The organism is Hymenobacter daeguensis (assembly GCF_054780555.1).
In genome coordinates, this window is record NZ_BAAGWC010000020.1 from 1 (window position 1) to 57,671 (window position 57,671).

Here is a 57,671-nt window from a genome sequence, read left to right on the forward strand (position 1 = left end):
GCTCGATGCGCATTTTTTGGCCTTTATTCACCTCGCCGCAACTGTCTTGTGGCTGCGCGACTGTTAACACTTCCTAGACATTATCCGGTTGGAGAAGGTCTATGTGCAAGCAGGATTAGCAGTAGAAATATAGGCCGTAGTCCATTCTAGCACCCATCTCCCAACTTACTTTAACTCATTCGGCACTGAACTATACCAATCCCCCAGAACCTCTTGCCACGCCTCCAAAACCGCAGGGGCAAGTAAGCGGGCTTTATCCTTAGCATAACGGTCCGTTACGTCTTCTTCCGCATGGCCAAGTACCAGCTTCGCTAATGCTTTGTTATTTTTGGATACCTGCTTCAACAACGTCGCTGCCGTATGCCGCGCTGTGTGGCTGCTGATAACCTGCCAGAGGGGCCGCCAATTGTGCTTCACCTTACCCCCGCTGATGCGTCGGTCATCCCATTCCCGGGTGAGGCCAGCCTCCTTAGCAACCTGCTTTATCCATTCATTTCGGTCTTGTTCCCGACGGGCCGGGAATTTCCAGCCCCACCGCTCGCCGATTTTTACCGCGATGGGTGGCAAGGGTACTGCCGCATCAAGACCCGTCTTTCCTTGTACGTGCAACAGCGCCGGCACCTTCTGACCGTCCTCTAGGGTGAGCACAGTCCGTTGCCGGTCAGCCTCGAATTTCTCCAGGTCCTCGTATCGACGCCCGCTGAAGCATTGAAACAACCACCGGTCACGCTCTTCAGCCAAATGCGCAGCTGTAGGTTTCCATTGAATTAAGCGTCGTAGTTCCGTAATCTCTAGGTCCAGCTGAGGGGCATTCTTCGCCGAGTATTGAAGCCACTGGGCATCGGTGGGTCTGCCCAGCCTCTCTAGGCACTTGCGGATACCCGTGAAATGAACTTTAATCGCGGCATCGCTGAGCTCTTGGTCGAGCAAATGGTTCAAGTAATCCTGCCCGACATCTTCGTTGAATTGTGCGGGTCGTAAGTCAGGCCGCCACGCCTCCATCATCGTGGCCATCTGGTCATACTTGCGCAGCGAGTCGATGGCAAGGTGCCGATTCTTCTCCTTCCATTGCTCCAGCACCTGCCGCCACGTCTGCACCGACAAGCTGGGGCCTGCTTCAGTTGTCGGAAAAAGATGGTGATACAACGTTGCTTTCGTAATCTTCTGAAAGGGAGCAGCGGCCCACAGCGTATCGAAGGCCGCCAGCACATCTCGCTCCCAGTCGTTCAACCGGTCATTCAGATTTAGGTAGTCGGGATGTTGATTCGTTACTCGGTCCATCTTGCCGTCCCACAGCGATACAGGCTCCCCCTTCTTACCCGGCTTTTGGAGCAGAATCCGTTCACCGGTTCGCAAATGCATCGTTTCACCATGCCAACGTGCCGTGATGCGCAAAACACACCACCCTTGCGCGTCAGCTTCGGCACGGAGAGGATAAAAGTGAACTTTGATTTTGTTTCTAAATCCGAGTGGACTTGTCATACTTTGGCTTCGCTCCGTACCCGTACCGGTTTTCGTACCGCTTTCCGTACCGATACAGCGTCCAATAGTGTTTTGGGCTGAATTGGAAAACCGCTCTGATGGGCTAGAAATGCGAATACCCGCCGGGTTTCGGCGGGTATTGCGGTGTTGTAGCGCTCCCTCCTGGGCTCGAACCAGGGACCCTCTGATTAACAGTCAGATGCTCTAACCGGCTGAGCTAAGGAAGCTTTTTCTAGTCCGAAACCCGGTTGTTGTTGTTTCGGAGTGCAAATCTACAACGGCTTTTCAGAGATGCACAAGGTCGCGGCAAGTTTTTTTTAAAAAATTTACCGCACAATCAGTTTGTGACGCTGAGAATATTACCCTGCAGGTTCGTAGCATATTGTTTTAGAGGACGTGACGTAGGCCCGCCGGTAATTTGGCCCTGTAAATCAAATTGCGAATTGCAGCATGAATCCCGCATAAAAAGCCGGGAACTGCGGTCCAGACTCACGGTTGAGCAGGCGTCATAAGGCCGGTACGGACAGTTGCGCTCAAAAGCCAGGTAAGAGTTGCCGGCCTGACGCACGACAATCACGCCCTTCACGCCACCAGCGCCAGCGGGGCCTTGCACGGGCAAGGTTACGGCTCCGTTGGGGGAGCGCAGATTCACGTACTCCTGGTTGGTCAGGTTAATGCTCAGATTTACCGGAGCATAAGGAATAAGCGGCTGGTCATCATTTTTCGACCCGCAGGCTGCAGCAGCCAGCAACGCACAGAAGCCGATAGGCAAAAGGAAACGACGCATACAAACCAGAATTGGGTAAATAGTAGCGCAGCAGCCTGGCTACGCTGCCTGTGAACCGCCGCAAGCCGGCGCTTGGTTTCGCGATAACGAAAACCCGAGCCCTGTTATTTCTTAAACAATGAATTGACGAACGTGTGCCGGTCAAACAGCTGCAGGTCGGTCATCTTCTCTCCCACCCCGATGTAGCGCACCGGGATGCTGAACTGGTCCGAGATGCCAATCACTACGCCGCCGCGCGCCGTGCCATCTAGCTTGGTAATGGCCAGGGCCGTGACTTCGGTGGCTTTGGTAAATTCCTTGGCTTGCAGGAAAGCGTTCTGGCCGGTGCTGCCGTCGAGCACCAGCAGCACTTCGTGCGGAGCGTCGGGAATCATCTTCTGCATCACCCGCTTGATTTTGCTCAGCTCGTTCATCAGGTTCACCTTGTTGTGCAGGCGGCCGGCCGTGTCGATGATAACCACGTCAGCATTCATTTCGACGCCCTTTTTCACGGCGTCGAAGGCCACCGAGGCGGGGTCGGTGTTCATGCCGTGGCTCACCACGGGCACGCCCACCCGCTCGCCCCAGATGATGAGCTGGTCGACGGCAGCAGCGCGGAAGGTATCGGCGGCGCCGAGCACCACCTTCTTGCCGGCCGAGTGAAAGCGGTGGGCCAGTTTGCCAATGGTGGTGGTTTTGCCCACCCCGTTTACGCCCACTACCATGATGACGTAGGGCTGGCCCGTGCTGCCCGCGCTGTCCAGCACGGCCGTCGAGCCGGATTTATTATCTTCCAGCAGGGCCGCAATTTCCTCGCGCAGGATGCGGTCAAGCTCGCCGGTGCTCACGTATTTGTCGCGGGCCACGCGGGCCTCGATGCGGTCGATGACCTTGACGGTGGTTTCGATGCCCACGTCGGCGTGCACCAGCAGGCTTTCCAGGTCATCGAGCACGGCTTCGTCCACGGTGCTCTTGCCCACCACGGCCTTGCTCAGCTGCTCGAAAAAGCTGGTTTTGGTTTTTTCCAGCCCGGCATCAAGCGAGGCTTGCTGGGCGGGGGTTTCCTTGTCCTTTTTAAAAAAATCGAAGAGGCCCATTGGGGAGGGTGTGAGGGTAAGAGGGCAAGAGTTCGGAAGTTACACAAGGTCAGCACACACCGCGCGGCAACGGTTTGCGTCTTCATAACCCCCTACCCTCTTACCCGCATAAACTAAAAAAGTCCCACGAAGGTGGGACTTTTTAAACTTTCTAAAGCCGAAACTGGCCGACAACTTATTTGTTGCCGGTAGCCAGGTACTCCTGCACTTTGTCGAGGAGAATCATTTCCTCCTTAAAGGTGTAGGCACCGGTCTTCTCCGATTTCACGGCACGAATCACCTTCGCCCAGTTCTTGGCGTTCTCGGTGGTTTTCAGCGTAGCAACTACTTTCTTAGCCATTGTTCAGGTTATTTAATTTCCTTGTGAACGGTCATTTTCTTGAGGATGGGGTTGAATTTCTTCAACTCGATGCGCTCAGGGGTATTCTTGCGGTTCTTGGTGGTGATGTAGCGCGAGGTGCCCGGCATCCCCGAGTTTTTATGCTCGGTGCATTCCATGATAACCTGCACCCGGTTTCCTTTCTTGGCCATCTCGACGGGGGTGTATGTTTTAAAATTTAGGACTGCAAAGGTACGGGGATTTTTTGGAACTGCAAAGTGCCTAACAGCATAAGCTTTAGCCTGCGCTATCGGCACCGCCTACCGCAGCTCCGGCAGCTTGAAGCCTTCCAGGGCGCTGGGCTCGGCCATGAGCTTTTCGATATCGGCCACGGTGCGGGGTGCTTCGGCCGAAAGGTTTTCGTAGCCGGTGGCCGTGATGAGGGCATCGTCTTCAATGCGCACGCCAATATTCCACCACTTGGGGTCGCAGGGCGAGCCGGCCGGGATGTAGATGCCGGGCTCCACGGTGATGACGTTGCCGGCCTGTAGTGGGCCGTAGCTGCCGCGGTCGTGCACGTCGAGGCCGAGGTAGTGGCTGGCCCCGTGGGGGTAGTATTTGCGGAAATCTTCTTTCTTCTTGATGATGCCGAGCTTGACCATGCCGGCGGCTACCACTTCCTGGGTGGCTTTGTTGGGAGCGTTGAACTCCGCGCCCGGCTTGCAGGCGGCGAAGCCGGCCTCCTGAGCGGCCAGCACCAGCTCGTAAATCTGGCGCTGGGCGGGGCTGAACGTGCCCGAGGGCGGCGCGGTGCGCGTCACATCGGCCGAGTAGCCGTGGTATTCGGCCCCGCAGTCCATGAGCACGAGGTCGTTGTCGAGGTGCTGGCGGTCGTCGGTTTCGTAGTGCAGGATGCAGGCGTTGGCGCCGCCGCCCACGATGCTGGGGTAGCCCTGGAACTCCGCGCCGTAGCGGCGGTACACGTACTCGTGCAGGCCCTGTACTTCCATTTCGCCCATGTCGGGGCGCAGCAGCTTCAGCACCTCGCGCTGGCCCTGGGCGCTGATGCGGATGGCGCGGCGCAGCAGGGCCAGCTCCTCGGGGGTTTTGATGGCGCGGAGGCCGTCGAGCTTTTCGCCGAGCGTGGCGTCGTCGAGGCGACCGGGCGGATGGGCTTCGATAGCGGCTTTGCGGCCGGCGTCGGTGGTGGCAGCCAGGAAATCCTTTAGCAGCGGGGAGGCACCCAGCGCCGGATTCTTCTTGATGGCTTCGCTGATGAAGGCATTGGCCCCTTTGCCATCGCGCAGGCCGTAGCGGCGGGTCATGTTCTCGGCTTCCGAGATGGTGGGGTTGTAGTTGCCTGCCAGGCCGGCCTGCTGGCGGAAGGTGTTTACCAGATTGTAGAGGTCGGCCGGGTCGCGGGCGTCGTCGCGCACGTCGGTGGGCAGGTTGTCGAACAGCACCTTATCGAAGTCGCTCCACCTGATGCCAGCGGCTTCGAAATCTTTGTTATCGGCGGCGAACTGCAGCTGCAGCTGGCCTTTGGCGCCGGCCGCGCCGAGGCGGCGGCCGGTCCACTGCTCGCGGCGCGGGTCGCGCGGCTGGGTAAACAGCGCCTCCGTCACGCCCGGCTGGCCGCCCACGGTGCGCGGCTCCTTGAAGAGCAGCAGCACGGCATCGGGCTCCTCGTAGCCGGTGAGGTAATGAAAATCAGGATTCTGGTGGTAAACGTAGTCCACGTCGTTGGCGCGATTGCGCACGGGGGCCGCAAACACCACGGCCACGCTGTTGGCGGGCAGCTGGGCGCGCAGCAATTCGCGCCGCTGCTTGTGGAAAGCGGGCGTGAGAAAATCGGTGGGCCGGGCGGGGGCCGGGTTTTCCACCAGCGGCTCGGGGATGGAGGCGGGTGTCTGGGCCAAGGCCGGGCACCCGGCCAGCAGCAGCCAGCCGCCGATAAATACCTGAGAAACGGGCCGCACCAACCGCGGCAACTGTGATAACGGGCGTAGTGGAGGCCGCATGGGATTCAGGCGTTACAAGAAAAATGGGCGATAGTGCAAGTTAGCCGCCAATAGACAAAGCCAGCGCCGATACAGTTGCCTGAGAGGCAAGCGTACCGGCGCTGGCTTTGACACTTTGGGGCGCGCAACCGGCTGTTTCAGCCGACGGCTTGCCGCAAAATCAGTTTCTAGTAAACGATGAAGCCCTGCTCCTTGGCCTTCTTCAGGACCGACATGATGCCGTTCTTGTTGATGGTGCGGATGGTGGAGGTTGCTACTTTCAGCGTCACCCAAGCATCCTGCTCGGGCACATAGAAGCGCTTTTTCTGCAGGTTCGGATAGAACTTGCGCTTGGTCTTGTTGTTAGCGTGCGAAACGTTGTTGCCAACGCGGGTACGCTTGCCGGTCAAATCACAAACACGGGCCATGATATCGGAGGGTTAAATAGTTACAAAGCAGGGAAACGGGCCGCAAATATCGGCAAAAGTCTGGCATTCACCAAACACCCCGGCTTATTTCTGGCCGGAAGCGCCCGGAGCGGCTGGTTTGGGCCGAAATTTCCAGGGACAGTGCCGGCAGCCGCTGCCGCAACAGCTGCCCCGGCGCAGGTGGTACTGCTCGGTAAAGACGAGGTAGCCTTCGGGCGTGTAGTAAAAATCGCCGGGTTGGAGCGGTTGCGGAACAGGAGCGGGCATTGGTGAATCAAAGTTATGACCGGGCGCGTTGAATGCGGAGCGGGTCGTACCTTGCTACTGCAATCTGCAATTTGTTCTATGAAAACGCCTACTCTCTTCGCGCGGCCGCTGTTGGCCGGAATGGCCTTATTGCTAGCGCTGCCCACCATTGGCCAGGCGCCGGCGCCGGTGGTGCTCACGGCGGCTACGGCCCCGGCGGGCGTGCGGCCGGCTCTCACGCGCGACGAAACCGCGCTGGCCGACCCCGTGCGCGAGGCCCTGCGCACGCTGCCCCAGGCGAAGAAGAAGTTTCTGGCGGGCCTGCCCATCGGTGACCAGTTTCTGCTGTCGGTGCGGGTGATTTCGACGGATACCAGCTTCCGGCAGGCGTCGGCGCGGGTGCTGGGCTGGCACGGCAACACGGTGCAGGCCCTGCTGCTGCCGCCCGCCAACGCCGATGCCAAAACCGAGCCCACGCCGGTGAGCTTCCCCGAAAATGCGGTGGTGGACTGGACGCTGCTGCGGGCCAGCGGCCGGGAGGAAGGCAACTACGTGGGCCGCTACATCGACACGTCGAAGCAGGTGGAAAATATGCCGTTTCGGTAGGCGGGCGGCATCCTGCGGGCAGGAAAATCGTAGTTTCGTGGGCTCACCAACTTTCCCACCTGACTTATGAACACGTCCTCCTCCCCCACTGCCACCGGCAGCCGCGCCGCGCAGCTGATGCAGCTCGAAGAACAATACGGTGCCCACAACTACCATCCACTGCCCGTGGTGCTGGCCAAAGGCGAAGGCGTGCATCTGTGGGACGTTGACAACAAGCACTACTACGATTTCCTGTCCGCCTACTCGGCCGTGAACCAGGGGCATTGCCACCCGCGCATTATCGGGGCGCTCACCAGGCAGGCGCAGCAGCTCACGCTCACGTCGCGGGCGTTTTTCAACGACCAGCTGGGCGCGGCCGAAAAGCAGCTCTGCGAGCTGTTTGGCTACGACAAAGCCCTGCTGATGAACTCCGGGGCCGAAGCCGTGGAAACCGCCCTGAAGCTGGCCCGCAAGTGGGGCTACCAGGAAAAAGGCATTGCGCCAAACATGGCCCGCATCATCGTGGCCGAGCACAACTTCCACGGGCGCACCACGGGCATCATTTCCTTCAGCACCGACGGCGACAGCACGGGCGGCTTCGGGCCCTACATGCCGGGCTACCAGGTGGTGCCGTACGATGACCTGGAAGCACTGGAAGCAGCCGTGAAGGAGCCGCACGTCTGCGCCTTTCTGGTCGAGCCCATTCAGGGCGAAGCGGGCGTAATGGTGCCATCGGAGGGGTATCTGAAGAAGGCGAAGGCGGTGTGTGAAGCGCACAACGTGCTGTTTATCGCCGATGAAATCCAGACCGGGCTGGGCCGCACGGGCCGCATGCTGGCCTGCGACTACGAAGGCGTGGACCCGGATATTCTCATTCTGGGCAAGGCCCTGAGCGGCGGCGTGCTGCCGGTGTCGGCGGTGCTGGCCAATGATATTATCATGCTCACCATTCAGCCGGGGCAGCACGGCTCCACCTTCGGCGGCAACCCGCTGGCCTGCGCCGTGATGCGCGCCGCCCTGGACGTGATTCAGGACGAAAAGCTGGCCGAAAACGCGTTCCGCCTGGGCGAAATCTTCCGCGAGCGGATGCGGCAGGTGCAGGCCAGGCGCCCCGAAACCGTGGACCTGGTGCGCGGCAAAGGGCTTCTGAACGCCGTGGTTATCATTCCCGCCGAAGACGGCCGCACGGCCTGGGACGTGTGCGTGAGCCTGATGGAGCACGGCGTGCTGGCCAAGCCCACGCACGGCGACATCATCCGCTTTGCCCCGCCGCTGGTGATTACCGAGGAGCAGCTGCACGCGGCCTGCGATATCATCGAGGAGGTAATTCTGGCGTTTTGATTGGAGACATGGGACGGTGGGATACGAGAACTGAGGCGAGCACTGTCGGCAAAGAGCTGATTCCTAGAATCTCATTTCTCGCGTCTCACTTCTCATAGTCTCATGTCTCATCCCAATCTTTCTTACTGGGAACACCAGTCCTTCTTCGGCCCGGCCGACGTGGCCATCATCGGCGCAGGCCTGGTGGGCCTCACGGCGGCGCTGTACCTGAAGCAGCGCCGGCCCGGCTGGCGCGTGGTGGTGCTGGAACGCGGCGCGCTGCCCAGTGGGGCATCGACCAAGAATGCGGGCTTTGCCTGCTTCGGGTCGGTTTCGGAGTTGCTTGAGCAGGAAAAGCGCGGCGACTTGCAGGCCGTGGTGGCCGCCCGCTGCGAAGGGCTGGCCCGGCTGCGCGAGCTGCTGGGCGATGCCGCGCTGGACTACCAGCCGGTGGGCGGCTACGAGCTTTTCCGGCACGAGGAATCCGCGCTGGCGGCCGAATGCCGGGCAAAAATCGACTACTTCAACGCCCTGCTGGCGCCGGTGGTGGGCCACGGCCGCACCTTTCGGGACGCAAGCGGGGAGGCGAAGCGCTTCGGCTTTGGCGGCGTAGGCACTTTGCTTAAAAACGAGCACGAAGGTAGCCTCGATGCCGGGCGCATGATGCGCACCCTGCTGGCCCGCGTGTGGGCGGCCGACGTGCCGGTGCTCGCCAATTGCGCGGCGAACACCCTTGAAGCATCGGCCGGGGGCCACGCGCTGCGGCTGGCCAACGGGGCCACCGTGGAAGCCGGCCGGGTGCTGCTGGCCACCAATGCGTTTGCCCAAGAGCTGCTGCCGGCGCTGGCCGTGACGCCCGGCCGCGGCCAGGTGCTGGTGACCGCGCCGCTGCCGGCTGTGCAGCTGCCCGGCACGTTTCATTACGACCACGGCTACGCCTACTTCCGGCAGCTGCCCGACCACCGCATTTTGCTGGGCGGCGGCCGCAACCTGGATTTCGCGGCGGAAGAAACGACCGAGCCCGGCCTCACGCCCACGGTGCAGGCTTACCTCGAAAACCTGCTGCACGACGTCATCGTGCCCGGCCGGACGCCGCGCATCGACTACCGCTGGAGCGGGGTGATGGGCTTCGGGCCGGCGTTGGCTCCGATTATCGACTGGGTGCGGCCGGGCCTGCTGGCCGCCGTGCGCTGCAACGGCATGGGCGTGGCTCTGGGCGCGGGCACCGGCTGGCGCGCCGCCGAAATGCTGGCCGGCGCATAGCGAAAACCGGCGCAGCTTCGTAGAGCACAGTTCAGATTACCTTTTTGGCTTCCCTTATGCGTTTTGCTACTCGTTCCCGGTCACTTTTTGCGGCGGCGCTGTCGTTACTAGTCGTTTTTCTGGGCCTGCTGAGTGGCTGCCAAAGCAGCCGGCCCGGCTTCTCGTTTCAGCCAGCCCCGCAGCGGCCCGCGCGCGTGGAAACCACGGCTGCCCCAGCGGCCACCCCAGCCGCAGTGGGTACCGCCGTGGCAGGGGCTCCGGCCGCTCAGCCGCTGCCCCCGCAGCTGCGGGGGCAGCGCAAGGCCCGGCGGCAGGCGTCGGCGGCCCGGGTTGCAGCAATAGCGAAGGCCGTTCTGGCGCCTAAAATCGGGCGCGCGGCGCTGCTGCCGCGGCGGGCGCTGCTCCAGCGGCCCCACGCCACGGCCGAGGCCGGGCTGGGCACCACGGTGCTGGGCGTGCTGGGCCTTATAGCGCTGCCCATTGCCGCCGTCGGGCTGATTCTGAGCGGGGGCGGCCTGGGCTGGATAATTGTGGGCGGGCTGGCGGCGCTGGCCGTGCTGGTGGCGTACATCGACCCGTTTGGGCGGTAGTTGGGGCTTTGGGGCGAACTTTGCGGCGCGTTTTCGCTTGTTAGGAATTGGTTTTATCATTTCGCTCGCCCCAGGCGCTGGCCTGACGTTTCCCAATTTATGCTCCCAACCCACCGCCCCCGCCGCAACCGCAAGTCTGCCGTCATTCGTGACATGGTGCAGGAAACCCGCCTCACCGCTCACGATTTCATCTACCCCATCTTCATCACCGAAGGCCAGAACCAGACCGAGGAAATCAAGTCGATGCCCGGCATCATGCGCTTCACGGCCGACCGGGTGATGGACGAAATCGGGCAGTGCGTGGAGCTGGGCGTGAAAGCCTTCGCGCCCTTTCCCAACATCAACGAAGTGCTGAAGGACCCGATGGCCCGCGAGAGCACCAACCTGGAGGGCCTCTACCTGAAAACCGTGGCCGACATCAAGCGCCAGTTTCCGGAGGTCGTCCTCATGACCGACGTGGCCATGGACCCCTACAGCTCCGACGGCCACGACGGCGTGGTGGACCCCGATTCGGGCGAAATTCTCAACGACCCCAGCCTGGAAGTGCTGGGCCAGATGGCCCTGGCCCAGGCCCGCGCCGGGGCCGACATCATCGGGCCGAGCGACATGATGGACGGCCGCGTGGCCTGGATTCGGCGGGTGCTGGACGAGAACGGCTTCCAGCACGTCAGCATCATGAGCTACACGGCCAAGTACGCGTCGGCCTTCTACGGGCCGTTTCGGGATGCGCTGTCGTCGGCTCCCAAGAAAGGCGACAAGAAAAGCTACCAGATGAACCCCGCCAACCGCCTGGAGGCCCTGCGCGAGCTGGCGCTGGACGAGGCCGAAGGCGCCGACATGGTGATGATAAAGCCGGCCCTGAGCTACCTCGACATCATTCGGGAAGTGAAAAACCACACCCACCTGCCCGTGACGGCCTACAACGTGAGCGGCGAGTACGCCATGATAAAAGCCGCCGCCCAAAACGGCTGGGTTAATGGCGAGCGCACCATGATGGAGGTGCTCATGAGCATCAAGCGCGCCGGGGCTGATGCGATTCTGACCTACTTCGCCAAGGAGGCGGCGGCCGTTTTGCGCCGGGGCTACTAATGGACTTGAGCAAGCCCACCACCCGCCGCGCCACGCGGGCCGATGTGCCGGCCATTCTGGCCCTGGTGCGACGGGTGGTGCCGCTGATGCAGGCCAGCGGCAATTTTCAGTGGTCAGCCGACTACCCGAACGAGGCCGTTTTTCTGGCCGATATCGGGCACGAACAGCTGTGGGTGGCGGAACTGGACGGGACAGTAGCCGGCGTGGCCGCCCTCACCCAGGACCAGGACGAAGAGTACGCCCAGGCCGACTGGGACGTGACCGCGCCGGCCCTCGTGACGCACCGCCTGGCCGTGGACCCGGCCGCCCAGGGCCGGGGCGTAGCGCTGGCGTTGATGGCCGAGGCTGAACGGCAAGCGGTGGCGCTGGGCCTGAAAGTGCTGCGCGTAGATACCAACTCCGAGAATGCCGCCACGCAGCGGCTGTTTCCGAAGCTGGGCTACCGGTTTGCGGGCGAAATCACGCTGGCGTTTCGGCCGGGGCTGCGGTTCTTCTGCTACGAGAAGCGGCTGGGCTAGTCGGGGAGTGCAAAGGCGGCCAGGGCGGCGAGCTCTTCGGTGAGCTGTTTTTCCCAGGCGGCTTGCTTGTCTACGAACAAGCCGTACTTTGTTTCGTCGGCGTATTGAATTTGCCGCTCGTGAGCCGTTTCGTAAGCACTCCTGATGAGGTCGTTGAGGTCGGGTCGGCCAATTAAAACCATGCGTCTGGCATTGGCTTTCAACTCCCGGCGCAGGCGGCGGGCCGCAACCTCGTTGATGTCCCACAGGGTTTGCAGGTAGCGCAGCTGTAGCGCCACGGCCGTTTGGTCGGCCGAATCGAGGTAGGAGCCCGAACGATTGAACACGTTCTTCACCACCTGATTGGCCTTTTTGCCCAGCAGGTCATACACGTTGCCATTGACTTCGAGGCCCAGATTGGCAACGCTTTGGCTCAGGTTGTTTTGCGGCCGGATGCGCAGCTTGAAGTCGCTGGCCTGCAGATGCCGGGTGGCGCTCCATTGCAGGTAGCCGGCCGGCAGCGGCTTGCCAACCTGCGCAAAGCCAACCAGGCTTTGCAACAAAAGCAGGCACGATAACAGGCAGCGGATGCTCATGCGGCTGGGGATGCTAAGATTGGATTGCTTTGCTTTCAAACGGCCAGCGCTTCAGGCTCCGGCTCCAGAGCAGGAACGCCACCGTGCCCAGCGCCATCATGCCCAGGGCGGCGAGTTGGAAATAGAGTTTGAACTGCACGCCGCCCCACGTCACCTCAGCCGGCGCGATGCCCACGAACACGAACAGCCACACCGCAATGGCCAGGATGACGGGCAACGGATAAAGCGGCATCTTGAACGGCAGCGCGCTGGTGCCGCGCCGCCGCCGGAGCAGCATCAGCCCCACGGCCTGGCCCACAAACTGCACCAGAATCCGCATGGCCAGAATGGCCGAAATCACCTCGCCCAGCCGGAACAGCAGGCTGAACACGAAGCCCACGCCGCCCAGCAGCAGCAGCGACACGTAGGGGAACTGCTTGGTGGGGTGCAGCTTGCCGAACACGGGCAGAAACTCGCCGTCGGCCGCCGCCGCGTAGGGGATGCGCGAGTAGCCCAGCAGCACCGCAAACAGCGAGGCAAACGCCACCAGCAGCACCATGCCCGTGGCCACGGTAGCGGCCGTGGGCCCATACAGCCGCTCCATAAATACGCTGATGATGAACTGCGACTTGTCGCCGGCACCGGCCTGCCAGGCCTTCACTTCCTGCCACGGAATGACCGTGCCCACGCTCCAGTTCAGCAGCAGGTAGAGCGCCGCGATGCCCAGAATGCTCAGGAAAATGCTGCGCGGAATCACCTTTTCCGGCCCTTTGATTTCGGCCCCGAGGTGGCACACGTTGTAGTAGCCGAGGTAGGAATAGATGGTTTTGACAGCCGCCTGGCCCATAGCGGCCGAAATCAGCAGCCCCGGCAGGGCCGAGAAGCCGCCGCTGGGGAAAACATCGACGTGGTGGTTGGGATGCGTGACGCCGCCGAAAATCAGCCAGCCCATCAGGCTCAGCACGCCTACCCACAGGGCCACGCCCAGCTTGCCAATGTCCTCGATGCGGCGGTAGAGCAGCACGATGAGCAGCAGCACTACGGTGCCAGCCACGGCCTTGGGCTGCCACCACTCGGTCATCGGCACGAGGTAGCCGAAGTATTGGGCGAAGCCGATGGCGCCGGAGGCCAGCACCAGCGGCGACTGAATGAGCGTCTGCCACACGTAGAGAAACGACATGTAGCGGCCCCACTTCTGCTCGCCGTAGGCCAGCTTGAGGAAGCGGTAGCTGCCGCCGGCTTCGGGGTAGGCCGCGCCCAGCTCGCTCCAGATGAGGCCATCGACCGAAGCCAGGGCCGCGCCCACCAGCCAGGCCAGCAGGAAATTCGGCCCCATAAAGCCCATCACGAGCGGCAGGGTGACAAAGGGGCCGATTCCGACCATGTCAATCATATTAAGCGCGGTGGCTTGAACGAGGCCGAGGCGGCGCTGCAAAGTAGGTGCGGACATGAGACGAAAGTAGCGCGGACTTTTAGTCCGCGAGAGGAACTGTAACAACTCGCGGACTAAAAGTCCGCGCTACGTTTCACCAACCCCGGCCGCCGCCGCCGCGTAAGCCCCGGCATGAGTTCACCGGGTTCGTCTTCCAAATTCGCCATTTACGGGGCCATCGGGGCCAATGTCGCCATTGCCGTGAGCAAGTTCGTGGCGGCGTATTTCACCGGCTCGTCGGCCATGCTCTCGGAGGGCATTCACTCGCTGGTAGACAGCGGCAACGGCCTGCTCATCCTGCACGGCGTGCGCCAGGCCGAGAAGCCCGCCGACAAGCGCCACCCCTTCGGCCGCAGCAAGGAGCTGTACTTCTGGGCCCTGATTGTGGCCATTCTGGTGTTTTCGGTGGGAGGCGGCATGTCGCTCTACGAGGGCATCGAGCACCTCAAGCACCCCGCCCCCCTCTCCGACCCCACCTGGAACTACTGGGTGCTGGGCCTCTCGCTGCTGTTTGAGGGCATTTCCTGTTTCCTGGCCTTCAAAGCGTTCAATGCCGACCGGGGCGAGGCCGGCTTCTGGGACACGCTGCGCCGGAGCAAGGACCCGTCGGTGTTTGCCATTCTGCTCGAAGACCTGGCCGCGCTGCTGGGCCTGGTCATTGCGCTGCTGGGCGTGTATTTCGGCCATTTGCTGAACAACCCTTACCTCGACGGCGCGGCGTCCATTGCCATTGGCGTGCTGCTGGTGGGCGTGGCGCTGTTCCTCATCTACAAAACCAAGCGCCTGCTGGTGGGCACCGGCGTCGACGACGAAACCGTGGATGCCATCGAAGCCCTGGTGAAAGCCCAGCCCAATGTCGAGCAGGTGGGCCTGCCGCTCACCTCCTACCTCGGCCCGGCCGATGTGATTCTGGCGCTTGATGTGGAGTTTGCTCATCATCTTACTTCCGAGGAAATCGAGCAGGCCATCGACAAGCTGCAGGATGATATCCGGGCCAAGTACCCCGAGATGAAACGGATTTTTGTGGAGGCCAAGTCGCTGTCGAGCCGGCCGGTATCGGCTTAATGGCAAAAAGCCAGCACGTCATGCTAATCGCAGCCGAAGCATCTCTACCGCAAGCGTAAATCTAATTACTTACCCGGCAGAGATGCTTCGGCTGCGCTCGGCATGACGTTCTTTGAATCCCTATAATTTCCTATCCCCGCCTTATGGCCAACGCCAACGCATCCAAGCTTTCCCTTTATGGCGGCATTGCCGCCAACGTCGCCATTGCCGTGAGCAAGTTTGTGGCAGCGTATTTCACCGGCTCGTCGGCCATGCTGTCGGAGGGCATTCACTCGCTCGTGGACACCGGCAACAGCGGGCTGCTGCTCTACGGCACCGCCCAAAGCCAGCGCCCGCCCGATGCCGAGCACCCCTTCGGGCACAGCAAGGAGCTGTACTTCTGGGGCCTGATTGTGGCCGTGCTCATCTTCGCCATCGGCGGCGGCATGTCGTTCTACGAGGGCATCAAGCACATTCAGCACCCCGAGCCCATCGAGGACGCGGGCTGGAACTACGTGGTGCTGGGCCTGTCCTTTCTGTTTGAGGGCATTGCGTTTTACCTCTCGGTGAAGGCCCTGCTGGCCCAGGCCGATGCCAACGTGGGCTTCGTGAAGATGCTGCGCACCAGCCGCGACCCGGCCGTGTTTGCCTCGGTGATGGAAAACCTGGCCGCGCTGGTGGGCCTGGCCGTAGCCGGGCTGGGCGTGTTTCTGGGCCACTTGCTGAACAACCCGTATTTCGACGGGGGGGCGTCCATCGTTATCGGCCTGCTGCTGATGCTGGTGGCGGTGTTTCTGGTGGGCCGCACCAAGGGCCTGCTGGTGGGCACCGGCGTCGATGCGCTCACGCTGGCCAACCTCGAGCGCATTGCCCGCGACCAGCCGCAGGTGCGCGAAATCCGCTCGCCCCTCACCATGTACCTCGGGCCGAACGACGTGATTATGGCCCTCGACGTGGACTTTGCCGACAACCTGAATTCTACGCAGGTCGCGGCGGCCGTCGAGCATTTGCAGGACGCCATCCGGGCCGAGCACCCCGAGGTGCAGCGCATTTTCATCGAGGCCAAGAACCTGGTGCAGACGGCTAGAGCGTAGGGTGCGGGGCTTGCCCCCGCCCGTCGTTGAACAGCGCCCTGGAAGTCGCACAAACGGCGGGCGACGGCAAGCCCCGCCCCGGCCCTGGCCGCTACAATAAGCCCGACCTTAACCCTGACCGCGTTTTTTCGGTTTAAGCCATACGATGCCCGCGCCCGCCCAACCGGCAGGCGCGGGCATTTGCCCATTATGCAGCATCCTTCCTATGGCCATTCTTACCCCCGATTCCAGCCCGTTTCAGTCCTTTTGGTGGGGCGGCTATGAGTGCACCGACCAGCTCAACGCCTTCGGCAACCGCGTCGATTTCCTGCCCCTCACCGGCCACCTGCAGCTGATTGACCAGGATTATGCCGCCCAAAAGCCGTTCAACATCGGCACCGTGCGCGAGGGCATTCGCTGGGCCATGATTGAGAAAACGCCCTACCACTACGATTTCAGCACCGTGAAAATGATGCTGGACGCCGGCCGGCGCCACGGCGTGCAGCAAATCTGGGACCTGTGCCACTTCGGCTACCCCGACGACCTCACGCCGCTGCACCCCATGTTTGCCCGGCGCTTCGCGGCGCTGTGCCGCGCGTTTGTGGATTTCTATCGTTCCGAACGGCCCGACGACGTGCTCATCGTCACGCCCATCAACGAGGTGAGCTTCATCAGCTGGCTGGGCGGCGATGCCAACGGCACCACGCCCTACTGCCACGGCCAAGGCTGGCGCGTGAAATACGGCCTGATGCGCGCCTACATCGAGGGCAGCTACGCCCTACGCGAGGCCGACCCCGGCATTCGCCTGCTCACCACCGAGCCGCTCATCAGCATTGTGCCGCCGCCCAACCCCTGGGCCAGCCACCGCCGCGAAGCCCGCGACGCCCACAACAACCAGTTTCAGGCCACCGACATCCTCTGCGGCCGGCTCTGCCCCGAGCTGGGCGGCAGCCCCGAGCTGCTCGACATTGTGGGCTTCAACTACTACTACGACAACCAGTGGCAGCTCCACCCCTATCAGAAGCTGGGCTGGAACGACACCGTGATGGACCCGCGCTGGGTGCCGCTGCACCAGCTGCTGCGCAAGGCCCACCAGCGCTACGGCCGCCCCTTCGCCATCACCGAAACCAGCCACCCCGGGGTGGACCGCCCCATCTGGTGGCGCATGATTGCCGACGAGTGCGCCCAGGTGCTGCGCAAGGGCCTGCCGCTGCAGGGCGTGTGCATCTACCCGCTCATCGACCGGCCCGACTGGGACCACCTGCACCAGTGGCACCAGTCCGGCCTCTGGGATGCCGACCTCTCGCAGCCCGGCCCGGCCCGCGTGCTGCACCAGCCCAGCGCCGAGGCGCTGCTGCAGGCCCAGGCCGTGGTGGCCGCCGCCAAGCCGCCCCGGCGGCGCGTGCTGCTGCCCCAGCTGCCGGAGCTGCTGTGAGTGCACACGCTGGCTGACATGCTGCTGTTGAAATTCTTACGCGCCCACCAGCTTCAGCACGCCCTGATAAATAATATTGTGCTGCCAGTACAGCTGCAGCACCATGGGCACGTGGTGGCGGCCGGGAATGATGGTGTACGGCGGGGCCTGCCCGGTGGCCTTCAGCCGGTCGCGGAAGCGGCCGGAGCTGCCGCTGATGCTGGGGTAGGTTTCGCCGCCGATGTAGAAGACGAACGGCGGCAGGCCCGGCCGAATCTTGTAGATGGCCGACACCTCTTTCCATACCGCCGGGTCGTTGCCGAACGGCACCTTATACTTTTCGTCGCTTTCGTACTTCATTTCCCGGAGGTAGCTGTACATGTCCAGCCCGGCGGGGTCGTCGAGGATAGCGCCGCGCACGGGGTTTTGCGGGAGGCCGTTGCGGGCCAGCAGCTCATCATCCGTCGCCAATAAGGCCGCCAGCCCGCCGCCGGCCGAGTGGCCCATCACAAACACGCGGGCCGGGTCGCCGCCGTATTGGTGAATATTATTCACCGTCCAGGCCAGGGCGCGGGCACAGTCGGCGGCCTGCCCGGGCACGTGCACGGGCGGGGCAAGGCGGTAGTTGATGATGACGGCCACCACCCCCTGCCTGGCCAGCCGCCGGCCGATGAAGGTGTAGAGGTTCTTGCTGCCGCTCGTCCAGCTGCCGCCGTGAATGAACAGCACCACCGGGTAGCCGGCCGCATTGGGCGCAGCTTTTTTGGGCGAATACACGTCCAGAATGTGACGCTCCTTATCGAAATCGGAGGTTGAGGCGGCCACGTAGGCCAGGTCTTTGGTACGGTGGCTGGGGCGGGCCATCGCATATTCGGTGGCCAGCACCACCACCACGGCGGCCAGCAGCACGGCCACGGGAGTCAGCAAAAGGAAACGACGCATAAAAATCCGGAACCCGGCGGGGGCCGCCAACGGTTGGCCGCCTGCCCCACCTACGCCCGGCATGGCCCGGCAGTTTGCCGGCAGCAGCGCGAACTTTTGGCTCGCGCCCGGGCGGCACGGGGACGCGAACGAAAAGTCCGCACTACTGCGGCTGGCTTTATCTTTGCCAATTACCCGGCCGGCCGCGTTTTAGCAGGTGGTTGGCCTCACTTATTTCTTTGCTGTATCTGTGTTGATTTCCGCTTCGCTCAAAACCATTTCGCAGGCGCTGGCGGCCGGGCTGCTGTTGGGCCTGCTGGCCGCGCACCCCGCCCAGGCCCAGCGCAAGGGCCACGCCACCGCCGCCAACCCCGATGGCAGCCTGGCCCCCACAACCGCGGCCGCCCCGGTGCCGGCCCGCCTTCAGCCGCTGTTTGGGGGCCTCACGCCGGCGCAGGCCACGCAGCTGCTCGGCGAGGCCCGGCTCAAGGCCATTGCGGGCAGCTTCGCCTCGGCAGACGAGGCCAGCACGTTCTTCACCACCAAGGGCTTCGACTACCTGCGCGAAAACAAGCCCGATACGGCCGCCTACCGCTTCAACCTGGCCTGGCTGCTCAACCCCCGGAATGCCGAAGCCTACCGGGGCCTGGGCATCATTGCCAGTGCCCAGCCTACGCCCGATGCCGCCATTGGCCTGCTCGCCAAGGGGCTGGCCCTCTCGCCCAGCAGCACCCTGCTCATGAGCGACCTGGGCACCAGCTACCTCATCCGCTACGGCCTCACCAAGAAGAAAAAAGACCTCAGCACCGGCATGGAGCTGCTCCAGAAAACCACTGCCCTGGAGCCCACCAACGCCGTGGCCTGGCAGCAGCTGGCCCGGGGCTACTACTACCAGGAGAAATACGCCGAAGCCTGGGATGCCGTGCACAAAGGCCAGAACGCCAGCGTGACCAGCCTCGACTTCGACCTCATCAGCGACCTGTTGGCCAAGCTGCCCGACCCGCTGGGCACCTTTAAATAAGTATCCGCCGTAGACGATTCCTCGCAGCTGGCGCGTTAGCGGCCACGCAGGCGGCTTTTCTTTAGCTTATTCATTCTGTATGCGGTTTCGAACGTGGATTATGGGGGCCCTGGCGGCGGGCGTATTTGGCGGGCAGTCGGCCCAGGCGCAGTTTCAGCGGCACGTGCGCCACTACAACAGCCAGGGCCGCCCCTACTACGCGGGGCCGCTGCGCCTCACGCTGGGCGGCGGCACGGCGCTCTACAACGGCGACCTGGGCAGCAGCCCCGGCGACAACTTCTTCGGTCCGGCCCTGAGCCTGGGCGTGCTCTACCGCCTCACGCCGCACCTGCACCTGGGCAGCGAGTTTTCGTACGTGAAGGTGGGCGCGCGCGACAAGCTCAAGGAGCGCGGCCTAGCCTTCATCAGCACCAACGGGCTGGGCACGGTCTTTTTCCGGTTCGATTTGCTGCCCGATGAGTCCGTCTTTGCATCGTCGATGGCCGAGGCGCCCGTGTTTCAGGTGTTTGTGCAGGGGGGCGCGGGGCTGCTGCTCTACAATCCTCACTCCTACGTTGGCACTACCAGTGTCGACACCGACTACGCCGGCTTTCTGCCGCCCGAACGCAACGACTACCCCGCCCTGGCCGGCGTGGCCCCGGTGGGCGGCGGCATTGGCGTGCGCCTCACCGACCAGCTCCGCGCCAACCTCGAAGCCAACTACTACTTCACCACCACCGACCAGTTCGACGACGTGAGCAGCCTGCGCCTCGGCGAAGCCTCCAAAAGCAACGACGGCTTCGGCACCCTGATGCTGAAGGTGGAATACTCGCTGAAGTAGCTGAAGTAGTGGATACCGTATTTTTCAGCCCGTCATGCTGAGCGAAGTCGAAGCATGACGGGCCGCTTTATTGCAGTGAGACGACCAAACCTCCAGTAAAAAAGGCCCGCCAGCAATGCTGACGGGCCTTTTTATTCACTAGCTCAGAAAGACGGTTATTCCTTCACGAAGCGCTGGCGGAACGTCTGCTGCCCGTCGCTCACGCTCAGGGTGTACATACCCTTGGCCAGGCTGCCGATGCTGAGCACACCGTTGGCATAGGGCAGGCCGCTGACGCGGGCCCCGCGCAGGTCTGTCACCACCACGCTAGTGATTTCGGCATCACCCAGCGCCAGGTTGAGGCGGTCGGTGGCCGGGTTGGGGTAAATGGCCAGCGTACGGGTGGCTTCGCTCGGCGAGCTGTTGCCGGTGAGGGCCGTGGTGCCGCCGGTGAGGGCCGCGCCGCCGGTGATGTTCACGGTGTAGTCCTCGGTTTCGCCGTAGCTATAGGTGCCGCAGCTGGTGGTGGCCGAGTTGTCGCTCAGCACCACGCGCATCCGGGTGGTGCCGTTTTTGGCCGTGGTGGGCACCGTGAAGCTGAAGGAGCGGTTGATGGCACTGGTGCTGGCAGCGGCATTCACTACCAGCTCCCCGGCATCGGTGAACACACCGTTTTTGTTGTAGTCGATGTACATTTTCACATACTCCGAGTAGGCCGAGCTCACGAAACCGGCCGACACCGTGAAGGTCTGCGCAACGCCGGCGGCGAGGCTGGGCGCCGTCAGGGCCGTACCGTTGTAGTAGCCGCCATCGGCTCCCGAGGTGCGGGCCAGGCTGCCCACGGCCACGTAGTCGATGTACTCATAGGCTACGCTGCTGCCATTGCTGGTGCAATACGTAACAGTGCCACCGCCGCCGCCACCGGCCGCTGCGCCCACGCCCACGGCAAACCAGGCATTGGTTACGGCCGTGACCTGGGCCGAGCCGGCCCCGTAGAGGTCCGTGGCCGCCTGAATGGCGTAGGTCCGAGCCTGCGAGTAGGTGGAGCTGGCCGTCATGTACACGCTTTCCATGCGGTAGGTGATTTTGGCCGCCGCATCGAGGCCCACGCCGGTTACGCTGTACACGCCACCGCCTTCGTTGGTGCCCGACTTGCCCACCGCCAGGATGTAGAACCAGTGGTTGAGCACGCCCGAGTTGGTGTGCACGCCGCCCTGGTCGTTGGCATTGGAGGGCGACGACGACAGCGGCGCCCAGTACTGGCCTTTATAGTAAGCCGGCTGGCCCAACGACTTGGGGTCGCTCATCGAGCGCAAAGCGGCCTGCTGCTTGTCGATTTCCTCGCCAATGAGCCAGGTCGATTTGGCCTTCACGCCGCCCGAGGTGAAGCCCAGAGTAGCCACGGCATACGCCTCAATGCTGGCGCCCCAGATGTCGGACAGGCCTTCGTTCATCGCGCCCGATTCGTTGGCGTAGGTCAGGTTGGCCGTTTTCTCGCACACCGCGTGGCCGATTTCGTGGCCGCACACGTCCAGCGACGTGAGGGGGCGGAAACGGGTAGCGCCGTCGCCGTAGGTCATGCGCACGCCGTCCCAGTAGGCGTTTTCGTAGCCGGCTCCGCCGGGCACGTCGTCGAAGTGCACGTAGCTCTTGATTTTGGCACCGGCGTTGTCGTAGCTGTTGCGGCCGTGCACGTTTTTCCAGTAGTCGTAGGTGGCCTGGGCGCCCACGTGGGCGTCGCCGGCCACGTTGTCGAAGTTGGCGTTGTTGTATTCAGCCGCCGTCCAGTTGTTGTCGGCGTCGATGAAGTCTACGGCCGAGGTGTAGCTGTTGCTCTTGCGGCAGTTGTAGGTTTCGATGCCCTGGCCACGGGTGGTGCCTTCGCGCAGGAAGTAGCCGCCGGTGGTGGTGCCGTCGGCAAAGGAGCGGGTGCCGCTGTAGGCCGTGGCAAAGGTGCCGGTAGCCGCCGCGTGCTTGATGATGTTGTCCTGCAGCACTACCGCGCCGGTGCGGGCATCCACGTACACATACGCCCGGCTGATGGGCGCGGCGGCGTAGATGTTAAATTTCCAGGCCAGCACCAGCGGGCCGTTTTCCACGCGGGCATCGCGCACAATCACCAGCTCGCCGGTGGGCCGGAACGAAGCGGCGTCGGCGTCGGTGGTCTGCCACATATACTTGTGGGCTCCCACATGCTCCAGGGCGTGCGCCAGCGCAGCCGTTTCATTCAACGAAGGCGTGATGCTCAGGCCCTGCACCTTTTCGTAGTCGCCGCTGATGCTTTCCACCGCGCCGGCTTTGGAGTGCACCGTATAGTCGGCGTGCTCCACGCGGATGCCCTGGTAGTATTGGGCAAATTTCTGGTGGGTGAAGCCGAGCTGGTCGGTTTCGGCGCTGCGCTGCACCATCTGGTCGGCATTGCCGAGGCCAAGCTGCTGGCGCAGCACCTGGTCGCCGCTCAGGCCCTGCAAGGCCGTTTTGCCGGCGGTGCTGAACTGCACCAGCACGGGCTGGTTGTCATCGCCTAATACTTTGGTTTGGATGCGCGAGGCATCCTGTGCGCTGGCCGTGGTAGCAGCCAGGGTGCCGAGCATTAACAATGCAGCAGCAGAGTATTGTTTTCTCATGTAAAAAATTGTGGTGAATGAGGTGAGTTGCTGCTTCGCCAAAAATTTAAATTTTCGCATCAAAGCAGCCACAACAATAGATTATTTTTCATCATAATTCCATTAATATTGCCAATACCATTATAAATGCCAAAATTTTATACAAACACCTGGATTAAAATAGCATTAAACCAAAATAAAATAGCCCTTTGAATAGTCCAATAATGTGGACTAATATTTGCTTGCTCCCCACGCGCTACTGGCGGCCGGGTGGCTTCGCCAGCGCGCACATGGCACCGCCGGGCGGGCACGCCGGTAGTAGGACTGCACTGTTGGGACGGCCGGCGCTGGTGCCTCCGCGCTTGCGGGCCGCACGGCGCGGCGCGGCCAGTGGCGTATTTTTGCGCGTTGTTCCTATTGCTGATAATTATTCCACTGACGGCTTATTGTGGCTACCCTCGCTGACCAACTTGATTTATCGGCACCTGCCGCCGCTGCGGCCCCGGCCGAAACGCTGCGCTGGCCCGCCGCCTGGGCGGTGCCCGGGTTCCGCCTGCGGCTGGGCCTGATAGTACTCCTGCTATTGGGGCTCCTGCCGGTGGTGCCGGGCTTCTACCATTTCATTCAGGCGCGGCCGGGCCAGCACCTCCCCGACCCGCTGCTGGCACTGCTGCCGGTGCACGATGTATCCACACCCACGTTTGCCCTCATTTACGGGGCCATTGCCGCTACGCTGGTGTTGCTGCTGCCCCGGCCGCTGCTGCTGCTGCGGGCGCTCTGGGCGTATTATTTCCTGCAGCTGCTGCGCATTCTAACCCTGTGGCTGGTGCCGCTGGAGCCGCCTACCGACCTGATTCTGCTGAGCGACCCGGTGATGGACCGCATCTTCGAGGTGACTACTCAGCCCATCGTGCGCGACCTGTTTTTCTCGGGCCACACGGCCACCATGGTGCTGCTGCTGCTGGCGGGGCGCGGCCATGTGTGGCGCTGGGCGCTGGCCCTGATGACCGTGGCCGTGGGCCTGCTGGTGCTGGTGCAGCGCGTGCACTATTCCTACGATGTGCTGGCCGCGCCGCTTTTTGCCGGGCTGGCCTACTGGCTGGCGGGGCGGGTTGCCAACGGCTTCAAAGGTGTGCAGCCGGCCTGAGCCGTTGGGAATGAATCAAAAAGCTCAGGCATGTTGGCTTATCCGAATCCTGAAAATTTATGCCCCCTTGCCTACGCAGGATTCAACCGCGTCGGAATTCGATAAACCGCAAGCTATTTGGTTTTCACCCATTCTGCGTCTTTGCGGTCGCTAACGTAAGTTATGACCTTAAGTGACTTTTTCTGAGCGTCATACACGAAATCAAACACAACCGGTGCCTCTTTCATGTAAAAGCTATGCTCGTTTCGGGGGTAAACGCGCACCTGAGGCAGTCGGTCATTGGGATTGGTGTCTTCGATGAATAGGGAGCCCTCCTTAAAAGTGACGATTAGCTTATGGCTTGCGTCAAATGTGTACTCACCAGCATACTGCTCTAGTATGGCCTTATCCACTGCCACTGGTGCATCAACCGACTTGCCGGTCGCTACTCTGGCAACATCGTTCGTCAATACTGTCCAGTCCATGTCCTGCTCAAAGCAATTGAACAGGGCAACAATGTAAATATCTTCGCCAGGCAGGTAAATTTCGTCTGATTGAAATCCATCCGTCGAGCCAGCGTGCTCGATGGTTGTGCTGGCATCCAGTTTTCTTATATACCACCCGTAGCCATAGTCCGAATAAGTGCCATCCGAAAGGCGGTAGGGAGTGTGCGCTTTCTTGAGCAGCTTCTTGCTCAGGAGCTTACCAGCCCGAAGCGCCTGGTGCCACCTGAACAGGTCTTCCACATTCGACGCCAGGCCACCCGCCGCGTATATCGTTGTTATGTCTTGCAAATCGGCTACCTCCAACGCGTTGCCAAACCGCGAATAGCCCTGCGGCATGTTCGTCATTACCTTGTTCGCCGTTAGATATTCCGTGTGCTGCAGGCCGGCCTTATCGAACAGATTATGCTGTAGATAACTGGCATAGCTCTGTCCGGCAACCAATTCCAAAATGTATCCCAACAAGTAATAGTTGGAATTACTGTACCTGAACCTGCTTCCAGGCTTAAACTCCAGGGGTTCATTTTTGAAATAATCAACTCCCTGCTTCGGGGTGTAGCTGGTTCGCTCGGCTGCCCGATTGGCAATAGCCTGGTAGTCCTTGATGCCCGAGGTATGGGTTAGCAGATGCTCAATGGTGATGGGGTATTGCGTATGCGGATAATCTGTCACATACCGCTGAATGCTATCCTGCAAAGAGATTTTGCCAGCTTCTACCAGCTGTAGAATGGCAATGGCGGTAAACTGCTTCGTGATAGAGCCAATCCGAAAAACCATTTCCGGCCGCATCGGAGCTGCCGTTTTTACATTGGCGAGCCCGAAAGCCTTTTCGTAAGCAATAGCTCCTTTTTTACCTATCAATACCACCCCACCCGGGGCAACGGCTTCCAGGCGTGTTGCGAGCAGCCCGTCTACTGCCGTTGCCAGCGATTCAGCCGTTCCAGGCTGCTTCTGCCCATAAACCTGGGTGCTGAAGCAAATTGCACAACCGAGCGCCGGCAGAAGCTTATTCGTTGCCAAGGGAAAAAGGAAGGAAGGAGAAGGGCCGTAACGTTATACCCGTTGCCGGCACCGGGGAAAGCACGGCAATTTATTCAATACCTGCGCATTTCGCGGCCTTTTGGTGATGCTCGGCAGTGGGCACGGCACCATCCCGGCCTCGCTGCAGCAGGTGATGTTCGCCGGCAGCGGCGCGTCTGCAGCTCAGGGCCAGCATCCCGCAAGCAGGAGGCGGGGCAGGCTACGCCAGTCCGGTGCAACCCCAGAGGTCCTGCAAGTCCCACACCGGCCGTTTATTAACCGGCTGACGCAGAAACCAGGCACCTACCGGACGATACAACCCGCCTACGCTGGTCCCGAATGGCTGCTGCCGTGCGCGCCGGAAGCCACCACGTTTGCCCAAGCAGGGGAGCGGGATTTGCAATATGCTACGCGCTGGCTGGCGCGAACTGCTGCGGCTACGAGAAAGGGCAGCGGGGAGCCCACCTATCCTGCTATCTGCCAGAGATGACATAAAAAAAGCGCCAGCCTGCTGGCCAGCGCTTTTCAGTATAGACTTGGGCAAGGACAAGCCCGATTTTTGATTTATGTAACGCCTGAAGCGCCAGCCTATTTTTTGGCTTTGGCCGCCCGCAGGGCACGCAGGCGTTTCAGGCCGTAGGCGCCACCGGCGGCCAGCAGCAGCGAGGCGCCGCCGTCGATGGGCACGGGGGTGGGGTTGGTGCCAGGGCCGGGACCACCCGAGCCGGGCTGGGCCAAAGCCGAAGCAGCCGTGAACAGCACGCAGCCAACGGTGGCGTAGAGGGCGCGGAGAAGGAGCTCTTTTTTCATCGAATAGGGGTGTTTGAAAGACATTGAACCATGAAGCTGCCGGCGCAGGCGCAGGCCGGAACGCCCGACCTGCGCTGTCTCACCGATAAGCGAACTACTCTACTACCACACGCTTCACTACCGGGGCCGGGCCGCCGGTGAGGCGCAGCGAATACACCCCGGGCGCGAGGCCCGACACATCGAACTGCGACGAAGCCCCGGCGGCCGTCACCGACAGGCTGCGCTCGGTCACGAGCTGGCCCAGCTGGTTGAAGAGGCGGGCCGTGACGGCGGCGCGGCCCATCTCGGCCGGCAGCAGCAGCGTGAAGCTGGCGTGGGCCGGGTTCGGGAACAGCTGCACCATGTCGGCCAGCGCGGCCGGGGTGGTGGCCGTGGGGTTCTGGGCCGGGCCGAAGGACAGCACGAACCGCCCGGGCAGGCTGGTGGCCTGCGTAGTGAACGTGTAGGTGGGCTGCTGGCTCAGGTTGATGCGCGCCCCGGTCTGGGTATCGAGCAGGAACACCTGGGTGCTGCCGCCGAAGTTCAGCAGGTCCACCGCGTTGAGGGTGTAGGTGCCGGCGGCGGGCAGGCCGATGCTCAGGGGCACCAGCACGGGCGCAGCGGCCAGCGGCGCCAGGCCATTCACCGACAGCTCATTGCCGGGAATGATGCTGCTCAGGTTCAGGCCCGTGGAGTTGGGCAGCTTGTAGGCATCGAAGCGGCTGTCGAAGCCGGTCGTGGCCCCCTGCTCAAAATACACGGTGGTTTCGTCGATGAGCGGGCTGCTGCTCTGCAGGCGCATTCTCACCAATGGCCGCGTTTCGGTGGTGCGGCCGAAGGAGTGGGTCAGGTCAAACGCAGTAATGCGCGAAGCATTGTTAAGGGCCAGGCTGCCCGGCGTGCCCGGGGTCGTCACCCGCATAAAGAAGCCCTGCATGGCCACCACCTGCGGGTCGCCGATGCCATTGACGTAGCTGCGGTAGGTGCCCACGTACTGGCCGGTGCTCTGGTACACATACACGGCATCGTCGAGGTTGGTGCGCGTCACGCCGCCCGCCCGGCTAAAGTCCATCGGCGAGGGATAGGGGTTGCCGAGCAGCTGCCAGCCGCTCTGGGGCTGGGGGCCGCGCGTGAGGCCCGAGCGGCTCACGGCTCCGTTGTTGAGCGTCCCCGTCAGGTCCACGGTCTGGCTGGCGTTGATGTTCACGGTGTAGCCGAGCAGCACGCCCATGGGGTCGCTGGCCTGCGGCACAAAGAAGCCCTGGTCGAAAGCCGCTACCGTGTTGGCGCTGCTGGTCACGCGCTGCTCATTGTAGCCGAAGATGTTCGGGAAAGGCGTCGCCGCATTGCCCACCGTGTTATAGTTCTGGTTGAAGATGGGCGAGAAGCCCGGCGTGTTGTTGCCAATATCGGCCAGCGTGGTATTGCTCACCGGCGAGCTATAGTGCCGGTAGCCCAGGCCGGGGTTGATGTTCCCGCTGATGGCCCGCTGCATGGTGGCCGGGCCGTTCACAAAGCCGTTGGTGTTCACCACCAGCGCCGTGCCGGCGGTGGCATCCGAGAGCAGGGTCAGCATTTGCGAGCTGCTGGTGTTCAGGTTGCCGTTGGTCAGGGCCACGGTCTGCGTCACGCTCACGCCGCCGTTGTTCACCGTCAGGCCGGCGGCGTTGTTCACCGTCAGGCTGCGGATGCGGCTGGGCAGGCCCGTGCCCGTCAGCTGGGCTTCGCTGCCAATGTACTCGTAGCTGGCATCGTTGGCATAGGTGCGCGTGCCGGTGAGCTGAATAGCGCCGGTAGCGCCCGTGGCGGCAATGCCGTCGGGGTTGCAGATGCGCAGCGTAGCACCGGGCATCAGCAGGAAGCTGCCGGGGCCGGTGATGGGCAGGCAGCTGGTGGCCAGCACGCCCTGCGTGCTCAGCACGCCGCCAAACTGCACGGTGAGGGTGCCGTTCACCTGCACGGGGCCATTGAAGGAGGCCACGCCGTTGCTGGTGATGGTCACGTTGTTATAGGTGCCGGCATCCACGCCGGTGGTGGTGCTCACCGTCAGGTCCGGATAGGTGATGGTGTTGGTGGGGCCGCTGGCCGAGCCGGTGCCGCGCCAGGGCGTTTGCAGATAAGGGAAGGTGGCGAGGAACGTGGTGTCGTTGGCCTCCACGCCGCTCGTGAAGGCGAGCTGGCCGCCCAGCGCCGGGGTCACCGGCGAAGTGCTGGTAGGCGTGAAGTCATCGTACCACAGCCCGATGGCGGCCAGCACGAGGCCACCGGCCGCTTTCAGCTCAATCTGGTCCACGGCGTCTTCCAGCCGGCGGCCGTTGGGAAAGCCGTCCATGTTCGGGATGCTTTGCAGCGCGGCCGAGGTGTTGAAGCGCGGGTCCGTGAGGCCCAGCTTGGCGGCAGCCAGCAGGCCCTGGTTGCTGAAATCGGGCGAGGTGCGGGGCGTGGCGGGCACGGCCATGTTCAGGCGCAGCATGTCGCCGCCCGGGTTGGTGCGTCCCGTTGCCGTGAGGGGCAGGAAGTTGTTGATGAAGGGCTTGCCGGCGCTAAGCGGATTCACGGCGGCGCTGCCGGCGGCCAGCGGCGTTTTGCCGGTAGCCAGCTGATAAGGAATCAGGTTGGGCACGCCGGTATGGAAAATCGGCTTGATGTCCACCGAGCGTGGCTTGCCCGCCACCAGCAGGTAGGGCCCGAAAGCGCCGGGCGCCAGCGCCGTACTCGCCACCGCCGACGAGCCGGCCAGCCCCGAAAGGCCCGCCGCCCCGTTGCGGAAGTCGAAGCCCGAAGTCGGGAAACCCGGCTGCCCGGCCAGCGACTTGGTCTGCACCCGCAGGGCATTCAGCGCAGGCACCGCCTCGCCGTAATAAGTAGCGGCCACGGTTTTGGGCGCGGCCGGCGCTACCGGCGTGTTGTCGGCCATGTAGAGGTCCACCTCGGGGTTAGAGAGGTAGTCGTCGGTAATGGCGGCTTCGGTATAAGGCGTGGCAGCGTTCCAGGCATCTTTGCCGCCAATGGGGTTAATCACCTCGTTGGTGAGCGGCATGCCCAGGCGCGACACCTGCACATAGCCGCCGCTGGCGCCTTCGCCCGTGGCGCTGCTGAACGTGCGCAGCTGCGGCCGGCTGGCCGAGGCCCACACCCCAATCACGTAGTTGGGGTCCAGAATATTGGCCGCGGCCGATACCGGCTGCCCCGTTTTCTGCAGCGTGGCAATGGGAATGCTCAGCGCAATGGTGTGGCAGTTCTTGCGAGAGAGGCCGTCGGTGGCGCTGCCGGGCCGCAGGCCGGCCAGGTCGAAAATAGCGCCCAGGTCGGCGAAGAACGGGTCGTCGGCCGGGCCGCAGTAAATCTGCTCGCCGCCGCCGCCGGTGGCGTTGGTAATGGCCGCCGTGCGCAGGCTCTCGTAGTTGGGAGCCCCCAGTCCGGCTCCGCCCTCAATGGAGCGCGGGCCGATGTTGTTGGGCGGCACCGTACCGTTGGTGACGATGGTGGAGAACGTAGCGCCGCCGTCGGTGCTTTTCTCGCAGGTATAGGTGGTTTTCAGGTTTTGCGCATTCAGCCGAATGTTGAAAAACGTGCTCGGGTCCTGGTTGGTGCGTGTGAAGGTGAAGCGGTAGGTGATGTTGTCGCCGGGCGTGGAGCCGTCGTTTTTCACGTGCACTTCGTAGCGAATGCCTTCCCCGAACGTCGAGTAGTTTGGCCCGCCGTGGGGCAGCTCGAAGGGAATGTAGTTGGCCAGAATGGTCACCCGGTTGGGGTCGTTCGGCGACACGAAGGCGTACAGGTCGGTGTTGTCGGCCAGCGGGTCTTCGGAAATCAGCGGCGCCTCGCGGTGCGAGGAAGCCTCCAGGGGAGTGTGCCGCACCTGGCCCCACAAGGCCAGCCCGACGGCTGCCGTGGCTGCCACCGCCGGCAGCATCACGAATTTACGTAAACGTATAAAAGTCATTGGTTTCGGACGATTCAGAGTTGAAAGATTGAGTTAGCGCTTCACCACGAAGCCTTCCCAGGGAGCCGCCACGTACGGGAACGTGGTGCTGAACGGCAGGTCGTTGTGCTCCACTCCGGTCGAGAAGTTGAGCACCCCTTTCAGGCGCGGCGTGACCGGCGAGGTGCTGCTGGGCGTGTAGTCGTCGTACCACAGGCCGATGGCGGCCAGCGCGGCCCCACTCACGGCCTGCAACTCAATTTTTACGACATCGTCTTCCAACCGGCGGCCGTTGGGAAAGCCGTCCATGTTGGGAATATTCTGGAGGGCCGTGCTGCCATTAAAGCGCGAGTCCGTGAGGCCCAGCACCGCCGCCGCGATGATGCCTTCATTGCTGAAATCGGGCGAGGTGCGGGGCGTGGCGGGCACCGCCATGTTCAGCCGCAGCATGTCGCCGCCCGGGTTCGAGCCGCTCAATGGCAGGAAGTTGTTGATGAACGGCTTGCCGGCGGCCAATGGATTGCCGCCCTTGCCCGTGGCCAGCTGGTAGGGAATGAGGTTGGGCACCCCGGTATGGAAAATCGGCTTGATGTCCACCGAGCGCGGCTTGCCCGCCACCAGCAGGTAAGGCCCGAAAGCGCCGGGCGCCAGTGCCGTGCCGGCCACCGCCGAGCTACCGGCCAGGCCCGAAAGCCCCGCCGCTCCGTTGCGGAAATCGAAACCTGCCGGCGGCAGGCCGGGCTGTCCGGCCAGCGACCTGGTCTGGATGCGCAGGGCGTTCAGCGCGGGCACCGCTTCGCCGTAGTAGGTGGCGGGCACGGTTTTGGGCGCGGCCGGGGCCACCGGCACGTTGTCGGCCATGTACAGGCCCAGCTCAGGATTGGAGAGGTAGTCGTCGGTAATAGCGGCCTCGGCGTAAGGGGTGGTGCGGTTCCAGGCATCCTTGCTGCCAATGGGGTTGATGGCCTCGTTGGTGAGCGGCATGCCCAGGCGCGACACCTGCACGTAAGTCGTGTTCACGCCGGTGGGGCCGCCGGTGGCGCTCAGGGTGCGCACGGTGGGCCGGCTGGCCGAGGCCCACACCCCAATCACGTAGTTGGGGTCCAGAATATTGGCCGCGGCCGATACCGGCTGGCCGTTCTTCTGCAGCGTGGCAATGGGAATGGAAAGCGCAATGGAGTGTACGTTGTACTTGCTCAGCCCATCACGCGCGCCCTGGTTCACCCGGAAGCCGGCCAAGTCGAACGTGGCCCCCAGGTCCACAAAAAACGGGTCGTCCGACGGCCCGCAGAAGATTTGTTCGCCGCCGCCGCCCGTGGCATTGGTCACCGCGTTCTGGCGCAGCGTGGCGTAGGGCAGCGGCTGGTTGAGGCCGGCGGCCCCGTTGATGGAGCGCGGCCCGATGTTGTAGACCGGCACCGGGCCATTGGAAACGATTGGGGTGAAGGCCCCGCCAGCCACGCTTTTCTCGCAGGTGTAGGTGGTTTTCAGGTTTTGCGCTCCCAGGCGCACGTTGAAAAACGTGCTCGGGTCCTGGTTGGTGCGCGTGAAGGTGAAGCGGTAGGTGATGTCGTCGCCCGTTGTCGCGCTGTTGTTTTTCACGTGCACCTCGTAGCGAATGTTCTCGCCGAAGGTGTAGTAGTTCGGTCCGCCCTGGGGCAGCTGAAACGGGATGTAGTTGGCTATCAGCACCACGCGGTTGGGGTCGTTCGGCGACACGAAGGCGTACACGTCGGTGTTGTCGGCCATCGGGTCGTCGGCAATCATCGGCGCCTCGCGGTGGCTACTGGCTTCCAGCGGCGTGTGGCGGGTGGCGCTCCATACCGAGAGCCCCGTGACGGCACAGACCCCGAACATCCAGTGCAAGGGCTTGCTTAAAAGGTTTTTCATAAGGTACGATGAATGAAAAGAGTGAAAAAAAGGACGTTAAAACCGAAGAGCAAAACCAATAACCACTGACTATCAATAAATTAGCCAATACACCAGAAGCCACAAACCGGCATTCGGACATATTGGCGAACAATAGAGCAGGCTAACAATAAGAATAGCAGGCCGCGCAGGCGGCATAGCGCTTCAGGTGCTTACCGAAGGCAGCCGGCCCCTGAACAGCCGGCTGGATGTGCCTGCAATCGCAGGCAATGACCAGAGTCGCAACGCTGACCGGACCAGGGACTAAAGGCCTCCAGCCGAGTCGATTATTTAATAAAACGGGCAAAGAGCCGTTGGAAGTAATCCGTAGTAAAGCCCTACGTGGATATTGACCTTCTTGGATTCAGCAGAAAATATATTTTGCATTAAATAATTATTTTCCTGCCTTTGCAGGTTAAAAAGCGGCCATTCAACCACTAAAGTTGTTAAGAAGACGGACGCTGGCATTGGGCAGATGGCCGGGCGGAGAGGTCGGCCTGAGCAGCTTCTCCCGTCTGACCGGCTGCCGGCCAGCAAAAAAGGGCTGCTCCCACGGGAGCAGCCCTTTTTTGCTGGCCGGGATGGCCTGTTTCCGTCAGCGAGCGAGCGGCTAGAGGTATTTTTCGTAAATGCCGGCAGCGATTTTCTCTACAATGCCCTTGGGCACAATGCTAGTAAGCCCGGCCGATACCTTGTTGAGCACGCCGGGCACTATTTCGGCCTCGCCGGCGAGCAGGCCGGCCACGGCGGTCTGGGCCACGGCCTCGGGCGTCATCGATACTTTGTTGGCGGTGGCTTGCAGCTCAGCGCCCATGCCGGCGCGGTCGGTGAAGCCGGTGGTCGTAGCGCCGGGGCTCAGGCACGTCACCGAAATATTACTGCCTTTCAGCTCGTAGCGCAGGCCCCGGCTGAAGCTCAGCAAAAATGCCTTGCTGGCCGCGTAGAGCGACAGCGAGGGCACCGCTTGGTAGGCCGCCGTGCTCGACACGTTCAGAATGTAGGCTTTGGGCACCTTGTGCAGGGCCGGCAGCAGGGCGTGCGTGAGGGCCACGGGCAGGCTCATGTTGAGCTGCATCATGTTCTGCTGCTCGGCCAGGCCCAGCTGCTCGAAACGGCCCCACAGGCCGTAGCCGGCGTTGTTGACCAGCACGGCCAGCTGGTCGGTTTGCTGGGTGGCCCAGGCGGCCACGGTTTCGGCGGCCTCGGGCGCGGCCAGGTCCAGGGCCAGCACGCGGGCCTGGTGCTGGTACCTGGCCCCAATTTCCTGGGCCAGGGCGGTGAGCTGGTCTTCGGACCGGGCCACCAGCAGCAGGTCGTAGCCGCGCTGGGCCAGTTGGAGGGCAATGGCGCGGCCAATGCCGCGCGAGGCGCCGGTTACGAGGGCGTACATAGTGTCGATGAGTGAATGGGCGAATGGCTGAATGGGGGCATCGGGGTGATTGATTCACCCATTCAGCCACTCGCCCATTCACCCATTGATTATTTAACCAAATGCAAAAAGCGCAGGTAAAACGGCGTGGGGCTGTCCTGGCTCTTGGGCTGGTACTTGCCCGAGATGATGGGCACGTACATCACGCGGCGGCGGCTGGCCTCGCCGATGAGCGGCGACTGCGCCACGCGGTGCCACATGCGGCCGTCGTGCACGGTGAGGTCGCCGGGCTCGGTTTCGATGGCCATTTCGTTGGGGTCGTAGTACACGTCCTTGTAGTATTTCTTGCGAAACAGCATCTTGTGCAGGCCCTGGCGGTGGGTGCCGGGAATCACGCGCAGGCCGCCGTTGGTGGCCTTGGTGCCGTCGAGGTGCAGGCCCACGTTGAGCATGGGCCCGATGCGCTTGCCGTAGAACACGTCGCGCAGCGAGTCGGTGTGCCAGCCCATCTGGCTGAACTCGGAGCCGGGCACGTTCACGTAATGATTGACCACGAGGCCGTCTTTCTCATTCTCTCCCACGCGGCCGCCTTCGGCTTCGAGCAGCGGAAACAGGGCCTTGAATCGCTCGTCCTGCAGCAGCTCGTGCAGCACCGGATGGTGCTGAGAAGCAAAGGCAAAGCGCTGCACAATGGGGGCGCCGTCCACGTCCTTGCCGTACTTGATGGGCACGCCGTTCACTTTTTCCACCCCCTCGGCCAGCCACCTGGCCTGCACTTCCTGGGTGGCTTTCAGAATCTGGGCGACTTGCTCGGGCGAGGCAAAGGGGCGAAAATGGAGGAAGCCGTATTTAGCAAAAAAAGCTCGTTGCTCGGCGGTGAGGCTACTGCCGAGCGTGAAGCGAGGATAGTCAGCGGATAAGGACATAGCAGAAATTTGGCGGCCGGCGGGGTGTGCCCGGCGACACACAAAGGTAATACGCCCGGCGCGGCCCCTGCCTTTTGGGGCCGGGCACCGCGCTGGCGCGGGGGCTATAACAGCGCCGACGCGCGCGGGTTTTTTAATGAAGCAAATACGCGCGGCCCGGGTGAACAGATTGTGAATTTGGCTTCATCATCGCCGACGTTTTTCACCGCCGATTACTTTACTCCGGCCAGCAGACGGCGGTAGAATTCCCTGTGCATACTTTTCCCGCCGGGGGCGACGTTGCCACATAGTCCCTGCCCGATTTTCATCTTTTCACCCCGCCCGCCCGCCATGCTGCTACAGCTACCTGTCTTCAATGCCCTGCTTGCGCCCTGCCCGGTAAGTGCGGCGGCTTTCACTGCCCACGAGCAAGGGTTGTATTGCGGCCACTGCCAGCGCGTAGTGCAGGACTTCAGCCGGTCTGAAAACCCCGTGGCCGACCTGGCTGCCGCCCGCGCCGCCGCGCCCGATGGCCGGGTGTGCGGCAGCTTCCGCAGGGAGCAGGTGGTGGCCCCGCCCGCTCCAATGTTGTCGCGCCGGCTGCGCTGGTTCCTCATGGCGCTGGTGCTGGTGGTGGGCCAGGGCCTCACGGCGCGCGAGGCGCTGGCGCAGGTGCGGCGGGCAGTGCTGGCGCATTTGCGGTCGGCCGCTATGCCTGTTAAAAGCGAGGCCATTGCAGTGCCGGAGGAAAAAGACTTGGCCACACCGGCTCCGATGGCCGAGCCGGCTTTTCTGGGATTCATGGTTGGTACGATGCCGACTTTCCGGGGTGGCGGCAGCCGGGCCATCGTTGCCTACATTCAAAAACAAGTGGTTTGGCCGCAGCACAATGGCAAAATGGTGAATGCGCAGGGCCGGCTGTTCGCCAGCTTCACCGTGGGAGCTGATGGCAAAGTGCACGATGCCAAAATTGTCAAGACTTTCAATCCGCTTTTCAACGAGCCGGTGCTGAAAGTGCTTCGTGAAATGCGCGGATTTACACCGGGAATGGAAAATGGCAAACCCACCGCCATCAGCATGACTGTACCCGTCAGCTTCAGCCTGAAATAGCGTTTACTCCGCCCCACTATGCTGCTTAATTTACCCACCTTCCATGCCACGCTCAACCCTTGCCCGGTGAGCCCGGCCACCTTCGCCCCGCACGCCGACGGTGGATTCTGCAGCCGCTGCCAGCGCGTAGTGCATGATTTCAGCCGGTCCGAAAACCCCGTGGCCGACCTGGCTGCCGCCCGCGCCGCCGCGCCCGATGGCCGGGTGTGCGGCACCTTTCGGCGCGAGCAGGTGGTGGCCCTGCCTGCCCCGGCCTTGTCGCGACGGCTACGCTGGTTCGTTGTGGCGCTGGTGCTGGTGGTGGGCCAGGGCCTCACGGCGCACGAGGCGCTGGCGCAGGTGCGCAAGCCGGTGCCACATAAGACGACTGCGACTCACAAAAAGCAGGTGCCTACAGTGAAAAAAAAGTCAGTAAAGCTGCCATCAACGATATATGAGGGGCAGGAAATGCTCGGCGGAGATATAGCTCCTCTGGAAGTTGCTGAACCGGTGCAACCAAACAGCAACAGCGTGTATACCTACGCGGAGCAGATGCCCGAACTACCTGGCGGCGGCGGCCAAGCGGCAATAGTGAGATACATCCAGCAACGGGTGCGGTATCCTCAAGCACTTAAAAATGGAATGGAAGGCCGCGTATACGCCAGCTTCGTCGTGGACAAGAACGGGCAGGTGCGCGACGCCAGGATTGTGAAAGGCCTGGACCCGCTTCTGGACGCCGAAACCTTGCGTGTCATTCAGGCCCTGCCAACCTTCACTCCTGGCCGGCAGGGCGGCGAAGCAGTTCCGGTCAGCTTTACCGTACCGGTTACTTATCGGATAGAATAACCCGAGGCTTTGTCTGGGTTCCCCATCTTGCTAACCAATGAAATACTTGTGGCTGATACTGCTTGCCGGTGCCCTGGCTACCGGCCCGGCATGCGAACGGGCGTTCGAAGCCGCGGCTGAGTCGACCGCCCCAGCGGCCGAAGTCTATACCTACGTAGAAGAAATGCCCCAACTGCCTGGCGGTGGCGGCAACGCGGCAATCTGTGCGGCCATCCAGAAAAGCATTCATATTCCACCCTTTCAAGGCGACTTTCCGCAGGGAAGCCGGGTGATGGTCGAATTTACGGTACCGGAGTCTGGGGAAGTACGGGATGTTTACATCATCCAAAGCATTGATAGCCGAATCGATTCCGAAGTGGTAAGGGCAGTAAAGGCATTGCCCCGCTTACTGCCTGGTCGCCAGCAAGGCCGGGCAGTAAGCGTGAAATACACGATGCCTATTACCTTTCACTGGCAATAGCATTGCGTCGGATAGTTGGCGATTTCGACCAAAAATTCCCACCTTCACCGCCGCACACCTCATCCAACGCATTTCCCCACCCGCACCGATGGTCTTCACCCCCAGCCCCATGCTTCTCAAGCTGCTCTACACCCGTGGCAGCCTGCACAACCTGCCCGACCACAAGGGCGTGGCCTTCAGCATCAAAAACCGGCTCGACACCGTGAAGGTGACCGGTTTTCGGCAGGTGCAGATTGGCGATTTGGTGATTCCGGCCGAGAAAATCCAGGTGGATTTGGGCAACGGCGAGCGGCGGCCGGCCACCGAAATCAACGCCGACGCGCAGGCCATTGAGCTGCCCGTGGGCCGCACCCTGCTGATAGTGCTCGACGTGCCGCCGCTGGCCGAGGGCATTCACGCCGTGCAGGCCTGGTTTTCGACCGATGCCTTCGGCGACCTGCACGTGGAGGTGGAAGATGCCATTGTGGGCGCGGCCATGCACAAGCCGCGCATTCCGCGCTCCGACGAGGACGACTATTCCGAAGCCGCCATTGCGGCCCGCCAGCGCTTCGCCGAGCAGTTTTCGGGCAAGGAGTTTACCCACCTCAAGCACTACTCCTTCGATGCCCACCAGCTGCAGGGCAACTGCGAGCATTTCATGGGCGTGGCCCAGATTCCGGTGGGCCTGGCCGGACCGCTCACCGTGCACGGCGAGCACGCGCAGGGCGATTTTCTGATTCCGATGGCCACCACCGAGGGCACCCTCGTGGCCAGCTACAACCGCGGCATGCAGGTGCTCAACCTGTGCGGCGGCGTGAAGTGCACCGTCATCGGCGATGCCATGCAGCGGGCTCCGGTATTCGTGTTTGATGATGCGCGCGGGGCGCGGGACTTCGGGCTGTGGGTGGAGGAGAATATCGACCAGATTCGGCCGCAGGCCGAAAGCACGTCCAGCGTGGCGAAGCTGCAGTACATCGATACCTACCTCAGCAACAAATTCGCCTACCTGCGCTTCAATTTCAGCACCGGCGACGCGGCCGGACAGAACATGGTGGGCCGCGCCACCTTCGCGGCCTGCTCCTGGATTCTGGAAAACTACAAGGGCCCGAAAATCGAGCACTTCTACCTCGAATCGAACTTCGCCACCGACAAAAAAGCCAGCCAAATCAACGTGATGCGCACCCGGGGCAAGCGCGTGGTGGCCGAGGCCGTGGTGAAGCGCGACGTGCTGATGCAGCGCATGCGCGTGACGCCCGAGCAGCTGGCTTACCACGGCCAGGTGAGCAACGTGGGGGCTTTCATCTCGGGGGCCAACAACAACGGCGCGCACTCAGCCAACGGCATCACGGCCCTGTTCATTGCCACCGGGCAGGACGTGGCCAACGTGAGCGAGTCGTCGGCCGGCATTCTGTACTCGGAAGTGACCCGGGAGGGCGACCTCTACATCAGCATCACCATCCCCTCGCTCATCGTGGCCACGCACGGCGGCGGCACCGGCCTGGCCACCCAAAACGAGTGCCTGCAAATGCTGGGCTGCGTGGGCCGGGGCACGGTGCGCAAGTTTGCCGAGATAGTGGCCGGCGTGGTGCTGGCCGGCGAGCTAAGCCTGGGGGCCGCCATCTCGTCGTCGGACTGGGTGAGCAGCCACGAGCAGTACGGCCGCAACCGGTAACATTCCTTTCCCTGAGTTAGCTATCAATTTCCCTTTCCTTCCAACATGACTCTATCTGCAAAACCCCTGCTTTCGCTTGCGGCGGCGCTGCTGCTGACTACCTCAGCGGCCAAGGCCCAGATGCAATCCGGCCGCGACGTAATTGACCTGAGCATGGACATTTACCAGCGCGCCAACTCGCCCGACGCGCTGGCCAAGATGCGCAAAGACCTGGTGAATGCCCCCGAAGCCTACCTGGTGAGCATGGACCAGCCGGGCACCCTGGTGCTGATGGACAAGCGCCGGATACGCGTGCCGGCCCTGAAGTTCAACGTGGCCCTGCACCTGCTCGAAGCCCGCGACTCGACCGGCAGCCACGTGTGGCCGCCCGGCAGCCTCGACGGCTTCTACATGGGCCGGGGCGATGATGCCCGCCACTTCCGCAGCCTGATGGTGCGCGTGGGCAGTACCAAAATGGATTTTGTGGAAGTGCTGACACCCAACGACAACAGCCCCCTGATACTGGGCCTGCAACACCGCTACCTGCACGAAGACGCGCAGCTCGACCCCATTCTGCGCACCGAAACCAAGGCCGCCCGCACCGAAATCGGGCAGGTAATTGTGGCGGGTCCAAACCCGGCAACGCAATCGAAGGAGCCGCTGCGGGAGCTGTCGCTCAACGAAAAAAGCGTGACCCGACTGTTTGTGCCCTTCGCCGCCGATGTGCAGGCCTACGCCGCCAAGCAGCACCTTAGCTACACCACCCTGCCCGATGTACTGCACCTGGTAGAATACTTCAACCGCCACTCGCCGGCCCCGGCGGCTCCCGGCAAGTAGGTGTTCATCGGGCTGCGCGGCTGGCGCGCCGGGACTGGCACAGTGCTTGGTAATGACCGTGAGCCGAAGGGTTTATCGTATTTTTGCCCCCCGGTTTCTGTCCGATTTTTATTTCGAATTACATTAGTGAAACTCTTCCGCTATTTAGTTGGCCTTTCCCTGGCAGCCAGCGCCATGAGTGCCCGCGCCCAGTCTTCACACGACCTCGCCGAGGCCCGCACCCTCTACCGCCAGGCCAATACCAACCCCAACATGGCCACGCTCCGCGCCGGCCTGGCCAAGCAAACCAGCGGCTTCTTTGGCGATGCCGCGATGCAGCCGGGCGCGCTGCGCACCTTCGATGGCCGCTACCGCCCCGTGCCGGGCCTGCGCTACCACGCCGGCCTGCGCCTCGTCGAAGCCCAGGACTCGATTGAGCTGGATTCCACGCACCTCTGGCCGGTGGGCAGCCTGCGCGGCTTCGACCTGGGCGAGCCCGGCGGCAAGGGGGCGGCCGCCCCGCGCCGCTTCCGCCCGCGCCTGGTGAAGGAGGGCAGCGTGGGCACGCGCAACGAGTTTGTGGAGGTGCTCACTGCCGTCGATGCCGGGCCGCTGGTGCTGGCCTGGCTGTACTCGTCGGGAGCCGATGCCGCCGCCGGCCGGCTCTCGCTCGCGCCGGTGCTGCTGGTGGGGGCCGGCAACGAGCCCACCGAACCCCTGCGCCCGCTGGATTTGAACCAGTCGGCCGTGCTCCGCCTCTTCGGCAAGCGCGACGACGACATGAGGAAATTTGCCGAAGCCCAGCACCTGCAGTACGACCAGCCCGCCGATGTAGCGCGCCTCATCGACCACTACAATCGCGTGGCGGTGGTGAAGTAGTAAATGAGCAATTGAGTGACTGCGTAAAGGAGTAAAGTGGTTGTTCAACGGCGCAAATCGCATCGTTGAACAACCACTTTACGCCTTTACGCAGTTACCATTTTACCGCTAGTCCATCATATCGGCCGACTTGGGCGGGTCGGGCACGAAGCCGGGGTTCCAGCTCATGGGGTAGCGGCCGTCCACGTAGGGCAGGGCGGCTTCGGTGAGGTAGAGCGGGCGGAAGGTGTCGACCATTACGGCCAGCTCGTGGGTTTCCTTTTTGCCGAGGCTGGCCTCCACGGTGCCGGGGTGCGGGCCGTGCGGCAGCCCGGTGGGGTGCCAGGTGAAGGACGCCAAATCGACGCCTTTGCGCGACATGAAATTGCCGGCCACGTAGTACAGCACCTCGTCGGAATCGACGTTGGCGTGGTTGTAGGGCGCCGGAATGCTGAGCGGGTGGTAGTCGAACAAACGCGGCACGAAGGAGCAGATGACGTAGTTGTGCCCCTCAAACGTCTGGTGCACGGGCGGCGGCTGGTGCAGCCGCCCGGTGATGGGCTCGAAATCGTGGATGCTGAAGGCGTAGGGATAGAAATACCCGTCCCAGCCCACCACGTCGAAGGGGCAGTGGGCGTAGGTCAGCTCGTGCAGCAGGCCCTCTTTCTTGACGTGTACCATGTAGTCGCCCTCGGGCTGGTCGTGGGGCAGCAGCTCGCTCGGCGGGCGGATGTCTCGCTCGCAGTAGGGCGAGTGCTCCAGCAGCTGGCCGAAGTGGTTGCGGTAGCGCCGCACGGTTTCGACGGGGCTGAACGACTCCACAATCATCAGCCGCACCGGGCCTTCCTCGAAGTGGAGCTGGTGAATGACGGTGCGGGGCACCACCACGTAGTCGCCGGGCTCGAAGGCCACTTTGCCCATCTGGCTCCACAGCTCGCCCCGGCCTTCGTGCACGAAAATCACCTCGTCGGCCTGGGCGTTTTTGTAGTAGTAGTCCATCCGCTTCTCCGTGGGGTTGCAGATGCTCATGGTCACGTCGGCGTTGCCGAGCAACGTTTGGCGGGCGGCCAGGTAGTCGCCGCCGGTGCTGGTCTGGGCCAGCGTGCGCAGGTGCTCGGGCTGGAGCGGGCGGTCTTTCAGCAGCTTGGGGGCGTAGGGTTTGGGCGTGCCGACGTGCTTAATCTGGGTGGGCGGGTGCACGTGGTACAGCAGCGACGACACGCCGTGAAACCCTTGCGTGCCCACCAGCTGCTCCGAGTACAGGGAGCCGTCGGGCTGGCGGAACTGGGTGTGGCGCTTGCGCGGAATCTGGCCGAGGCGGTGGTAATAAGCCATAGTTCTGGGTGGGGGAAATGGAGGAGTGAAGGTAAGAACGAGTGCCGGGAAATGTTGGGCCCCGTCTGTCATCCTGAGCGGCGCGAACGACCTTCTCATGCCTGTATTGGTTGGATTACGGCGAACCGCACAGCCGTGAGAAGGTCCTTCGCGCCGCTCAGGATGACAGAATTGAGTTGAATCTACCGCAAACGTTTTCGTAGATAAATCCGGTAGCCGGCTAGCTTTTAGGCGAAGCCGGCCAATACCTTTAGTGGCTTGTTCGCCCCATCTGGCCGGTTTCTGCCCGGCCGTGCTGCCCAATCCGTGCCCGCGCCGGGCCCCTTGTGCCCGGCGACTGGCTGAAGCTGGCTTTGCCGGTTTCAGCCCCTCATTTTCCGGCTGCTGCCTGCCTCCGATGCTTTTCGGCGGGCCCTGCCCGGTGTGCCCGCTGCGCTGGCGAAGCGGCCCTTACTCGCTCTGATTCAACCAACCCAATTCCCACCAATGAAGAGACTACTATCGTTTCTCGTGCTTAGCTGGCTGGCGCTTGGTGCCAGCCGTGGCCAGGCCATTTCGCCCTACCTCGCCGGCCAGAATGCCTGGCTGCCCACCGCCCTGGGCTCGCAGGTATACAACGGGCTGCTCGACCGGCTGTGGCCGGTGGTGCGGCAGTCGAAGGTGAAGATGATTCGCATCGGCGGCAACGGCGTGAATTCCAACCTGGTAACAAATGCGCAATACATTGCCCTGATTGACTCTATCCGGCGCATCGGGGCCGAGCCGATGGTGCAGGTTTCGGAAGGACGCGGGCGGTTCACGGCGGCGCAGGCGGCCCAGGTGGTGCAGTACGTCAACCTTACGATGGGCCGGAACATCCGCTACTGGATTATTGGCAACGAGCCCGACCTCAACAACTCCTCGCACCCCAACCCGGTGGGCGCGGCGGGCACGGCGGCTTACATCAAAGCCTTTGCCTCAGCCATGAAGGCCGTGGACCCCACTATTCTGACCGTGGGGCCGGAGAATGCCACCTACACCAGCGGCTACTTCCCCTCGCTGGTGGGCGGGGCCAACGACATCACCGGCACCGATGCCAACGGGCGCTATTACATCGATGTGCTGTCGTTCCACTCCTACCCGTTCAGCGGCACCCAGACGCGGGCCAGCGTGACCGGCGCGGCCCAGACGCTCACCAACAACGTAACCGCCCTGCTGGCCCTGATGGCCAACGCCAACGCCCTGCACAACCGCACCGGCACCAATGCCCTGCGCTGGGCCCTCACCGAATTCAACATCGACTACGCCAACCCCACCGCCAATACCGTGGAGGGCGTGGGCGTGCATTCGTTTCTAAACGGCCAGTACTGGGCCGAAGTATTCGGCGTGGGCATGAAATACGAGGCGGTGTCGATGCAGCCGTGGTCGGTGCATGAGGGAGGCGGCAACCGCAGCACCGGCGACCTGGGCTACCTGGACGGCAGCAGCGTGGCTACCATCAAGCCCCGCTCGGCCTTCTGGCACGAGATGCTGGTGGCGGAAAACCTGCACGGCACCAACCTCAACGCCACCGACAACCAGAGCCTGGTGAAAGTGCTCAGCAGCACCGACAACGGCACCACGGCCGTAATGGTGCTGAACGAGAGCGACGTGACGGACTACGACTTCACGGTGCAGTTGGACGGGAGCACGGTGCCCGGCGCGGCGGCGCTGAAAATCAACGTGCCGGCCGGCATCAATAACTTCTACAACGACAGGATTTACGCGCAGTCGACGCTGGTTTTGCTGTTTAACAGCCAGGGGGCGCTGACGCGCAAAATCGTGTATTCGCTGCAGCACGCGCAGCAGACGCTGCCGCCCACTTACCTCAACCCCGGCCAGACTTTCACGCTGGCCAACTTCACGAGCGACAAAAGCTTTACCTGCACCGCGCCGGAGGCGGTGACGTACGCGGCCACGGTGCTGGGCGAGTTCACGTCGATAAGCTGGAATTTCGGGGCGGGCGCCACGCCGGCCACCGGCACCGGCAAAAACCCGCCGGCCGTGACCTACGCCACCGCCGGCAACCCCACCGTGACCATGACGTTGGTGAACGCCGACACGACCATCGTGGTGAGCAAATCGACGGTGCAGGTGAGCGCCTGCGTGCGCACGCCCTACTCCGGCACGGCCGCCGTGATTCCGGGCGTGATAAAAGCCACGGAATACGACAACGGCGGTCAGGGCGTGGCTTATAACGACTCGGACGTAGCCAACCGCGGCGCGGCGGCCGACCCCACCGTGCCCCGTCCGACGGAAGGCGTGGACACCGAAAACGGCGACGGCGGCTACACCAACGTGGGCTACTCGGCCACCGGCGAGTGGCTGAAATACACCGTGAACGTGCTACGCACCGGCCTCTACCGCGTGACGGTGCGGGTATCGACGGGGGCGACGTCGACGGGCTCGCTGCGGCTGAGTGTGAACGACGTGGACCGCACCGGCGTGGTGACGGTGCCCAGCACGGGCGGCTTCGGCACTTACCAGGATTTGGTGATTAACAATGTGTACCTGGAAGCCTCGCCCAATGCCACGCTCAAGTTCGACATCGTGAGCGCCAGCCTCAACTTCTCGAAGCTGACGTTTGTGGAGCAGCCCCTCACGGGCATCGTAGTGAACCGCATGTACAACGGCAGCTCGACGTCGGACGGCTCGACCGATGCCGTGGAGCTGCTCGTCACGCAGGACCACCTCGACATTCGCGGGCTGATTGTGAAGGACTTCGAGAGCAACCTGACGCTGGACAACGGCGGCAAGATTCAGTTCAGGGACAATGCGCTGTGGAAGGATTTGCGCATTGGCACCACCATCGTGCTGCGGCGGCTGGCCTCGGGCATCACCGGCTACGCCACGGATACCGACGCCTCGGATTTCACCATCGACCTGCTGATGGAGAACACCACCTACCTGGCCGATTTGTCGAACACGGGCCAGAACTTCAACCTCACCAACACCGACATGGTGCTGCTGAAAACCGGCGCGGCCAGCGGCATCGACAACCCGGTGCACGCCCTGGTGTCGAACAACGGCAGCGCCAGCGCCCTCTACACCGGCCTGACCGGGCCGAAGCTGGTCTTCAACGCCGTGCTGAACACGGGCGCCTTCCTCTACCCGCTGAACCCGGCCCAGAGCACGGCCGACTACAACGGCACCAGCGTGGCCGCCAGCACCAGCACCGCCCGCAACTGGGGCTACGGCTTCGGCACGCCCAACATTTCGTACATCAACACCTTGCGCGGGCTGGCCGTCACGCCGCCTTCCATTGTAGTGAACCGGATTTACAACGGCTCGAACGACGGCACCGGCAACCTCGACGCCGTGGAGCTGCTGGTGGTGCAGGACCACCTCGACATGCGCGGCATGATTGTGAAGGACTTCGAAACCAACGGCACGGCGGATAATGGCGGCAAGTACCAGTTTGCCAACACGGCCTTCTGGGCCGATGTGCGCAGCGGCACCACCGTTGTGCTGCGCCAGCTGGCCGGCCCCGCCGGCTACGCGCCCGACTACGATGCCTCCGATTTTACGCTGGATATGCTGCTGGGCAGCCCCACCTACCTCACCAACGTGGGCGGCAACAGCATCTTCAACATCACGCAGTACGACATGGTGATGGTGAAAGCGGCTGGCTCGCCGGCGGCGGGCGTGACCGGGGCTATCCATACGTTTGCCACGCGGCTGGCACTGGGCGGCTCGGTGGCGGCCGGCACCACGGCCACCTACACGGCCGCGCCCAACTACAAGCTGGCCGCGCCTAACCTGGACAACGGCGGCAGCCCCAGCAAGTTTGTGTACCCGCTGAACCCCACCCAGACCCTGGCCGACTACAACGGCGCCGGCAAAGCCGATGCCTCGGGCAGCACGGCCCTGAACTGGGGCTACGGTTTCGGCCAGCCCAACATCGACTACATCCAGAGCCTGCGCAACGCCGTGACCGGCCCCGACCTGGTGGTAGCCAGCGGCCAGCGCCTGACGGCCGGCGGCCGCTACCGCAGCATTACGGTGCAGGCCGGCGGCACGCTCACGCTGCTCGGCACCACCACCGTGGATAGCGCAGTGGTGGCGCAGTCGGGCGGCGTGCTCATCAGCAACTGCCAGACGCTGGGCGGCGCGGGCAGCTTCGAAGTGCAGGCCGGGGCCGAGCTGCGCATCTGCGACCCGGCCGGCATCAGCGTCAGCGGCGCTGCCGGGGCCATTCGGGTGAGCGGCACGCGCACCTTCGACGACGACGCTTCTTATACCTACAACGGCACGGCGGCTCAGGTTACCGGCGCGGGCCTGCCCGCCCAGGTGCGCAACCTGACGGTGAACAACGCCCTCGGCCTCAGCCTGAGCCAGGGCGTGAGCGTGGCGCAAGTGGCCCGCCTGCAAAGCGGCAACCTCGCCACCAGCGGGCAGTCGTTCACCCTCCTTTCCTCGGCCGATGGCACGGCGCTGGTGGACAACAGCGGCGGCGTGGTGACGGGCAGCGGCACCATGCAGCGCGCCGTGACCGGCGGCGCAACCGGCCCGGCTTACCGCCAGTTCAGCTCGCCGGTGGCCGGCGCGGACTTCAGCAGCCTGAGCACGACGGGCTTCACGCCCACTTTCAACACAGCGTACAATGGCAGTGCCACGCCCGGCGCGGTGTTCCCGTTCCCCACGGTGTTTGGCTACGACGAAAGCCGCTTGGCCACGGCCACCTCGAACTACAGCGCGTTTGACAAGGGCTGGTTTTCACCGGCTTCCGCTTCGGATGTGATGCAGCCCAACCGGGGCTACACCGTGAACGCGCCCGCCGCCACGGTGGCCTTCACCGGCACCTTCAACAACGCTGCGCAGAACTCCGGCGCCCTCAACCGGGGTGCCGACGCCGACGCCGGCTGGCAGCTGCTGGGCAACCCCTACCCCGCCCCGCTCGACTGGAGCACCGTGACGCCCGCCCAGCGCCCCGGCATGGACGCCGCCATGTACGTGTACCAGAGCACCGGCCAATACGCCGGCACCTACCGCAGCTACGCCAACGGCATCGGCACTTCGCCGCTGATTGTGGCCGGCTCGGGCTACTTCGCCCGGGTGAGCACCGCCGGCACACCCGGCGCGGTGAACCTCACCAACGCCAACCGCGTCACCACCTTCGGCCCGCAGCCGGTTTTCGGGCGCGGCACCGCCGATGCGCGGCCCCAGCTGCACCTCACGCTACGCAACGCCAGCCTGAGCGACGACGCTTTCCTGTACCTGGAAGCCGGGGCCAGCGCTGGTTTCGAGCCTTCTTTCGATGCCGCCAAGCTCCCCAACCCGGCCGGCCTGGATTTGGCCATGTTGAGCGGAAACACCGCTTTGGCTATCAATGGCCTGGCTCCACTGGGTACAGCCGAGGTAATGATTCCACTGGCCCTGCGGGTGCCGCAGGCGGGCAGCTTCACGTTTGAAGTGGCCGATGTAGCCAACTTCGGCACCGCCACGGTGTACCTGCGCGATGCCGCCACTGGCAGCCAGCAACAGCTGACGGTGGGCAGCCGCTATACGTTCACACTGGCCGCCGCCACGGCGGGCACGGGCCGCTTCAGCGTGGTGCTGCGCCCGGCCACCGTGACGGCTACGAAAGCGGAGCTGAACGCCGCTTCGGTGAGCATCTACCCCAACCCGGCGCACGGCCGCTTCACGGTGCTGCTGCCGCCGCTGGCAGGCCAGCGCGAGGTGCGCGCCACGCTGTTCAACGCATTGGGCCAGGCGGTGCTTTCGCGCACCATTGCGCTGACGGCGGCCGGCGCTACGGCCGAAATCCCAACGCAAGCGCTGGCAGCCGGCGTGTACACGCTGCGCGTGCAGGCGGATAATCAATTGCTCATCAAGCGCATAGCAATTGAGTAAGCCGTAGTTTTTTCGGGCCTGGATGAGTTGTGCCGTTGGTAGAATAAGCCGCCATTTTCACGAATGGTGGTTCTGCCAACGGCATTGCTGCGTAGGGGCGGGGCTTGCCCTCGCCCGAATCGTTGGTTCGATTACAGCCGACTGCTCATGCGACGGGCGGGGGCAAGCCCCGCCCCTACAACTACTTCCGGACATATCTACTGGTGTCTCGCCACGGAGCTACCCGCCTTTTCATTGCCCATTCTCACCCTTCACCAAACCCAAATTCCCACATGAAAAAACAAGCTTATGCATCGGCAGTCGCACTGCTGCTCCTGCTGCTCGCGCGGTTTGGGGCTTCGGCCCAGGCCATTGGCAGCAGTTTCTTTGGCATCAACGACTGGTATTCGGGCACGCTGGGGGCGGGCGGCACCATTCCCGGCGCGCCGCTTTCCGACGACCTGACGAAAGCCGATTTGCGCTGGATGCGCATTGGCGGGCACAAATACGACTCGGACCCGGCCTGGAAAACGGCCTCGGCCTACGTGTCGGGCATCAGCTTCGCCCGCTCCATCGGGGCCGAGCCCATCGTGCAGATTCCCATTACCCTGACCAAAGACGAGCTGAGCACGTTTGTGGCGTATTTCAGCAGCAACAACATCGCCGTCACCTACTTCGCCATCGGCAACGAGCCCGACCCGTCGGACAATTCCGCCACGAGCTACAACGAAACCACCGACTGGAGCAACGACGTGGCCGCCCACCCCAACGAGTTTGGCTACACCTACAGCACCTGGGTATCGCAGTATAAGACGCTGGCTATCCGGCTGAAAAATGACCGGCCCGGCTGCAAGCTGGTGGGGCCGGACTTCCGGCTGTTTTACAACACCGTCATCAACGACTACTACCTGAAATTCATCAACAACGTGGGCAGCAGCTACTGGAACGGCGTGCCGCTGCTCGACTACTTCACCTTCCATTTCTACGGCGACCAGCCCGAGTCAGTGATGCAGAGCCGCGTGAGCCTAGTGGCCGGGCTGCTGGCCAACGTGAATGCCAACGGCCGCGCCACCAACGGCAGCGCCGCGCCCCTGCGCATGGGCCTGACGGAGGTGAACACCTTCACCAAATCGCCGGCCGGCGACCTCAAGCCCTGGGACTTCGGCGCGGGGCAGTTTGTGGCCACCATGGCCAAGCTGATGATGCAGCAAAGCGCTCTGTGCGTGATTCCGTGGAGCATTTACGAGGGCAGCGCCAACCACGGCGACTTCGACCAGTCGCTCTACGACACCGAGGGCAGCGCCAGCGTGGCCCCGGCGCGGCGCTCCACCATGTGGCACCTGGCCCTGCTGAGCAACTACCGCCAGGACAACCTCATGAACGGCACCCAGAGCGGCGAGGCCGACCACGTGGTGGTACTGGGCATGCGCGGCCCGGCCGGCTACACGGTTGTGCTGATGAACACCCAGTCGGCCACCAGCTACAGCTACCGCGCCTCGCTCGACAACGTGCCGCGCGGCCCCGAAACCGTGCAGGTTGCCCTGCAGGGCTACGCCGGCATCACGCGGCAGCTGGCCGGCACCATCGCGCCGCAAAGCACCCATCTCTACCACCTCGACGCCAGCGGCAACGTGCTGGCTCAGCTTGTGTACACGGCCGGCGACGCTGCCCCGAAACAGCAGCTTTCGTTCAATTTCGTGAACCGCTCCACCGGCGGCTACGCCCGGCCGCTGGCCGGCGGCGCTACGGCCAACATCACCCAGTACACCGGCACCGACCACACGCCGTCGTCGCTGCAGTGGCTGCTGAAGCCCGCCGCGCCCGGCTACTACTACCTCGTCAACCAGTACACCGGCAACGCCATGCGGCCCGCCGGCACCACCGCCGCTGCCCAGCTGCAGGAAGACCAGGTGATGACCCAGGAAGCCCTGGGCGCCGGCAGCTTGGCCCGCACCTACCTGCACTGGAGCGTGGAATACACCGGCTCGGGCGGCTACTACCGCCTCAAAAACCGGGGCTCGGGCAAGTACCTGCGCCCGCTCAATGGCGCCGCCACCGCCGACATCAACCTGACCCAGCACACCTACGATGCCGCCCTCACCTCGGAGCAATGGCGCTTCGACCAGACCAGTGCCAGCAACGCGCCCGCCCAGGCGCGCGGGGCTCTGGCTGTGGCAGCCGATGCTTCCGCGCAGGAGTTGCGGGTATATCCCAACCCCGCGACGACCGTTTTAAACCTCAGTTTAGCAACTGATGCAACGCAGGCCACACTGCGTGACATGGTGGGCCGGGTGTGCCGCACGCAGGCCATTGCGGGGCGCAGTGCGCAGCTGGCAATGCAAGACCTGCCGGCCGGTGTGTATGTGCTTACCGTGCAAACGGCGCAGGGGGAAATTCGCCGGAAAGTGGTGAAAGAGTAGAATAGCCCGCGCGTCAACCTCACGCCCTGACCTCCTCTCCGAAAAAGAGGAGGTCAGGGCGTGAGGTTACCCGTCGACTGCCGCGCAAACAGCGTGGAGGCCAGCACCACGCTTTGGCCGGGCAGCACGGCTTTCTTCTTTTCCACGGCGCGGAGCAGGATTTTGGCGGCTTCGCGGCCGATGTCGTAGGCCGGCTGGGTGATGGTGGACAGCGGCGGGTCGAGCAGCGCCGCAGCTTCGAGGTTGGAGAAGCCGATGATTTTCACGTCTTCCGGAATGCGGCGGCCCAGCTCGTGGCACACCCGGTAGGCGCTGATGGCCAGCCGCTCGACCGAAGCAAAGATGCCGTCGATATCGGGCCGGCGCAGCAGCAGCTCGCGGATGAGGGCCACGTTCTGCTCGTTGTCCATCACGCCGCTCATCACCAGGTCGGGGTCGGGCGTGAGGCCGTTGGCGGTGAGGGCGTCGAGGTAGCCCTGGTGGCGGTATTGCCCGATGGACAGGTTGTTGGAAATGAGCAGATGCGCCACGTTGCGGCAGCCCGACTGAATGAGGTGCTCGGTGGCCTGGAAGCCGCTTTCGTAGTCGTTGGTGGTGACTTTGGCGGTGCTGATTTCGGCGCACACCCTATCGAAAAACACGATGGGAATGTTGGCGTCCTTCAGGCTGTGCAGGTGCGCGAAGTCCTGCGTGCCGCTGGCCACCGACATGAGCAGGCCATCGACCCGGCCGCCTTTCAGGTGCTGCACAATGGACACCTCGCGCTCGTAGTCGTCGTGCGTGAGGTAGATGAGGACGTGGTAGCCGCTTTGGCGGGCTGCCTCCTCGATGCCGTTGATGGCGAGGGCGAAAAAATGGTTGGCCACCTTCGGAATCACCACGCCAATGGTTTTGCTGATGTTGCGGCGCAGGCTGCTGGCGTAGGCGTTGGGCTCGTAGTGCAGGGCTGTGGCCAGGGCGCGCACGCGCACTTTGGTGGCTTCGGAAACCTCGTGGCTATCCCGCAACGCTCTGGAAACCGTAGCGATAGACAAGTTGAGCTGCTCGGCCAGCGACTTCAGGTTCACGGGCGTCATGGCAGGAAACTGGTTAAGCGAAAGCTGGAAAAAGGCAATTTGCTATAAGGATTGGCAAAGGCACAATACACACAAACCTAACAGCTAGCCGCCAGAAAAGGAAGGCTTTGCGCGGACCTACCGAAAACGTTTGCGTAAATAAAGCCCTGTGGAAGAGGTTCAATCGGCCGGAAGAATCCGGTACTTCGCAGAGCAGACGGCGGGGTAAGTCCCCACTGACCACGCTGGCAGGCCCCTTGCGGCCCTACGCTACCACCAGCTCCGGCCCGCTGCGTTCCCACCATCGTCACCAACCCCACCCACACATGACGGATATGTTACGACCCGATTTTCGGCGCTATCTGCGGCCCCTGGTGCTGCTGCCCGCGCTGAGCCTGGGCCTGAGCGCCCCCACCTTCGCTTTTGCTCCGCTGGCGGCTGCGCCCAGCGGCGTGAAGGCCGACATCACCATCACCGGCCGCATCGTGGACGAGAAAGGCCAGGGCATTCCCGGCGTCAACGTCATCGTGAAGGGCACCAGCAACGGCACCCAGACCGACGTGGACGGCCGCTACAGCATCAAAGCCGCCTCCGATGCCACGCTGATTTTCACCTTCGTGGGCTACACGGCCCGCGAGGAAGCCGTGAACGGCCGCACCTCCATCAACACTGCCCTGGCCCCCGATACCAAGGCGCTGGAAGAAGTGGTGGTGGTGGGCTACGGCGTGCAGGAGAAAAAGCTCCTGGCCACGTCCATTTCCTCGATTTCGGCCAAGCAGGTGGAGCTGATTCCGGTGGCCTCGCCCTCCGAAGCCCTCGTGGGCCTGGTGGCCGGCGCCCAGATTACGGAGCCTTCGGGCGAGCCCGGCCAGGGCGCGGTGATTCGCGTGCGCGGCCTGGGCTCGATTTCGGCCGGCAACTCGCCGCTGTACGTGGTGGACGGCTACCCGCTGAACAGCGCCGACAGCTACAACCAGATTCCGCCGGCTGATATTCAGAGCATTCAGATTCTGAAAGACGCCGCAGCCTGCGCCATCTACGGCTCGCGCGGCGGCAACGGCATTGTGATTGTGACCACCAAGCGGGGCCGCAACGACGGCAAGACGCGCTTCAACTTCACGGCCAACGCCGGCGTGGTGGAAGTGGCCAAAAAGGTGGACCTCATGAACCGCGACCAGTACCTGGACTACGTGCGCGATTCGTACACGAACGGCGGGCGCACCCTGCCGGCCACGCTGGCCGTGGGCGCGCCCGCCCTGCCCGACACCGACTGGCAGAACGAGGTTTTCGGCACGGGCTCGCAGCAGCAGTACCAGCTGTCGGCGGCGGGCGGCACCGAGAAGTCGCGCTTCTACATCTCGGGCAGCTACTTCAAGCAAAAGGGCGTGATTGACAACACCGGCTACGACCGGTTTGCCCTGCGCGCCAACTACGACGCCCAGCTGAGCAGCAAGCTGAAGCTGGGCCTGAGCCTGGCCCCTAACTTCTCGCGCACCGACGTGAAGCCGATTTCGGGCAGCTACAACGGCGGCAACATTGCCGGCGGCGGCCCCGGCGGCGAAACGGCCATCGTGACGGCGGCCCTGATTCTGCCCCCCATCGTGCCGGTGCGCCTGCCCAACGGCGACTACGGCGCCATCCGCAACTCGGGCTCGGGCATTACCACGCCCGGCGACTTGCTCAACCCCGTAGCCACCATCGATTTGTATAAGGACCGCACCAGCTCGGTGCGCGGGCTGGGCTCGGCCTTTCTCGATTTTGAAATCATCAAGGGGCTGAACCTGCGCACCAGCTTCGGCTCGGAGCTGGTGAACAACCGCCGCGCCATCTATGTGCCGGCCACGCTGGGCACGGTGAGCAACGCGGGGGCCAACCTCTCGACGCCCATCCTCAACAACATCGACGCGCGGCAGGTGAACGGCACCAACCTGAACTGGGTGTGGGAAAACACGGCCACCTACAACCGCACGTTCGGCACCGACCACAGCCTCACGCTGCTGGCCGGCTACTCGGCCCAGTACAACCAGAACGAGGGCAGCACCGTGCTGGGCCAGACCGGCACCTACACCACTACCGACATTGAGTACGCCACGGCCGCCGGCCAGCTCTTCGGCCAGGCCTCGTACACGGCCAACTCGCTCACGTCGCTGTTTGGCCGCGTCGATTACGCCTTCAAGGAACGCTACATTCTGACGGCCGCGCTGCGGACGGACGGCTCCTCGCGCTTCGGCCCCGACAACCGCTACGCCACCTTCCCCTCGGTGGCCGTGGCCTGGCGGGCCGGCGAGGAAACCTTCATCAAGGGCATTGCGGCCATTTCGGAGCTGAAATTCCGCGGCAGCTTCGGCGTGACCGGCAACAACAACATCGGCGACTACAACTACCAGAGCTACCAGACGGCCGCCAACTACGTGTTTGGCAACGGCAACGGCGTGCGCAACTACGGCTTTGCGCCCAACGGCCTGGCCCTGCGCAACCTGGGCTGGGAAACCAACAAGCAGGTGGATGCCGGCTTCGACCTCGGCCTGTTTAAGGACCGCATTTACCTGACGGTGGCCGCCTACCAGCGCAACACCACCGACCTGCTGCTCAACACCAACGTGCCGGCGGTGCTCGGCTACTCGCGGGCCCTGGCCAACGTGGGCGAGGTGCGCAACCGCGGCCTGGAATTCCAGCTCAACACGGTGAACATTGCCAAGGGCGACTTCACCTGGAACACCTCGGCCAACCTCTCCTTCAACCGCAACCAAGTGCTGGCGCTGTCGGGGGCCAATGAGCAGATTACGTTCGATGCCGTGTTTGGCTATACGGCCTCCATTCGGGTGGTGCCGGGCCAGGCGCTGGGCGCGTTCTACGGCTACCAGCAGGAAGGCATCTACCAGAACCAGGCCGACGTGGACAACAGCCCGAAATGGACGGGCAGCAACCTGGCCGTGAAGCCGGGCGACTTCAAGTTCAAGGACGTGAACGGCGACGGGCAGATTAACACCCTCGACATCGGCGTCATCGGCAACCCTTTCCCGAACTTCACCTACGGCCTGCAAAACACCTTCGGCTACAAGGCCCTCTCACTGGCCATCACGCTGCAGGGCTCGCAGGGCAACGACGTGCTCTACGGCGGCGACCGGTACACCTTCAACGCCGCCGGCGCCACCAACGGCCGCGTGGAGCTGACCAACCGCTGGCGCAGCCCCGACAACCCCGGCGACGGCAAAACCCCTTACGCCACCACGTCGACCTCGCTGCGCACCCAGTTCAACTCCTACTTCCTGCAGGACGGCTCGTTCCTGCGCATTCGCAACGTGACCCTGCGCTACAACATCCCCACGGACTGGGCCAAGAAGGCCGGCCTGGAAAGCGCCGGCATCTACACCTCGGTGCAGAACCTGTACACCTTCACCAAGTACCTGGGCTACAACCCCGAAGCCAACATCAACGGCAACAGCACCAACCCCACCTACGGCGTGGACCAGGGCTCGTACCCGATGAACCGCACCGTCACGCTGGGCCTGCAGCTTGGCTTCTAGGATAGTGACTGATGATTAACGATTAGTGGTTGATGACCGCCGGCTTTAAAACCAGCCAGTCGCCCAAGCGCATTGCGAACCACCGATAATTAATCATTGACCACTAATCGTTAATCATTCATCTGACTTTCCATGACTTTCAATAAATTTCTCTCCGGAGCTGCCGTGGCCTCGCTGCTGGGCCTGGGCGCACTAAGCACCACCTCGTGCAAGAAGGACTTCATCGACCTGAACGACCCCACGCGCATTCCCACCAGCGCGAGCTACACCGACTCGCTGAGCATCCTCAACGGGGTGACGGCGGCCTATTCGTCGCTGCAGGACACCTACGGGCGCTCGGGCGGCAGCCGGGGCATGTTCATCTTCGGCGAAATTCCGTCGGACAACAGCTACACCGTGACCTCGGGCGAGCGCCTGAACGAGTTCAACGACTTCTCGCTGTTCAGCGACAACCCCAATATCCAGAACCACTGGCTGTTCACGTACCGCGCCATTGCGCGCTGCAACATCATCCTCAACCGGGCCGGCAACGTGAAGCTCACCGACGCCACCCGCAACCGCTACTACGCCGAGGTGCGCTTCATTCGGGCCCTCACCTACTTCAACGCCGTGCGCATCTGGGGTGCGGTGCCGCTCGTGACGCAGGAGCTCCAGGCCATTCCGGATGCCTACCAGTACGGCCGCGCCCCGGTGGCCGACGTGTATGCGCTGATTGAGGCCGACCTGGCCTTTGCCGAAGCCAACCTGCCCGTGACCTACACCGGCACCACCAACCTGGGCCGCGCCACCAAAGGGGCCGCGACGGCCCTGCTGGGCAAGGTGCTGCTCACGGAAAAGAAGTATCAGGCGGCGGCCGACAAGCTGCAGGCCCTGGCCACGGGCTCGACCTACGCGCTGCAGGCGACCTACGCCAACATCTTCGCCACGAGCAATGAGATGAACAGCGAAATCATCTTCGCGGTGCGCTACACCAAGGGCTCGCTGGGCCTGGGCAGCGCCTTCACCACGTGGTTTATGCCGGCCTACACCACGGCGCAGTCCACCACGCTGCTGGGCGCGGGCTTCACCGGCCAGCAGTTCAACACCGTGGACCTTGACCTGGTGGCGGCCTTCACGGCCAGCGGCACCACCGACGTGCGCGCGGCTACGTCCTACGTGCTGCCGGCCGGCGCGGCCACCACGCTGGGCTACTACACCCGCAAGTACATCGACACGCCCACCAGCGCCACCGATGCCGAGAACGACTGGATTGTGCTGCGTCAGGCCGATGTGCTGCTGATGTACGCCGAAGCCATCAACGAAGCCAGCGGCCCCAACGCCGCCGCGCTGCTGGCCGCCAACCAGGTGATTCGCCGCTCGCGCGGCCTGCCCGTGGGCACCGCCAACGCCACCGTGGACCTGCCCGCCACCACCACCCAGGCCGCCCTGCGCACCCGCCTCGAAACCGAGCGCCGCCTGGAGCTGAGCTTCGAAGGCCACCGCTGGTTCGACCTGGTGCGGACCGACCGCGCCATTCCGGTGATGAACGCCTTCTTCGCCCGCAACAACTCCACGGTGCGCATCACCAACGACAACCTGCTGTTCCCCATTCCGGTGCAGGAAATCAACACCAACCCCATCCTGACCCAGAACCCCGGCTACAAATAGAGCATTGGTGAAATGGTGAGGTGGTGAGTCCGCGACAGCTCCCATCGGCCGCTGCAACGGCTGGGGGTTGTTGCCTCGCCGCCTCACCATTTTTGTCGCTTACCGCTCACTTTTTCCTTTGATAATGACCCACCCTCTTTCGCTGAAAACGCTGTGCGTGGCCCTGCTGCTGGGTATTACCGGCATTTTCACCGGCTCGTTGGCCCAGGCCCAGGCCCAGGCCAGCCTGATTCAGAATGCGCCGGGCCGCCGCGTGCTCAGCCTCAACGGCAGCTGGAACTACATCATCGACCCCTACGAAAACGGCTTCTACGACTACCGCCGCGAGGCGTTCGACAAGTCGGCCACCGGCAAAGGCGGCTACTACGACAACCAGAAGCCCAGCAGCCCGCAGGAGCCCGAGCTGATTGAGTACGACTTCGACCACTCGGCCGCCATGCAAGTGCCCGGCGACTGGAACTCGCAGGACCCCAAGCTGCTCTACTACGAAGGCACCATCTGGCTGAAGAAGGATTTCAAGCTGATGCCCCAGGCCGGCAAGCGCTATTTCCTCTACTTCGGGGCCATCAATTACGAGTCGCACATTTACCTGAACGGCAAAAAGCTGGGCATGCACCAGGGCGGATTTACCCCGATTCAGTACGAGGTGACGGGCAAGCTGAACCCCAACGGCGAGAACTTCGTGGTGGTGAAGGCCGACAACACCCGCCACTTCGACGCCGTGCCCACCATCAACACCGACTGGTGGAACTACGGCGGCATCACCCGCGACGTGTTCATTGCCGAGGCCCCCGAGACGTTTATCGTGGACTACAAGGTGCAGCTGGCCAAGGGCAACAGGAGCCAGCTGGCCGGCTACGTGCAGCTCGACGGCGCGGGCAAAGCCGGCCAGTCGGTGACGCTGAACATTGCCGAAGCCGGCATCAGGCAAACCCTGAAAACCGACGGCGACGGCCGCGCCACCTTCAGCATTCCGGCCAAAAAGCTGCAGCTCTGGTCGCCGCTGAGCCCCAGGCTCTATGCCGTGACGCTGACCAACGGCGGCGAGACGGTGCAGGACCGAATCGGCTTCCGCACCATCGAAACCAAGGGCCAGGACATTCTGCTGAACGGCAAATCCACGTTCATGCGCGGCATTTCCATTCACGATGAAAACCCGCTCATCCCCGGCCGGGCCCGGGGCGAGGGCGACCTGCGCATGCTGCTCACCTGGGCCAAGGAGCTGGGCTGCAACTACGTGCGCCTGGCCCACTACCCCCACAACGAAACCATGCTGAAACTGGCCGACGAGATGGGCCTGCTGGTGTGGGCCGAAGTGCCGGTGTACTGGACCATTGCCTGGCAAAACCAGCCCACCTACCAGAACGCCGAAACCCAGCTCTCGGACCTCATTTCGATGGGGAAAAACCGGGCCAGCATTGTGGTGTGGAGCATCGGCAACGAAACCCCGCTGAGCGACCCGCGCCTGAAATTCATGAGCAGCCTGGCCCAGAAAGCCCGCTCCCTGGACGACACCCGCCTCATCTCGGCCGCCCTGGAGCTGCACCGGACGCCGGACAACGTGATTCACGTGGACGACCCGCTGGGCGAATTCCTCGACCTGACCAGCATCAACGAGTACGCCGGCTGGTACTGGGGCGGCAAGCCGAGCGAAATCACCAAGTACACCTTCGACATCAAGTACAACAAGCCCGTCACCATCAGTGAGTTCGGCGGCGACGCCCTGGGCGGCTACCACGGCGACGCCAACACCCGCTGGAGCGAGGAATACCAGGAGGCGCTCTACGTGAACCAGTTGAAAATGCTGAGCACCATCAAGGGCCTGCGCGGCATGACGCCCTGGATTCTGGCCGACTTCCGCGCCACCCGCCGCCAGCACCCGGTGTACCAGAACGGCTTCAACCGCAAAGGACTGATTTCGAGCACAGGTGTGAAGAAAAAGGCGTTTTTTGTGCTGCAGGAGTATTACCGCCAGCAGGCGGCTAAGTACGACACCGGGAAATGATGAAGACGCTGAATCGCCACA

At 63.1% G+C, this 57,671-nt stretch carries 43 protein-coding genes and 1 tRNA gene; 23 read left to right on the top strand and 21 right to left on the bottom strand.

What is annotated here, in order from left to right:
- Window positions 1-165: 165 nt before the first annotated feature.
- From ACYVHT_RS17815 to ACYVHT_RS17855, 9 genes are all read right to left on the bottom strand, one after another.
- The gene (locus tag ACYVHT_RS17815; protein ID WP_460555002.1) at window positions 166-1,482 is read right to left on the bottom strand and encodes a site-specific integrase; all 1,317 of its coding nucleotides are present in this window, start codon (window positions 1,480-1,482) and stop codon (window positions 166-168) included.
- A gap of 153 nt (window positions 1,483-1,635) precedes the next feature.
- A tRNA-Asn gene (locus ACYVHT_RS17820) sits at window positions 1,636-1,709 on the bottom strand.
- A gap of 110 nt (window positions 1,710-1,819) precedes the next feature.
- Window positions 1,820-2,269, bottom strand: coding sequence for a Rieske (2Fe-2S) protein (locus ACYVHT_RS17825; protein ID WP_460555005.1), 450 nt, complete (start codon window positions 2,267-2,269; stop codon window positions 1,820-1,822).
- A 104-nt stretch (window positions 2,270-2,373) separates the two neighbouring features.
- Window positions 2,374-3,345, bottom strand: coding sequence for a signal recognition particle-docking protein FtsY (ftsY, locus tag ACYVHT_RS17830; protein WP_460555009.1), 972 nt, complete (start codon window positions 3,343-3,345; stop codon window positions 2,374-2,376).
- Between the two features lie 175 nt (window positions 3,346-3,520).
- The gene (locus tag ACYVHT_RS17835; RefSeq protein WP_201985134.1) at window positions 3,521-3,685 is read right to left on the bottom strand and encodes a DUF4295 domain-containing protein; all 165 of its coding nucleotides are present in this window, start codon (window positions 3,683-3,685) and stop codon (window positions 3,521-3,523) included.
- 8 nt (window positions 3,686-3,693) lie between these two features.
- Window positions 3,694-3,876, bottom strand: a complete 183-nt coding sequence (gene rpmG / locus ACYVHT_RS17840; protein ID WP_046245291.1) for a 50S ribosomal protein L33 — start codon at window positions 3,874-3,876, stop codon at window positions 3,694-3,696.
- Window positions 3,877-3,984: 108 nt separating this feature from the next.
- The gene (locus tag ACYVHT_RS17845; protein ID WP_460555014.1) at window positions 3,985-5,643 is read right to left on the bottom strand and encodes an aminopeptidase P N-terminal domain-containing protein; all 1,659 of its coding nucleotides are present in this window, start codon (window positions 5,641-5,643) and stop codon (window positions 3,985-3,987) included.
- Window positions 5,644-5,852: 209 nt separating this feature from the next.
- Entirely contained in the window at window positions 5,853-6,092 is a 240-nt protein-coding gene (gene rpmB, locus ACYVHT_RS17850) for a large ribosomal subunit protein bL28 (RefSeq protein WP_460555017.1), read from the bottom strand.
- An 84-nt stretch (window positions 6,093-6,176) separates the two neighbouring features.
- Window positions 6,177-6,359 (bottom strand): DUF5522 domain-containing protein, encoded by a 183-nt coding sequence (locus tag ACYVHT_RS17855; protein ID WP_460555020.1) that lies wholly within the window; start codon window positions 6,357-6,359, stop codon window positions 6,177-6,179.
- Between the two features lie 78 nt (window positions 6,360-6,437).
- Between ACYVHT_RS17855 and ACYVHT_RS17860 the strand changes: the two genes are divergently transcribed.
- The 6 genes from ACYVHT_RS17860 (at window position 6,438) to ACYVHT_RS17885 (ending at window position 11,703) form a co-directional block, all read left to right on the top strand.
- Complete coding sequence (locus tag ACYVHT_RS17860; RefSeq protein WP_460555023.1) at window positions 6,438-6,944, top strand: hypothetical protein; 507 nt, start codon at window positions 6,438-6,440, stop codon at window positions 6,942-6,944.
- A 66-nt stretch (window positions 6,945-7,010) separates the two neighbouring features.
- Window positions 7,011-8,264: a PLP-dependent aminotransferase family protein gene (rocD, locus tag ACYVHT_RS17865; protein WP_460555026.1), complete on the top strand. Its 1,254-nt coding sequence runs from the start codon at window positions 7,011-7,013 to the stop codon at window positions 8,262-8,264.
- Between the two features lie 102 nt (window positions 8,265-8,366).
- Entirely contained in the window at window positions 8,367-9,506 is a 1,140-nt protein-coding gene (locus ACYVHT_RS17870; protein ID WP_460555029.1) for an NAD(P)/FAD-dependent oxidoreductase, read from the top strand.
- 56 nt (window positions 9,507-9,562) lie between these two features.
- Complete coding sequence (locus ACYVHT_RS17875; RefSeq protein WP_460555032.1) at window positions 9,563-10,096, top strand: hypothetical protein; 534 nt, start codon at window positions 9,563-9,565, stop codon at window positions 10,094-10,096.
- 99 nt (window positions 10,097-10,195) lie between these two features.
- Window positions 10,196-11,185, top strand: a complete 990-nt coding sequence (gene hemB, locus ACYVHT_RS17880) for a porphobilinogen synthase (protein WP_460555035.1) — start codon at window positions 10,196-10,198, stop codon at window positions 11,183-11,185.
- Window positions 11,185-11,703, top strand: a complete 519-nt coding sequence (locus ACYVHT_RS17885; protein WP_460555038.1) for a GNAT family N-acetyltransferase — start codon at window positions 11,185-11,187, stop codon at window positions 11,701-11,703. The genes hemB and ACYVHT_RS17885 overlap by 1 nt, the downstream gene beginning before the upstream one ends.
- On the opposite strand, the gene ACYVHT_RS17890 is transcribed toward ACYVHT_RS17885, so the two are convergent.
- Together ACYVHT_RS17890 and ACYVHT_RS17895 are read right to left on the bottom strand one after the other, a co-directional pair.
- Complete coding sequence (locus ACYVHT_RS17890) at window positions 11,700-12,278, bottom strand: hypothetical protein (protein ID WP_460555040.1); 579 nt, start codon at window positions 12,276-12,278, stop codon at window positions 11,700-11,702. The two genes, ACYVHT_RS17885 and ACYVHT_RS17890, sit on opposite strands and share 4 nt — an antisense overlap.
- A gap of 13 nt (window positions 12,279-12,291) precedes the next feature.
- Entirely contained in the window at window positions 12,292-13,707 is a 1,416-nt protein-coding gene (locus ACYVHT_RS17895; protein ID WP_460555042.1) for an APC family permease, read from the bottom strand.
- 114 nt (window positions 13,708-13,821) lie between these two features.
- Between ACYVHT_RS17895 and ACYVHT_RS17900 the strand changes: the two genes are divergently transcribed.
- The 3 genes from ACYVHT_RS17900 (at window position 13,822) to ACYVHT_RS17910 (ending at window position 17,241) form a co-directional block, all read left to right on the top strand.
- On the top strand, window positions 13,822-14,754 hold the full coding sequence (locus ACYVHT_RS17900) for a cation diffusion facilitator family transporter (protein ID WP_460555045.1): 933 nt from the start codon (window positions 13,822-13,824) through the stop codon (window positions 14,752-14,754).
- A 143-nt stretch (window positions 14,755-14,897) separates the two neighbouring features.
- On the top strand, window positions 14,898-15,827 hold the full coding sequence (locus tag ACYVHT_RS17905) for a cation diffusion facilitator family transporter (protein WP_460555048.1): 930 nt from the start codon (window positions 14,898-14,900) through the stop codon (window positions 15,825-15,827).
- A 205-nt stretch (window positions 15,828-16,032) separates the two neighbouring features.
- Window positions 16,033-17,241 carry an amine oxidase gene (locus ACYVHT_RS17910; RefSeq protein ID WP_460555051.1) on the top strand — a complete coding sequence of 403 codons (1,209 nt, stop codon included), beginning with the start codon at window positions 16,033-16,035 and terminating at the stop codon, window positions 17,239-17,241.
- Between the two features lie 36 nt (window positions 17,242-17,277).
- Here ACYVHT_RS17910 and ACYVHT_RS17915 read toward each other — a convergent pair whose 3' ends face one another.
- A complete protein-coding gene (locus ACYVHT_RS17915; protein ID WP_460555054.1) occupies window positions 17,278-18,162 on the bottom strand; it encodes an alpha/beta hydrolase in 885 nt (294 codons plus the stop codon).
- Window positions 18,163-18,391: 229 nt separating this feature from the next.
- On the opposite strand from ACYVHT_RS17915, the gene ACYVHT_RS17920 reads away from it, so the two are divergent.
- A complete protein-coding gene (locus ACYVHT_RS17920) occupies window positions 18,392-19,162 on the top strand; it encodes a hypothetical protein (protein ID WP_460555057.1) in 771 nt (256 codons plus the stop codon).
- Between the two features lie 79 nt (window positions 19,163-19,241).
- Complete coding sequence (locus ACYVHT_RS17925) at window positions 19,242-19,982, top strand: hypothetical protein (protein WP_460555060.1); 741 nt, start codon at window positions 19,242-19,244, stop codon at window positions 19,980-19,982.
- 155 nt (window positions 19,983-20,137) lie between these two features.
- Here ACYVHT_RS17925 and ACYVHT_RS17930 read toward each other — a convergent pair whose 3' ends face one another.
- Window positions 20,138-22,555 carry a M4 family metallopeptidase gene (locus ACYVHT_RS17930; protein WP_460555063.1) on the bottom strand — a complete coding sequence of 806 codons (2,418 nt, stop codon included), beginning with the start codon at window positions 22,553-22,555 and terminating at the stop codon, window positions 20,138-20,140.
- A gap of 460 nt (window positions 22,556-23,015) precedes the next feature.
- Here ACYVHT_RS17930 and ACYVHT_RS17935 point away from each other — a divergent pair, with 460 nt between their 5' ends.
- Complete coding sequence (locus tag ACYVHT_RS17935; protein ID WP_460555066.1) at window positions 23,016-23,714, top strand: phosphatase PAP2-related protein; 699 nt, start codon at window positions 23,016-23,018, stop codon at window positions 23,712-23,714.
- A 113-nt stretch (window positions 23,715-23,827) separates the two neighbouring features.
- Here the strand turns inward: ACYVHT_RS17935 and ACYVHT_RS17940 are convergent, their stop codons facing one another.
- From ACYVHT_RS17940 to ACYVHT_RS17965, 6 genes are all read right to left on the bottom strand, one after another.
- On the bottom strand, window positions 23,828-25,216 hold the full coding sequence (locus ACYVHT_RS17940; protein WP_460555069.1) for a serine hydrolase domain-containing protein: 1,389 nt from the start codon (window positions 25,214-25,216) through the stop codon (window positions 23,828-23,830).
- Window positions 25,217-25,804: 588 nt separating this feature from the next.
- A complete protein-coding gene (locus ACYVHT_RS17945) occupies window positions 25,805-26,026 on the bottom strand; it encodes a PID-CTERM protein-sorting domain-containing protein (RefSeq protein ID WP_460555072.1) in 222 nt (73 codons plus the stop codon).
- A 94-nt stretch (window positions 26,027-26,120) separates the two neighbouring features.
- Window positions 26,121-29,951, bottom strand: coding sequence for a DUF4331 family protein (locus tag ACYVHT_RS17950; protein WP_460555075.1), 3,831 nt, complete (start codon window positions 29,949-29,951; stop codon window positions 26,121-26,123).
- A gap of 33 nt (window positions 29,952-29,984) precedes the next feature.
- Window positions 29,985-31,820, bottom strand: coding sequence for a DUF4331 domain-containing protein (locus ACYVHT_RS17955; RefSeq protein ID WP_460555078.1), 1,836 nt, complete (start codon window positions 31,818-31,820; stop codon window positions 29,985-29,987).
- A gap of 628 nt (window positions 31,821-32,448) precedes the next feature.
- Window positions 32,449-33,228, bottom strand: coding sequence for an SDR family NAD(P)-dependent oxidoreductase (locus tag ACYVHT_RS17960; protein WP_460555081.1), 780 nt, complete (start codon window positions 33,226-33,228; stop codon window positions 32,449-32,451).
- Window positions 33,229-33,317: 89 nt separating this feature from the next.
- The gene (locus ACYVHT_RS17965; protein ID WP_460555083.1) at window positions 33,318-34,133 is read right to left on the bottom strand and encodes a phytanoyl-CoA dioxygenase family protein; all 816 of its coding nucleotides are present in this window, start codon (window positions 34,131-34,133) and stop codon (window positions 33,318-33,320) included.
- Between the two features lie 330 nt (window positions 34,134-34,463).
- Here ACYVHT_RS17965 and ACYVHT_RS17970 point away from each other — a divergent pair, with 330 nt between their 5' ends.
- The 6 genes from ACYVHT_RS17970 (at window position 34,464) to ACYVHT_RS17995 (ending at window position 39,832) form a co-directional block, all read left to right on the top strand.
- Window positions 34,464-35,222, top strand: a complete 759-nt coding sequence (locus ACYVHT_RS17970; RefSeq protein ID WP_460555085.1) for an energy transducer TonB — start codon at window positions 34,464-34,466, stop codon at window positions 35,220-35,222.
- Between the two features lie 159 nt (window positions 35,223-35,381).
- Window positions 35,382-36,047 carry an energy transducer TonB gene (locus ACYVHT_RS17975; RefSeq protein ID WP_460555088.1) on the top strand — a complete coding sequence of 222 codons (666 nt, stop codon included), beginning with the start codon at window positions 35,382-35,384 and terminating at the stop codon, window positions 36,045-36,047.
- A gap of 37 nt (window positions 36,048-36,084) precedes the next feature.
- Entirely contained in the window at window positions 36,085-36,507 is a 423-nt protein-coding gene (locus tag ACYVHT_RS17980) for an energy transducer TonB (protein ID WP_460555091.1), read from the top strand.
- A gap of 109 nt (window positions 36,508-36,616) precedes the next feature.
- Window positions 36,617-38,158, top strand: coding sequence for a hydroxymethylglutaryl-CoA reductase (locus ACYVHT_RS17985; protein WP_460555094.1), 1,542 nt, complete (start codon window positions 36,617-36,619; stop codon window positions 38,156-38,158).
- A 45-nt stretch (window positions 38,159-38,203) separates the two neighbouring features.
- Window positions 38,204-38,974, top strand: a complete 771-nt coding sequence (locus ACYVHT_RS17990) for a hypothetical protein (protein ID WP_460555097.1) — start codon at window positions 38,204-38,206, stop codon at window positions 38,972-38,974.
- Window positions 38,975-39,100: 126 nt separating this feature from the next.
- Window positions 39,101-39,832 (top strand): hypothetical protein, encoded by a 732-nt coding sequence (locus tag ACYVHT_RS17995; protein WP_460555100.1) that lies wholly within the window; start codon window positions 39,101-39,103, stop codon window positions 39,830-39,832.
- Between the two features lie 108 nt (window positions 39,833-39,940).
- Here the strand turns inward: ACYVHT_RS17995 and ACYVHT_RS18000 are convergent, their stop codons facing one another.
- Window positions 39,941-41,146: a homogentisate 1,2-dioxygenase gene (locus ACYVHT_RS18000; protein WP_460555103.1), complete on the bottom strand. Its 1,206-nt coding sequence runs from the start codon at window positions 41,144-41,146 to the stop codon at window positions 39,941-39,943.
- A 486-nt stretch (window positions 41,147-41,632) separates the two neighbouring features.
- Between ACYVHT_RS18000 and ACYVHT_RS18005 the strand changes: the two genes are divergently transcribed.
- On the top strand, window positions 41,633-47,017 hold the full coding sequence (locus ACYVHT_RS18005; RefSeq protein WP_460555106.1) for a carbohydrate-binding protein: 5,385 nt from the start codon (window positions 41,633-41,635) through the stop codon (window positions 47,015-47,017).
- Between the two features lie 272 nt (window positions 47,018-47,289).
- Complete coding sequence (locus ACYVHT_RS18010; protein WP_460555109.1) at window positions 47,290-49,416, top strand: RICIN domain-containing protein; 2,127 nt, start codon at window positions 47,290-47,292, stop codon at window positions 49,414-49,416.
- Between the two features lie 53 nt (window positions 49,417-49,469).
- On the opposite strand, the gene ACYVHT_RS18015 is transcribed toward ACYVHT_RS18010, so the two are convergent.
- Window positions 49,470-50,492 (bottom strand): LacI family DNA-binding transcriptional regulator, encoded by a 1,023-nt coding sequence (locus ACYVHT_RS18015; protein ID WP_460555112.1) that lies wholly within the window; start codon window positions 50,490-50,492, stop codon window positions 49,470-49,472.
- Between the two features lie 305 nt (window positions 50,493-50,797).
- Between ACYVHT_RS18015 and ACYVHT_RS18020 the strand changes: the two genes are divergently transcribed.
- The 3 genes from ACYVHT_RS18020 (at window position 50,798) to ACYVHT_RS18030 (ending at window position 57,650) form a co-directional block, all read left to right on the top strand.
- Window positions 50,798-53,998, top strand: coding sequence for a SusC/RagA family TonB-linked outer membrane protein (locus tag ACYVHT_RS18020; RefSeq protein ID WP_460555115.1), 3,201 nt, complete (start codon window positions 50,798-50,800; stop codon window positions 53,996-53,998).
- 132 nt (window positions 53,999-54,130) lie between these two features.
- Entirely contained in the window at window positions 54,131-55,645 is a 1,515-nt protein-coding gene (locus ACYVHT_RS18025; protein ID WP_460555118.1) for a RagB/SusD family nutrient uptake outer membrane protein, read from the top strand.
- A gap of 124 nt (window positions 55,646-55,769) precedes the next feature.
- Window positions 55,770-57,650, top strand: coding sequence for a glycoside hydrolase family 2 protein (locus ACYVHT_RS18030; RefSeq protein ID WP_460555121.1), 1,881 nt, complete (start codon window positions 55,770-55,772; stop codon window positions 57,648-57,650).
- Window positions 57,651-57,671: the final 21 nt, after the last annotated feature.

Bases quoted from the DNA above. Each gene is read 5' to 3' on its own strand.
- ACYVHT_RS18030 (WP_460555121.1), top strand. From the start codon at position 55,770: ATGACCCACCCTCTTTCGCTGAAAACGCTGTGCGTGGCCCTGCTGCTG.
- ACYVHT_RS18015 (WP_460555112.1), bottom strand. From the start codon at position 50,492: ATGACGCCCGTGAACCTGAAGTCGCTGGCCGAGCAGCTCAACTTGTCT.
- rpmG (WP_046245291.1), bottom strand. From the start codon at position 3,876: ATGGCCAAGAAAGGAAACCGGGTGCAGGTTATCATGGAATGCACCGAG.
- ACYVHT_RS17875 (WP_460555032.1), top strand. From the start codon at position 9,563: ATGCGTTTTGCTACTCGTTCCCGGTCACTTTTTGCGGCGGCGCTGTCG.
- ACYVHT_RS17885 (WP_460555038.1), top strand. From the start codon at position 11,185: ATGGACTTGAGCAAGCCCACCACCCGCCGCGCCACGCGGGCCGATGTG.
- ACYVHT_RS17945 (WP_460555072.1), bottom strand. From the start codon at position 26,026: ATGAAAAAAGAGCTCCTTCTCCGCGCCCTCTACGCCACCGTTGGCTGC.
- ACYVHT_RS17825 (WP_460555005.1), bottom strand. From the start codon at position 2,269: ATGCGTCGTTTCCTTTTGCCTATCGGCTTCTGTGCGTTGCTGGCTGCT.
- rocD (WP_460555026.1), top strand. From the start codon at position 7,011: ATGAACACGTCCTCCTCCCCCACTGCCACCGGCAGCCGCGCCGCGCAG.
- ACYVHT_RS17895 (WP_460555042.1), bottom strand. From the start codon at position 13,707: ATGTCCGCACCTACTTTGCAGCGCCGCCTCGGCCTCGTTCAAGCCACC.
- ACYVHT_RS17960 (WP_460555081.1), bottom strand. From the start codon at position 33,228: ATGTACGCCCTCGTAACCGGCGCCTCGCGCGGCATTGGCCGCGCCATT.
- ACYVHT_RS17900 (WP_460555045.1), top strand. From the start codon at position 13,822: ATGAGTTCACCGGGTTCGTCTTCCAAATTCGCCATTTACGGGGCCATC.
- ACYVHT_RS17835 (WP_201985134.1), bottom strand. From the start codon at position 3,685: ATGGCTAAGAAAGTAGTTGCTACGCTGAAAACCACCGAGAACGCCAAG.
- ACYVHT_RS17985 (WP_460555094.1), top strand. From the start codon at position 36,617: ATGCTTCTCAAGCTGCTCTACACCCGTGGCAGCCTGCACAACCTGCCC.
- ACYVHT_RS17815 (WP_460555002.1), bottom strand. From the start codon at position 1,482: ATGACAAGTCCACTCGGATTTAGAAACAAAATCAAAGTTCACTTTTAT.
- ACYVHT_RS17955 (WP_460555078.1), bottom strand. From the start codon at position 31,820: ATGAAAAACCTTTTAAGCAAGCCCTTGCACTGGATGTTCGGGGTCTGT.
- ACYVHT_RS17860 (WP_460555023.1), top strand. From the start codon at position 6,438: ATGAAAACGCCTACTCTCTTCGCGCGGCCGCTGTTGGCCGGAATGGCC.
- ACYVHT_RS17970 (WP_460555085.1), top strand. From the start codon at position 34,464: ATGCTGCTACAGCTACCTGTCTTCAATGCCCTGCTTGCGCCCTGCCCG.
- ACYVHT_RS17965 (WP_460555083.1), bottom strand. From the start codon at position 34,133: ATGTCCTTATCCGCTGACTATCCTCGCTTCACGCTCGGCAGTAGCCTC.
- ACYVHT_RS17980 (WP_460555091.1), top strand. From the start codon at position 36,085: ATGAAATACTTGTGGCTGATACTGCTTGCCGGTGCCCTGGCTACCGGC.
- ACYVHT_RS18020 (WP_460555115.1), top strand. From the start codon at position 50,798: ATGACGGATATGTTACGACCCGATTTTCGGCGCTATCTGCGGCCCCTG.
- ACYVHT_RS17855 (WP_460555020.1), bottom strand. From the start codon at position 6,359: ATGCCCGCTCCTGTTCCGCAACCGCTCCAACCCGGCGATTTTTACTAC.
- ACYVHT_RS17925 (WP_460555060.1), top strand. From the start codon at position 19,242: ATGCGGTTTCGAACGTGGATTATGGGGGCCCTGGCGGCGGGCGTATTT.
- ACYVHT_RS17990 (WP_460555097.1), top strand. From the start codon at position 38,204: ATGACTCTATCTGCAAAACCCCTGCTTTCGCTTGCGGCGGCGCTGCTG.
- ACYVHT_RS17910 (WP_460555051.1), top strand. From the start codon at position 16,033: ATGGCCATTCTTACCCCCGATTCCAGCCCGTTTCAGTCCTTTTGGTGG.
- hemB (WP_460555035.1), top strand. From the start codon at position 10,196: ATGCTCCCAACCCACCGCCCCCGCCGCAACCGCAAGTCTGCCGTCATT.
- ACYVHT_RS18000 (WP_460555103.1), bottom strand. From the start codon at position 41,146: ATGGCTTATTACCACCGCCTCGGCCAGATTCCGCGCAAGCGCCACACC.
- ACYVHT_RS17870 (WP_460555029.1), top strand. From the start codon at position 8,367: ATGTCTCATCCCAATCTTTCTTACTGGGAACACCAGTCCTTCTTCGGC.
- ACYVHT_RS18025 (WP_460555118.1), top strand. From the start codon at position 54,131: ATGACTTTCAATAAATTTCTCTCCGGAGCTGCCGTGGCCTCGCTGCTG.
- ACYVHT_RS17915 (WP_460555054.1), bottom strand. From the start codon at position 18,162: ATGCGTCGTTTCCTTTTGCTGACTCCCGTGGCCGTGCTGCTGGCCGCC.
- ACYVHT_RS17890 (WP_460555040.1), bottom strand. From the start codon at position 12,278: ATGAGCATCCGCTGCCTGTTATCGTGCCTGCTTTTGTTGCAAAGCCTG.
- ACYVHT_RS18005 (WP_460555106.1), top strand. From the start codon at position 41,633: ATGAAGAGACTACTATCGTTTCTCGTGCTTAGCTGGCTGGCGCTTGGT.
- ACYVHT_RS17905 (WP_460555048.1), top strand. From the start codon at position 14,898: ATGGCCAACGCCAACGCATCCAAGCTTTCCCTTTATGGCGGCATTGCC.
- rpmB (WP_460555017.1), bottom strand. From the start codon at position 6,092: ATGGCCCGTGTTTGTGATTTGACCGGCAAGCGTACCCGCGTTGGCAAC.
- ACYVHT_RS17950 (WP_460555075.1), bottom strand. From the start codon at position 29,951: ATGACTTTTATACGTTTACGTAAATTCGTGATGCTGCCGGCGGTGGCA.
- ACYVHT_RS18010 (WP_460555109.1), top strand. From the start codon at position 47,290: ATGAAAAAACAAGCTTATGCATCGGCAGTCGCACTGCTGCTCCTGCTG.
- ACYVHT_RS17930 (WP_460555063.1), bottom strand. From the start codon at position 22,555: ATGCTCGGCACCCTGGCTGCTACCACGGCCAGCGCACAGGATGCCTCG.
- ftsY (WP_460555009.1), bottom strand. From the start codon at position 3,345: ATGGGCCTCTTCGATTTTTTTAAAAAGGACAAGGAAACCCCCGCCCAG.